Origin of the sequence: Ruminococcus sp. AF37-20 (assembly GCF_003460465.1) — a bacterium.
GTDB classification, from domain to species: domain Bacteria; phylum Bacillota; class Clostridia; order Oscillospirales; family Ruminococcaceae; genus Hominimerdicola; species Hominimerdicola aceti.
On the sequence record NZ_QTVE01000001.1, the window covers coordinates 176132 to 233802 of the forward strand.

The 57671-nt window shown below is 39.6% G+C and carries 43 protein-coding genes and 1 tRNA gene (2 of these 44 running past the window's edge); 14 read left to right on the top strand and 30 right to left on the bottom strand.

Annotated elements, in window-relative coordinates:
- From DW015_RS00845 to DW015_RS00910, 14 genes are all read right to left on the bottom strand, one after another.
- Positions 1–972, bottom strand: partial view of a phage/plasmid replication protein gene (locus DW015_RS00845; protein WP_117903498.1) — the 5' portion only. 171 nt of this gene lie to the left of the window's left edge; 972 of the gene's 1143 nt are visible here — the first part of the coding sequence; it begins with the start codon at positions 970–972; its stop codon lies off the left edge, out of view.
- 414 nt (positions 973–1386) lie between these two features.
- On the bottom strand, positions 1387–2049 hold the full coding sequence (locus DW015_RS00850; RefSeq protein WP_117903500.1) for a hypothetical protein: 663 nt from the start codon (positions 2047–2049) through the stop codon (positions 1387–1389).
- Positions 2049–5231, bottom strand: a complete 3183-nt coding sequence (locus tag DW015_RS00855) for a hypothetical protein (RefSeq protein WP_117903502.1) — start codon at positions 5229–5231, stop codon at positions 2049–2051. Before DW015_RS00855 ends, DW015_RS00850 begins: the two co-directional genes overlap by 1 nt.
- A complete protein-coding gene (locus DW015_RS00860) occupies positions 5231–6049 on the bottom strand; it encodes a hypothetical protein (protein ID WP_117903503.1) in 819 nt (272 codons plus the stop codon). The genes DW015_RS00855 and DW015_RS00860 overlap by 1 nt, the downstream gene beginning before the upstream one ends.
- The gene (locus DW015_RS00865) at positions 6049–8502 is read right to left on the bottom strand and encodes a DEAD/DEAH box helicase (protein ID WP_117903505.1); all 2454 of its coding nucleotides are present in this window, start codon (positions 8500–8502) and stop codon (positions 6049–6051) included. The genes DW015_RS00860 and DW015_RS00865 overlap by 1 nt, the downstream gene beginning before the upstream one ends.
- Positions 8499–11789 (bottom strand): SNF2-related protein, encoded by a 3291-nt coding sequence (locus tag DW015_RS00870; protein ID WP_117903507.1) that lies wholly within the window; start codon positions 11787–11789, stop codon positions 8499–8501. Before DW015_RS00870 ends, DW015_RS00865 begins: the two co-directional genes overlap by 4 nt.
- 18 nt (positions 11790–11807) lie before the next feature.
- Positions 11808–14297: a hypothetical protein gene (locus DW015_RS00875; protein ID WP_207659341.1), complete on the bottom strand. Its 2490-nt coding sequence runs from the start codon at positions 14295–14297 to the stop codon at positions 11808–11810.
- 106 nt (positions 14298–14403) lie between these two features.
- Positions 14404–17529, bottom strand: coding sequence for a UvrD-helicase domain-containing protein (locus tag DW015_RS00880; RefSeq protein WP_117903511.1), 3126 nt, complete (start codon positions 17527–17529; stop codon positions 14404–14406).
- A 40-nt stretch (positions 17530–17569) separates the two neighbouring features.
- On the bottom strand, positions 17570–18382 hold the full coding sequence (locus DW015_RS00885; protein ID WP_117903513.1) for a restriction endonuclease: 813 nt from the start codon (positions 18380–18382) through the stop codon (positions 17570–17572).
- A 12-nt stretch (positions 18383–18394) separates the two neighbouring features.
- A complete protein-coding gene (locus DW015_RS00890; RefSeq protein WP_117903515.1) occupies positions 18395–19588 on the bottom strand; it encodes a cysteine desulfurase family protein in 1194 nt (397 codons plus the stop codon).
- Positions 19585–19965 carry a DndE family protein gene (locus DW015_RS00895; protein WP_117903517.1) on the bottom strand — a complete coding sequence of 127 codons (381 nt, stop codon included), beginning with the start codon at positions 19963–19965 and terminating at the stop codon, positions 19585–19587. The genes DW015_RS00890 and DW015_RS00895 overlap by 4 nt, the downstream gene beginning before the upstream one ends.
- A gap of 13 nt (positions 19966–19978) precedes the next feature.
- Positions 19979–22114, bottom strand: coding sequence for a DNA sulfur modification protein DndD (dndD, locus tag DW015_RS00900; RefSeq protein WP_117903519.1), 2136 nt, complete (start codon positions 22112–22114; stop codon positions 19979–19981).
- The gene (dndC, locus tag DW015_RS00905) at positions 22086–23486 is read right to left on the bottom strand and encodes a DNA phosphorothioation system sulfurtransferase DndC (protein WP_117903521.1); all 1401 of its coding nucleotides are present in this window, start codon (positions 23484–23486) and stop codon (positions 22086–22088) included. Before dndC ends, dndD begins: the two co-directional genes overlap by 29 nt.
- Positions 23487–23834: 348 nt before the next feature.
- A complete protein-coding gene (locus DW015_RS00910; RefSeq protein ID WP_117903523.1) occupies positions 23835–25295 on the bottom strand; it encodes a hypothetical protein in 1461 nt (486 codons plus the stop codon).
- 210 nt (positions 25296–25505) lie between these two features.
- Here DW015_RS00910 and DW015_RS00915 point away from each other — a divergent pair, with 210 nt between their 5' ends.
- Positions 25506–27320, top strand: a complete 1815-nt coding sequence (locus DW015_RS00915) for a hypothetical protein (RefSeq protein ID WP_117903525.1) — start codon at positions 25506–25508, stop codon at positions 27318–27320.
- Positions 27321–27371: 51 nt separating this feature from the next.
- Positions 27372–27563, top strand: coding sequence for an excisionase (locus DW015_RS00920; RefSeq protein ID WP_117903614.1), 192 nt, complete (start codon positions 27372–27374; stop codon positions 27561–27563).
- Between the two features lie 78 nt (positions 27564–27641).
- Here DW015_RS00920 and DW015_RS00925 read toward each other — a convergent pair whose 3' ends face one another.
- The 3 genes from DW015_RS00925 to greA form a co-directional block, all read right to left on the bottom strand.
- Positions 27642–28604 carry an alpha/beta fold hydrolase gene (locus DW015_RS00925; protein WP_117903527.1) on the bottom strand — a complete coding sequence of 321 codons (963 nt, stop codon included), beginning with the start codon at positions 28602–28604 and terminating at the stop codon, positions 27642–27644.
- 101 nt (positions 28605–28705) lie between these two features.
- Positions 28706–30277 (bottom strand): lysine--tRNA ligase, encoded by a 1572-nt coding sequence (lysS, locus tag DW015_RS00930; RefSeq protein ID WP_117903529.1) that lies wholly within the window; start codon positions 30275–30277, stop codon positions 28706–28708.
- A 37-nt stretch (positions 30278–30314) separates the two neighbouring features.
- Entirely contained in the window at positions 30315–30791 is a 477-nt protein-coding gene (greA, locus tag DW015_RS00935) for a transcription elongation factor GreA (protein WP_022287906.1), read from the bottom strand.
- A 256-nt stretch (positions 30792–31047) separates the two neighbouring features.
- Here greA and DW015_RS00940 point away from each other — a divergent pair, with 256 nt between their 5' ends.
- A complete protein-coding gene (locus DW015_RS00940; RefSeq protein ID WP_117903531.1) occupies positions 31048–32388 on the top strand; it encodes a family 43 glycosylhydrolase in 1341 nt (446 codons plus the stop codon).
- An 11-nt stretch (positions 32389–32399) separates the two neighbouring features.
- Positions 32400–34184: a glycoside hydrolase family 5 protein gene (locus DW015_RS00945; protein WP_117903533.1), complete on the top strand. Its 1785-nt coding sequence runs from the start codon at positions 32400–32402 to the stop codon at positions 34182–34184.
- A 63-nt stretch (positions 34185–34247) separates the two neighbouring features.
- Here DW015_RS00945 and DW015_RS00950 read toward each other — a convergent pair whose 3' ends face one another.
- The 3 genes from DW015_RS00950 to DW015_RS00960 all read right to left on the bottom strand — a co-directional run bounded on the left by DW015_RS00950 (position 34248) and on the right by DW015_RS00960 (position 37840).
- Positions 34248–36221 carry a CotH kinase family protein gene (locus tag DW015_RS00950; RefSeq protein ID WP_181979809.1) on the bottom strand — a complete coding sequence of 658 codons (1974 nt, stop codon included), beginning with the start codon at positions 36219–36221 and terminating at the stop codon, positions 34248–34250.
- A gap of 203 nt (positions 36222–36424) precedes the next feature.
- Positions 36425–37192: a type III pantothenate kinase gene (locus DW015_RS00955; RefSeq protein WP_022287902.1), complete on the bottom strand. Its 768-nt coding sequence runs from the start codon at positions 37190–37192 to the stop codon at positions 36425–36427.
- 24 nt (positions 37193–37216) lie between these two features.
- Positions 37217–37840: an ECF transporter S component gene (locus tag DW015_RS00960; protein ID WP_117903536.1), complete on the bottom strand. Its 624-nt coding sequence runs from the start codon at positions 37838–37840 to the stop codon at positions 37217–37219.
- A 467-nt stretch (positions 37841–38307) separates the two neighbouring features.
- Between DW015_RS00960 and DW015_RS00965 the strand changes: the two genes are divergently transcribed.
- On the top strand, positions 38308–39522 hold the full coding sequence (locus DW015_RS00965) for an iron-containing alcohol dehydrogenase (protein ID WP_117903538.1): 1215 nt from the start codon (positions 38308–38310) through the stop codon (positions 39520–39522).
- Between the two features lie 161 nt (positions 39523–39683).
- Positions 39684–40259 (top strand): GNAT family protein, encoded by a 576-nt coding sequence (locus tag DW015_RS00970; protein ID WP_117903540.1) that lies wholly within the window; start codon positions 39684–39686, stop codon positions 40257–40259.
- A gap of 64 nt (positions 40260–40323) precedes the next feature.
- On the opposite strand, the gene radA is transcribed toward DW015_RS00970, so the two are convergent.
- From radA to DW015_RS01000, 6 genes are all read right to left on the bottom strand, one after another.
- Positions 40324–41697, bottom strand: a complete 1374-nt coding sequence (radA, locus tag DW015_RS00975) for a DNA repair protein RadA (RefSeq protein WP_046440208.1) — start codon at positions 41695–41697, stop codon at positions 40324–40326.
- A gap of 132 nt (positions 41698–41829) precedes the next feature.
- On the bottom strand, positions 41830–42693 hold the full coding sequence (locus DW015_RS00980; RefSeq protein WP_117903542.1) for a stage 0 sporulation family protein: 864 nt from the start codon (positions 42691–42693) through the stop codon (positions 41830–41832).
- Positions 42694–42734: 41 nt separating this feature from the next.
- On the bottom strand, positions 42735–43730 hold the full coding sequence (locus DW015_RS00985) for a hypothetical protein (protein WP_242993190.1): 996 nt from the start codon (positions 43728–43730) through the stop codon (positions 42735–42737).
- A 36-nt stretch (positions 43731–43766) separates the two neighbouring features.
- Positions 43767–44090: a cyclic-di-AMP receptor gene (locus tag DW015_RS00990; protein ID WP_022287895.1), complete on the bottom strand. Its 324-nt coding sequence runs from the start codon at positions 44088–44090 to the stop codon at positions 43767–43769.
- A gap of 56 nt (positions 44091–44146) precedes the next feature.
- A complete protein-coding gene (locus tag DW015_RS00995) occupies positions 44147–45478 on the bottom strand; it encodes a PLP-dependent transferase (protein WP_117903544.1) in 1332 nt (443 codons plus the stop codon).
- Positions 45479–45480: 2 nt separating this feature from the next.
- Complete coding sequence (locus DW015_RS01000; RefSeq protein WP_117903546.1) at positions 45481–45795, bottom strand: sigma factor-like helix-turn-helix DNA-binding protein; 315 nt, start codon at positions 45793–45795, stop codon at positions 45481–45483.
- A 365-nt stretch (positions 45796–46160) separates the two neighbouring features.
- On the opposite strand from DW015_RS01000, the gene DW015_RS01005 reads away from it, so the two are divergent.
- From DW015_RS01005 to DW015_RS13680, 7 genes are all read left to right on the top strand, one after another.
- Positions 46161–46388: a DUF896 domain-containing protein gene (locus tag DW015_RS01005; RefSeq protein ID WP_117903548.1), complete on the top strand. Its 228-nt coding sequence runs from the start codon at positions 46161–46163 to the stop codon at positions 46386–46388.
- Complete coding sequence (locus DW015_RS01010; protein ID WP_117876574.1) at positions 46385–47371, top strand: WYL domain-containing protein; 987 nt, start codon at positions 46385–46387, stop codon at positions 47369–47371. Before DW015_RS01005 ends, DW015_RS01010 begins: the two co-directional genes overlap by 4 nt.
- A gap of 281 nt (positions 47372–47652) precedes the next feature.
- Positions 47653–49239 carry a potassium/proton antiporter gene (locus DW015_RS01015; RefSeq protein WP_242993194.1) on the top strand — a complete coding sequence of 529 codons (1587 nt, stop codon included), beginning with the start codon at positions 47653–47655 and terminating at the stop codon, positions 49237–49239.
- Positions 49240–49800: 561 nt separating this feature from the next.
- Positions 49801–50082: a hypothetical protein gene (locus tag DW015_RS01020; RefSeq protein WP_117903550.1), complete on the top strand. Its 282-nt coding sequence runs from the start codon at positions 49801–49803 to the stop codon at positions 50080–50082.
- 86 nt (positions 50083–50168) lie between these two features.
- A complete protein-coding gene (locus tag DW015_RS01025) occupies positions 50169–51659 on the top strand; it encodes a diguanylate cyclase (RefSeq protein ID WP_117903552.1) in 1491 nt (496 codons plus the stop codon).
- Positions 51656–52924, top strand: a complete 1269-nt coding sequence (locus DW015_RS01030) for an ABC transporter substrate-binding protein (protein WP_117903554.1) — start codon at positions 51656–51658, stop codon at positions 52922–52924. The genes DW015_RS01025 and DW015_RS01030 overlap by 4 nt, the downstream gene beginning before the upstream one ends.
- A gap of 440 nt (positions 52925–53364) precedes the next feature.
- Positions 53365–53862 (top strand): prepilin-type N-terminal cleavage/methylation domain-containing protein, encoded by a 498-nt coding sequence (locus tag DW015_RS13680; protein WP_242988985.1) that lies wholly within the window; start codon positions 53365–53367, stop codon positions 53860–53862.
- Between the two features lie 186 nt (positions 53863–54048).
- Here the strand turns inward: DW015_RS13680 and DW015_RS01040 are convergent, their stop codons facing one another.
- A complete protein-coding gene (locus DW015_RS01040) occupies positions 54049–54453 on the bottom strand; it encodes an ImmA/IrrE family metallo-endopeptidase (protein ID WP_117858754.1) in 405 nt (134 codons plus the stop codon).
- Positions 54454–54456: 3 nt separating this feature from the next.
- A complete protein-coding gene (locus DW015_RS01045; protein WP_022287876.1) occupies positions 54457–54804 on the bottom strand; it encodes a helix-turn-helix transcriptional regulator in 348 nt (115 codons plus the stop codon).
- Between the two features lie 318 nt (positions 54805–55122).
- Between DW015_RS01045 and DW015_RS01050 the strand changes: the two genes are divergently transcribed.
- Complete coding sequence (locus DW015_RS01050) at positions 55123–55599, top strand: hypothetical protein (RefSeq protein WP_117903558.1); 477 nt, start codon at positions 55123–55125, stop codon at positions 55597–55599.
- 322 nt (positions 55600–55921) lie between these two features.
- Here the strand turns inward: DW015_RS01050 and DW015_RS01055 are convergent.
- Positions 55922–55998: transfer RNA gene (locus tag DW015_RS01055), tRNA-Arg, on the bottom strand.
- A gap of 44 nt (positions 55999–56042) precedes the next feature.
- A protein-coding gene (metG, locus tag DW015_RS01060) for a methionine--tRNA ligase (RefSeq protein WP_117903560.1) crosses the window boundary here: on the bottom strand, positions 56043–57671 show its 3' portion. 324 nt of this gene lie beyond the right edge of the window; the window shows 1629 of its 1953 coding nt (coding positions 325–1953); the start codon falls outside the window, past its right edge — the gene reads right to left on this strand; it ends in the stop codon at positions 56043–56045.

The window sequence follows — 57671 nt, forward strand, 5'->3', positions numbered from 1 at the left end:
CTCAAATTTGCTGAGCAGCTTTGAAACTGACCGCTGACATTTTTCGCTGTTCTCTATCACGCTCTCCATAGTAGGTCGTGAAGCGTGCGCAAGTTGCTTTGAAAAATCATTCATCTTTTCGCCAAGCTTTGTCTTGCCTGAAACGTACTTTTTGATCTGTTTTTTCTGCCAGTAGGGCGATATAAAACAACTGTCTTTGTTAAGCACAAAAACGTCATCGAAAACATCTCTTATGACCTCCATTCTCCTGCGGTAAATTTCCACCAGCTTTTGAGCCGTGTATGCTTTCTCTGAAAGCTTGTCCGCAAACTTTTTCCTGCACCTCACTTCAACACGCATCGTGTCTTTGTAATGTTCTTTCTGTTCATCACTGCTGTTCTTCTTACTGCGAACTTCGTGACCCTTATTATATACAACAAATTCTACCTTTTTAGAGTCATTGACAGCATTGAATGAACTGTCAGGATCAAAATCCTCAGTATTCTCCTCAAGCTTCTTGTTGTGATGAAAACCAAGCGTCAAATAAAGCTGACGCATAATGCGTATGTACTGAGTAATTTTGTCCTCAGGGATACCGTGAATATCCTCCGTTAGATCGACCCTCGTGATCTCAAAGTCATCTATTGTCAAGCCGCTAAAACAATACTGTATCTGCATATCCAACCGCTCGACCATATCGCAAAATTCTATAATATTGCTTATATGCTCAGTCTTCATATAAGGCTTATAAAATTTATTAGGATTTATCCTAAGTACTAATTTGTACTTATTGCTGTTTTTATACAATTCAGCCTTACTGCTTCTTCTTGTTTTTATTATAATGCCCATGCCACTTAATTCAGTGGAAATAAATTCTTTATTACCTGCCCCTTTTTTAGGGTCTACCATTTTAAAATTTTTAGTTAGTTTAATTATGTCATCGAAGTCGGAACTGTAAGTAAGTTCCAGCGTATCTATGAAATAAATATTCAAGATAATACCTCCTAACAATTAATTTTCAACAAATATTTGTCAAATTAATTTCATGTTATCTTGCTATTTGAATTTTATGTCACAGACAAATATATAAAAATATTAAACTTACAACTATTATTTAGTAAGCAGTATTTATATAATACCAGCTATCAAAACTCCCTAAAATTAGAAATAAGAATTATGGGGGTAAGGGGGAGAAGTATCCTAAAAATGACAAAAAAGGTGCAGCGGTTTCCCATTTATATATAGACAGAAAATCTGAAATACTTACGAAAAAAACCACAATGGTAACGGTTGAACCCTTATCATTGTGGTTTTTAAACTTATTTTTTCATGGTAAATTTACAGTATATTTTATAATTTACATATATAGGTACAAGGCGACTATGCATTTCGGACGTTTAGTGTCCTTTATGATAGAGTGTTTTTAATGCTCAAACTTACTTTATCTGCAATATTCTCAGCACGGATCCACTCCAAAATTGAAGGTGTAATGTCGGTAAGAGTAGCCCTCTTATCACGAACTTTAATGAGAAAATTCATTATTTCATTATCAAACTTCATCTCTTCCAGAAGCATATCCGCTTTTTGTCGTGCTACATCGTATGAATTAATACATTCCTGTGTCAATGGCCACTTTTCACATTTATTAATAGCAGCAATACAACTTCTTACGACATTAGGTTCTGGGTGAACAAGGACAATGATGTTAAGATTATTTATTAACTCACTGATATTTGCTTTATAGAAAGTTTCCCATTCCTTTGAAATTGAAGCTATAAATGTTTCTGATTTCTGTTTAAAATTTCCAGGACTTACAGCCTTTAAATTGTCAAATGTTTGTTTTGAATAATTCATGAGATACTGCAAATCAGTAGCAGTATTTGATTGCAAGGAGAAATTAAATTTTTTCCTAGCAAGAACATAGGATGTAAGAGACGGGGTGAGTTTTGTTAAGCTGTCGAAAAAAGTAGAATTTCTTTTGGCAGCATTGGCGTTATCATTCTCTTTCTGCCTATTATCAACAACATCTTCAATTAGAGCGATGGTTGACTGAATTTTTTCATGTAGCACTACTCCACCCCCTCTAATGCCTTTAATAAAATTTCAAAATCTTTTTGCTGTTGTTCAAAACGAGGATCAACATTATCGTTCCAGTTGCCTTTACGTGTCAAATTCTCCTTTTCACTATGCATCTGACCATAAGCGGTATCAATATCATTGTTTACTTTTTGCAGTATTTTAAGAAAAGGTAAAACAACGCCTATTGGGTTTGATGAGAAGGAATATAACACAGAAATATCTTCATCTTCAGAATAATCCTTTTGAAGTATTCTCATGGCCTGTACGATTTTTGGAGCCGATTTTTTTAGCTCTTCTAAATCGACATTATTACTGCTAATATTGACCCCCGCAATAAAACATTGTTGGTAAAAGCTTTGAATATCATTGATGAGATCACGAATATCACTTGCGTCCATCTCATCCTCCATGTCAATGTTTTCAAAAAAGCCAAGTATATTTGCTGCAGTTTCATGTGCAAGATTGGTTTCTTCTTCTACTACTTTTTTTACTTTAGTAATTACTTTTTGTGCCAGCTCAAAAATTTCTTTCTTATCCTTGATATTAACATCATTTTCATCTAGAATATATTTTGATTTGCGAATTTCTTTCAATGCAGCTTGATAAAGCGAATAATTTAGCACATAGCTATCTGTGTTGATCGACATACCCTGAATAAGGTTAAAGTATCTGACAGAAGCTGTATATGCGTCGGGCGTTTTAGGGTCATTATATATAAATTGATGCAAGTCGTACCACGCACGAGAGTGCCCTATTGAAAATTCAGCCGATTTATTTTTTAAACTATCCGCACGAAGAAATGTTTCATCTCCTAGATGATTAAGTTTTGCATCACTTATTTTTCCGTTGATTATTAACTTGTACACTTTTTCAATCATAGCTGCCTTGATATATGCAGGAATGGCAGAACCTTTATTTACATCCTTTATAACATTTACAAACTGATCTTTGTTTCGTTGCAACCATGAGGTAGCAAGGTAGATTGCTGAAGCTGAATCGGAAAAATTCCAAGATTTATTTCCTAGATAGAGCCACTTACCAAAGCAGAGAAGAAGTTGATACGTCTCGTCTGTATCACGAAGTATCACAATACATCTACTAATACCTTGATCTTGCCTTTCAAACCCAATTAGTCTGTTGCCTACAGAATCTTTAAATCTGTTTTTTGAATCAAGCGGAACTCCTTCTTGCTGCCAATTGATCGCATCATAAACAAAATTACTAATTTGCTCACGAACATTAACAAAGCCCATAAGGTTGGCACCATCATAATGCCAAGCAAACACAGATTCTTTGAATGAATTATAATTTTTCTGATTTTTCGGATCAATTTTAAGGATCTCTTTCAATGTGGGATTTGAAGATTGAGCCTGATCTTCCGATTCAACGGCAGCTTCATCATTTATACCATCCGTGTCATTTGTTTTAGTTAGAGAGTCGTTAGCATTAACTGAAGTATCTACGTGGTCTGGTATATTCTTGATATTTGTCGTGCTTGTGAGCTTGCCAACAAAATCACTAAAATCAAGTTCGAAAAATATCTTTGTATTTATTCCAGCAATGCGACCATTACTCGTAACATCAAGTGTTTTATCTGTCCAAAAACTCATAAAAGTAACCAAGCGTTTTCTGTAATCAGATTTCTGTTCCTGAGGTATTTTTATAGATTGAACTATATTTCCTATTCTGTTTTCAATCGATTCAGGAAGTGAAGAACGCCAACCTAAGCAAAATTTAGGAAATGTCGATATACTATATAATACCTCGTTTACAGCAGGCTCTATAATATCTCTCAGAATATATCTCGGCGTTTTATGATTTGACATAGCATCGTATAGATTTATAATCGCATTTTTAGTGAAAGGGAAAAGAGATATTTGCCTTCCCGATGCCAGTTTAAATTTATCCCAATGGTCAAGATCATCGTCTTCATAAACCGGCATTTCTTCTGAATAAGCACCATTTTTCACCCATTCATCAAGAACTTCGCTATCGAGAGATATAGCATTAAGATACTTGGCGACAAATTGAACAAGGTCGTTTTTGTTTTCACCGATAACGCCGTCATGTATTGTTATTTGCTTTGTGATACGGTCACGGTAGTTATCTCTGAATTGATTATAGTACTGGGTTGTGGTACCTACAACAGAAATCAGTCTACATAAGTTGTCTACTTCATTTGAACCTGTATGACCAGTTACAAGAGCGTTAAGTAGAGCCTGATTAACACCTGTAAATGAAGTAATATCTTCTATTAGCAGTATTAAATTTTTTCCCTTTCTCTTTAATTCCTGTCTAATTTCTTTGAATATCTGCTGAAAATCGCCTGGTTCAATGCCGGCACTTGTCTGAATTACAGTTTCAACGAAAGAATTCATATATGCTGTTATTTTCACTATAAAATCATCATCGCCGCCTTCTAAAAGGTTGTCGGCAAAGTCCCGCGCTTTTTTGTCAGCATCATCTAATTGGTTGGTAAAATCAATATCAAGTGTTAAGTCCTCTTTGGTAAACTGAGCGATCAAATCAAGATCAATACTAGATGATGAACTTGTTATCTTGTTGTAGATCCTGTCTATTGGACCTCCTGCAGCCATTAGCCTTTCTTGAAATAAAGAGTTATTAAGTAAAGCAACAAGTTTTTTTCTTTTCATGCTGCTCAACATCTCGCTGGTATCATTCTCAATTTCTACTATGAACTGATGATAGATGGTTGACTTAAACTTATTTTCAGTAATAGCTTTATTTGCTTTTACAAGACGTTCGTAGGCTTCTTTGTTTGATATTTCTTTAACTTCCTTAATATCAAGAAGCTGTCTGATAGTTCCTTTAAGTGTGTTATCACTTCTTCGTATCAAAAGAACTGCATCATCTTTTTCTTCTTTGGCAGAAAGCATAGCATATAACCAACGTATAAAATGTGATTTACCAGCACCACTTGAGCCTTCAACTATAACAAATTGATGTTCATTTTTCGTTAGTTCATTATTAAAGATGTCCCTATATATATATTCTTCAGATCTATAAGTTTCCTCAAACTGATTTCCCGATTTTGTACCAACTACTATTTTGCGAAAAGGCACATGGGTTGCAAGAAAATCACTGTCTGTACTATCAATAGAATCTATTCTTAACACCTGATTGATTCTCTTTTTGGCAATAGCCGTATTCATTACTTCACCACCTTCTTAATAATGATATGTGTAACTTCAGAAGTGAACTCATGTTCGTCATTTGGAAACAGATGCCATGTTTTTTCACTATCAAGATGTCTTTCAAGTTCAATTTCTTTATTATCATGCATTAGTCTAAGAGCATTTGACATGGCAAGATTCAACGTTTGTTTTATTCTGGCACCTTTTAATGCAACAGACGAACTGTGGTGAAGATTGTTGAGGAAATCCTCAACAGAATATTCCTTGTCTTTTTCGATATTACCGAGGAGCATAAAATCTTTCAATGCTGTGTACATATTTGGAAGAAAGATTTTAGCTTGTTCCTGAAAAAATCCAAAGCCAAGAAAGTTGATCCAAAATCTCACACCAAGGATTACATCTTTCTCAAGTTTAAGAGAAGGTATTCCTGTTTCAGCATTTATAAGTCTTATAACTTCAGTAGAAGTAGTAACTGAACCATAACTTAACCATTTGTCATCTGCCTCCAAAAAGCAAGAGATTACTTTATAAAAATCAGAAGAGCTATCGTTAAAAACCATTGAATTACAGAATAGACGAAATGAAGTTAATGATTTTATATTATCTTTATTGCCAGTGAAAATGATTTTATTTTCGCCATTATAATCTATAAGTTTCAGCTCCTTGGCTGTGTCTAACACAGATCCGAAATAGCTGTTTTTAGCAATGTTCAATTCTGGTGGTATAAGAATATTATTGAGATCTTTTTCATCTATTGGTCCTTTATCAGCAACAATTTGACTTATCGAAAGAACACGTTCTGGAATAGTTTCTTTCTTTATAGGACTAAAAAACATTATATCAGCTCCTTCTTAATAATATAATCATACTTACAAGCTCCGTTTACCAGTTCGGATATGTTCTTGTTCCGTTTAGCAATATAAAAATCGGAGTTTACTACGTATACACGGTTGTATTCCTTGTCATGAGATATATTCAGTACTCTCTCAGCAAGTTCTTGATCATCGCCTATATAAAAAACGATGTTTCCTGAAAGATAGTAGTAACTGTTCATTCGACTAAGGTCAAAGAATTCACTGTACCCCATGCAGTATTGTGTGGGTTTTATAATTTTACTGTTTAATAACCTAAATGCTAATTCAGACTCATCAGGTATGATTATGATATCAGCACCGATCAGTAAATTTTGTATTATTTCATAAGAATCTTCTTCACAAATTATAAGCATTTCTTTAGTGCCAGTCATAACATCACATAGTTTTCCTTCTGGAATTGATACAGGATAGAAAATGGGCTTTTTTAATGGAAAATGATTTCCTCGTTCTGATCTTATATCGTTATGATTATTGCATCCAGCACAGTATTCCTCGGTAAGAAGATAGATGTCATTGAACATTGATGACCAGCAGCTTTTTCCTACTCTTCGTAATTTAGATGTCAATTCTTTTATTTCCATATAGATACTTTTACTTTCATCATCACGTATACTATTAAAGATCTCAATGGTTTGCTCACAATCAAACCTAATTCGTTTGTCAATTAGCCTTATATTAAAAATATACCTGTCGTCGCTATATTTCACGTCTGTTATTTCGATCATTCTAGCTCTTCTAAGCAATAGAATAACATAAACATTCCATGTGATATCGGCATTATTTACGTCAACATAGAAAGAATCTGTATCACTGTAATTAGGTTTAACAGATGTATCTATCACAATAGAATCCAATCGAATATTAGTTTTGCGGTTGTTAAGCATACTAAACCAACGTCCACATAATTTCTCAACGGTAAGAACTTTTTGTGTCATTGACATAGTTGCTTTTATATCATCATCGGTATAGAGCATAACGCTTAGACATGGCAGGCCATCACGTCCACCACGTCCGCATTCCTGATAATACTGGTCTGCGCTTGAGGGAATATAAGAATGAATAACTGTTCTTACATCTTTTTTGTCCACACCTACACCAAATGCGCAGGTGGCTATCATCAGGTCAAATTTATCACTTATCCATTCGTTTATAATACGTTCTCGATCAATTGATTTTGTTTTTCCAGTAAAAATCCTCGTATTGTCAAATCCAACTTTGGCTAATTCATGTTGTACTTTTTCAGCATCATCAGGAGAATTAACATATATTATCATAGGACGTGGAAGCTTACAAACAAGCTCTTTGATCCTATCGTGCTTTTCAGTATATGAGTTGCACTTTATAATGTCAAAACGCGGTTCTTTTCTCAGTGCATCAAGTCGTATCTCTATCCAGCGGTCATCATCTCCATAGAACATTTTTAGATTGTCAACAACTTTTTTACTGAAAGTAGCTGAAAGCAGGTAAGTTCTAAGAGAAGGGTTATCTTTTACCAGGAGTCTTTTGAAAGAATCAAGACACTGAAAATCTACGCGGAATGAAGCTCCCCATTCAATGATTATATGCGCTTCGTCTATAACAAGGTTTTTTAAATAGCCTTTTGAATTTGCTTTGAGAATGCTGTCCTGTATCCTAATGTTCTTAATCAAAGCTTCTGGTGAAATAAAGAGCATTCTGACAAGATTTTTATCAAGTGCGGAGATCAATTCATCGACATTACATCCACTGTGATAGTACATTATCTCTTTTTTATTATCAGGTTTAATTATACTTGAAGCGTTTCTTTGCTGGTCAAGCATAAGTGAAATCGTAGGGACAATGATAATTGTCAGACCGTTGTCATACTGATAGGAAACAGTCTGCGTAATAAGGCTTTTTCCTCCGCCAGTGGACATGGCGACCATAGCAGTATAGCCAGCAGGAACACGAAGTGCTCCTATAACAGCAAGTTGTTGTTCTATTGATTTGAAAGTCATAAATTTTTGTTTAGTAAGTTTGTAGATATATGGATTAACCACCTTGATTGCTGTGTCATCCGCAACTTTTTGTACTTGCTGATTGTCAAAAATAGTTCTTACAAAGGTTTCATTAACATAGTTAGGAAGCTCAAAATTAGCATAGATGCTATCGTTTGAGTAATTTACCTTCAAACCAAAACAATTTGGTGTCAACAAATTATAGTCTTTTATTGTTACGCTTGTTTTGAGAAAAAGCAGAAAATTTCTTAAAGAACATTCAAACTCTATCTGTTTTTCAAAAGTTTGGTTAGACATAAAGCGCTGATAAGCGTTTATCATACGCTCAGCCACAGCAGTATTGACATTGTCGCCATTTAGCAGGTCTGTGCTATTAACTCTCATATTCGGATTATCAAAAAAATCCTGAACCTTATGAATTATATCATGATCTGTCATCGATTAATCATCCTTATGTAACATGTTGAATCGAGCACGATTCTCGGTTTAGTAAATGATTTAAGTATTAGCTCATTTACTCTCATTTTCTCCGTAAGGTCAATATCTCTATGGAAATATTCTGCTGAGGCACATATTGAGCTGTATTCTCTATTAAGCGTATCACTTAGAAGATCTATTCGTCTGAGTTTATGAAACTCTTGAATAGCCTGTTTTTTTGCAACATCATGACAAGCTGTTACTTTGCTTACCCATTCTCCGACAGAATGAGTTCTTTTAAACCACAGTAGATTTGAACTTGCAAATTTTCTACTTATATCAAGGAAATCATTTGAAGGCGTGCGTTTGCCAAAGTTTGCAACATAATTTTTCAGTTGTGATGCCGGTATGCTGAAATATTTTTGAAATTCTCTTATAACACTTTGGTCTGTTTCTACACACATTCCATCCATAGATATATATGTGCTGATTATTTTCGAAGAAAGAAAACCACGGTACTGATTGATCTGTTTCAATGAAATACTATTCTGTAGTAAAAGCAGTTCATCAGGAGTAATATACCAATTAAAAGCAAAACCTTCCCAGTTTATTTCGCTGCGAATAGCAACAGCAGCACACCTTCCTTTATATGCAGATACGGCATTGTTCACTATACTGTCAAAAATCCCATCACCAGGTGCAAAGAAATGAAGGTAATCATTCTCTAAAGCCAAATTACGTTCAAACGTTCCCTGAATAGAGTAATTATCATTCTGTATAGCTTTATCACCATTAAGCACTCTTATGTGGTTTTGCATCTGATTTAGTTTATCATTTATAATTGCATCCATGTCAGGAGGAACAAATAGTGTGTTGTATGCTGATTTAGGTGAGAAAGATGATGCATTAAATCTCACTACATCCTCCACAACTTTATTTCCGTGAAATCCAGCAAGATGTGACCATGACATCATAGAATTGCGGAACAGCTCTCTCTCATTTTCATTATAGCGCTTTACAGTTTTCTCAATTTCGCTATTTATGTGTTGATATGCGTATGCTGCTATGTCAAAATGCCGTTCTTCTTTTACACGCTTTTCTATCTTTTTGATTTCATCGATCATGTTATCAACAATAGAAGCTAAACCATATTTGAAATCACTCATAACTGCGTTTCTTATCTGTTCATCAATATCATTCATTATGATTTCAAGACCACTTTGTGATTTATTGAAAATATTAAGACCCTTGTTCCATATATCAGCAAGATCCTTTTCTACAGAGTCATTCGCATAAACTATTACAGAAACTACATCCTTAGTTTTGTCTCTCCCTATTCTGTCAAGACGTCCTATACGTTGTTCAAGTGTATTAGCGCTCCATGGAAGGTCTATACAAATAAGCTCATCTGCTTTTTGGAAGTTTCTGCCTTCGCCACCGCTTTCATCAGAAAGCATTATACGGTAACCAGGTTCATTTTGAAAACGGTAAGTATTAAGTTCCAGTTCATCAGGTGACATCCCTTCACAGAAAAAAGCACAATGTTCTTCACCGAATATTTTGGTAAACAATCTACGAAACAGCTTATGCGTTCCGGTAAAATGTGTGAATACAAGTACCTTTTTATCGTAAGCTTCCTGTTCTAGATAATCACAGACGGTAACCATTCTTGACATAAAATCCATAGGGTCATCCAGAATACTTCTTATTTTTTCAATTGTTTTTATGTCTTCTGATATCCATTTATCAGTCAATCTTCTGATTTCAACAGGAACAGAAGGGATCCTTTTCAGCTCATCAGAAAATGCCTCTGATGAACTGAAAAATGCACTGATAAGAGGCAGTATCATGGTATCAAACTCTTTTTTGTTGAAGTTATTACTAGATATCCATTCAGAAAGTAATGAATAAACTCTAAATTCTGTATTATTGAAGTCAGAATCCATTTCATAGGATATCTCTTTAAGAACTCTGTTGTTTGTGTCTTCTGGTTTCTTTCTGTTGCGTATTACACATTTTTCAATTTGGTATGCCTCACAGATATACGCAACCATCCTTTCGAGATTTATCAAAGAAAAATTATCTGCTTCATAATTGAGTTTTTCAATATCTTCTTCGATCATTTTATCTTTTGTTTTGTCAGCTATATCCTCAAGGGTATCAACAAGTTCGTCAAATGCTTCGAGAGTATCTTCATTATGTTCATTATCAGAATCCCTTATAACTTCCTTATAATCTTCAAGATACTCTATCGCAGAATGTACTTTGCGGACTATTTTATTTTGTAATTCAAGTAAGCCAGTAAATTCTTCTTCTCCCATATCATAATATCTTTCAGGCTGGATCAGCGAAAGAAGTTTGTGATATTCTTCGCTACGACTTTGAACAGGTGTAGCACTGAGCATTATTACATTATTAGCAGTGCGACTAAGTTTTAGTATCGTTTCATAGCGGCAATCATTGTCCAGAACAGAGTGTACTTCATCAATAATAATAAAATCATATTTGTCATTTGTCATCGTTATCTGACTCATCGGAGTTATTTTTATATTGTTTCCGCTTAGATTGTCACCATTGAACAGACTAAACTTAAAAGCAAGCTCTGTCTTCCACTGTTCAACCAATGCGTCAGGGACACACACAAGTACTTTTTTATTTTTCTTATCTGATAAATACACCTTTAAAACAGAAGCGGCCTCTATCGTCTTCCCAAGACCCACCTCATCAGCTATCATATATCTGCAACTGGGTTCGGAAAGGCAACGCATAACTGTTTTAAGCTGGTATGGCTTTAAAAATATCTTACAACCAGCAAGTTCCTTAAATCCGTAGAAAGCGTTATCGATAGTATGAATAGCGTTATTGACTGCACTTCTGCCAAAATACCACATAGGATTTTGAAACTCAAAGCGCTTTAACTGTGACAGTGGTGACACATCACTTGAATTAAATGTGGTTTTAATATCTTTTTCACAAATCTTCAATACTGTGCTAGTGTCAGAAGTCAGATAATAGTAGATAAAGTTATTACTTTTATCAATATTGTGCTGGATAATATGATACATATTTCCGTTGTATTCAGCAAGAGAACCATTTCTAAGTATGCAATGATTAAGCTTTGATAAAGGAAATTCCAGCGTTTGGGGAACATTATAATATTTTCTAAGATTTAAAAGATCAAAAAATTCCACTTTGGCTACCTCGGAAAAATCGTTGATCTCAACTATTCTACCTGAAATGAAATCTCTTGGTTCATTGGGATGTTCAACATCAATCGAACATCTGACATACATTCCTATTTTCAGCATATCATCACCACCTAAAGCTTAATTTTGTGCTATTCGCAAACAAATGTCCTTACTCGCACAATATTTGCAATGTACACCTCGATTATCTTTGTATCTTTCTTCGTCGTTATTTATAATATCCTCAAGATCAATACCCATTGCATTCCTTATAAAATCGTCTAATTTTACTACCAAAAAGTCATCCCTGAATCTATGGATGTCAGATGGTTTGTTAAAACTGTTATGCTTTCTGAGATATCCTACAAGATACTTATACAATTCTGAGATTATTTGGGATTTCTCATATTCATTTGAAATCTTAAACTTATCATCAAGAATTTGGTATTCTTCAATAATAATGTTTTTAAGTTCATTTTCGTTTAATCTCTTTCCAACGTAGTTAGTGAGAATAGCATTTTGCAATAAGACTCTCATATAGAATACTACAAGAAATCTTTCTCTGAAAATAGTTTTACCTTGCACAACACTTTCAAGAGCAAATCTATATGGACACATACTATATTTGATTTTATCAACGCCTTCATTATCCTTTGGATAATGCTCTCCTGTCGGATTACTATACTTCAAATGCGGAATATAGCTATCAACAGTATCACTATGATATTTTCTCACTTTAATTCCTAGCATCTTTATTAGGTGATATAATTCGTTATTTTTATGATCAACAGTCTTGACATAACTAAGTTTACAACCGATGCGGTTAAATTCTAATCCGTAAAGTAAAGTATAACGTTTGAAATTCTTAAATTCCATTTTAGACTTAAGGAATATTTGATAGTTTTTTTCTAATGGCTCATAAGAATATTCAAAAAAGTTAATATCGAGAGGCCAAGGAAGCCGTTCGTCATTAGCTGCACATATATCGCTGTCACTAAGACAACAAAAATGATAACAAGTTTTCTCTGCTTTTTGTTTGCTACTTCTAAGAATATCACCATCTATCTGCTCAAAATCTCTTACAATCCAGTTTGCCCCATGCATTAGATTATCATCTTGACTAAGATAAAACGACATTGTTTGTTTCAGACATGTAAATGTGCCTGTATCAGGTAGATCTATTTTATTCATACGATCAAGAAGTTTGCAAATAACCTCTTTCATCTCCTTATCAAGAGACTCCAGATCTTGCGTTCGTTTAACAATAAAATCATGAATACGCCTGTAGAAACGGTTGAAGTTATCACCACCACTACTAAAATCAGAGAAGAAACTGATAACTATTTCATTTAGTTCTTGAAGTGCTGTCCTAAGTATGTCAAGCTTCTCTTTGCTGGTATTAAGATATCCTATACGCTGGAGTTTCTTATCAGACGGATTTACATACTTTCGAAGCCTTTTAAGAGAACTTATAATGCCAACAAGTGTTGTTTCTTTTTCAATATACGGTTCTATAGTATTGAATGTATTGAGAAGTTCCCCAGGAACATTTTCTTTGATGATTCCCGATTCAAAACAATCCTTGATAAGAGACATATCCTCAACTTTGACACAATCATTTTCATTGTCCCACATTTCTACAACTGCAACGAAAAAGTGACCAATAGGATAATCAAGGAAATGGCGTTCGCCAAATTGTTCAGGGAAATATGCTCTAAGTATGTCATTTACCTTGCCAGACGCTGAATACAATTGTTCTGACATATCATATAGAACTGGATTATGAGAGCCATTATGTTTATTTACTTTACGTGCGTTTTCAAAAAGTTTAGCACAGTAACCAGCAAACTCCGTAGTATTCTCAAATTCGATAACCTCAATATTATTAAGGATTTCTGGCCTAACTTCAAGCTTACCATTTGAAAGTGTTCCAATATTGTCAGCAAGTGTGTTACAAGGATAGCTATCAATCAGTAGAGAAACTGGTTTAAACTCAGGTTCATCACTGTATTTTATTCCTTCTTCAAATAGAGAATAGATGTTAGTCCATGTCTGATAGATTGATTCATACTGTTTCTGATAATTAAAAAGCAATACTACATTTTTGAAGTGTGAAATATCCTCAATGGCACACAGCATTGCAGGTGTAAACTGATGTATGCCGTGGATAACAACAGTATGTCTATCAAGTTTATCATACGGAAAATTCTTATGTTTGGTTTTGAGTGCTTCCAGTATCTTTTCATCTATGATTTCTGATAAGAAAGGTCTTTTAAATTCAAAGGAAGTTTTTTCTCTGCTAGAAATATACTTATATATTTCTATAAGATATTTTTGATCTGTGTTCAGACGTGATGTATCAAAGCTATTTGCATCAAGTCCCAGTTCTTTGAAAAGACGTATGCATTTAACCAGCGATTTGGTATTGTATTCAAGGGATCGCCTGGAATTACCGTTCACATCTTCGTCAAGAGGGAGAGCATTAATGGCATTATCAACTTCCATTATCTGTTTCACTCGTATGTTTTCATCTTCCCAGTCGGAGTAAAGCGTGTTGATCAATATACGGATAGTTGTTAGATAACCGCCTTCCTTAAGTGACGGATAAATATCTTCAAAACCATTTACCATAGTCTGTGAAACACAAAAATGAGCGCAATCCTTTATCTCATTCCAGTATGATTCACGTCTGATCTCATAAGGATTAGAGTATGTATATATTTTCAAGCCCATATTCTTACACCTCTCCGCTCATTTCCTCAAGTATTTTGCCCCAATTGTTTCCCTTGGCATCGATATTATTGAACCAAATGAAATTGTCAATAGCTCTTGTCATTGCGACATAGAGTATTCTTGATTCTTCCATCATCATTTCTCTTATTTCCGTTTTTGATTCATAAAAACTATTAGAGTATTGCTTACCATTAGCAAAAATGCTGTATCCTATTTCACCATTAATGTATGATACCTCAAGTCCATTTTTATGAGGTTTGTCGATTTCAGCATCTGTAGCAGGCATAATAACTGTGCCATATTCAAGACCTTTTGATTTATGGACAGTAAGACAGGTAACTCTTATATCATCAGTAGTAATGTCGATCTCTCTCGATTTTGCTTCTGTTCCTGTCATTATGTTGATGTGAAGAGATTCATTAATTGAATCAAGGGTAAGATAACTCTTCTTATTCATCTTGGACAATTCCTCAAAGATAAGTTCATAGTTTGTACGATAGTATTCCTGCATATACTCATCTGATGGAGCATAAGCTCTCCAAGGTTTCGTAGCTTCATATATCAGCCTGAGTGTTTTCAGTACCGGCTCTTTTTGGATATCACGAACAAGATCTTTCCATGTCTTACCCATAGCAGAATAATAAAATTTATCAAGGCAATCTATAAAGATATCTGTTTTCTCATCAGCAGTTTTACCGATTATAGAACGAATATCAAAAATAATATTCACATTCCTTGAGTGAATAAGATCAAAAAGATACGTAGGGTTATATGGATTGCAGAGTGCCGATGTCAGTCGACACAAATCCGTACTCGGTGCAAGTCTATAAAGATCACTGTTGTTGTCACTCTCTATAACAACTTCTCTTCTTTTAGCCTCTTTCAAAATTTCATTGATCTGATAGTTGCTTCTTGTTAGAATAGCTATGGTTCGTTTATTTTTCGAAAGTTCTTTTGTTCCCATTTCTATTTCAATTCGCTGCCGTTGTTGTTCAATAATGTTGAACAGCATATCATAGTATTTTGTTGAATTATTTTTGTCAGAATTGTTATATGAAATCGGAACAACAAGTAGATCTTCGCTAATGTTATTAGATTTGATACCTCTTAGAACATCAGTAGCTAGATCATATTTAAGCAGATCCATCCTGCTCATGTAGGAAAAAGTTTTAGCGAAACTGTCTAAGAGTCTTTTGTCACTTCTGTAATTAAGATTTAAAGTGAACGAAAGCCACCTCTCTTTATTGCATCCCATTTTTTCAAAAGCAGTCATAGTCGCACCACGAAAACGGTAAATGCTCTGTTTAAGATCACCTACAATGAAAAAATTGAATCCAAGTTTTTTTTGCATAGCAACAAATGATGCTATCTGTGCATCATCCGTATCTTGAAATTCATCTATAAACACATATTTGAATTCATAAAGATTGGTGTTAAATGCTTTATTATCTATGCACTTGTTGAGATGGATCATATATTCAGACAATGCCACTGCATTGTTGTCTATAAGAAACTTTGAGTACTCTTTTTCAGTCTCTACAACTACTTTTTCAATTATTCTATTTAGGTACGGCATATTATCTGGGGCATCTCCCCATGAAGTCATATCGAGAGTCTTTATGTCACAACCTTTTTCATAAAGCTTATTAGAAATATCAAGCATCAGCTTACGAAAATCCTCTATATTAACCGGAAGAACATTAAAGAATATAGGATTGTGTTTGTTTTCTCCTTCCAAATAAGCCGTAAAAAGACGATCGAATATTTTTTGTTTGTCATACTTTCCGATAACAGTAGTGAACTCTGTGCCAATGCCCAGTGTTATAGCAGTATTCGAAATAATTTCCTTAGCAAAGCTATGAATAGTAGAAATACGCATTTTCTCAATACTTGTCACCATTTCAAGGTACTGCGTATTATTGGTAAGTATAAAATAATTTACAAAAAGTTGTTTAAGCCTTGATTTCATATTGATGGCTGCATCATCAGTAAAAGTAAGCATTGCTATTTCAGCTGCAGGGTCAAATACACCGGAATTAGAAGCATGACTACAAAGAAAAGCTACTCTTGAAACCATAGAATAAGTTTTTCCTGTTCCGGCACCAGCTTTGACCTGAATATCTCGCCCAATTTCTGCATGTTCAATATGAAATTGATCAATGTTAAAGTTTGTAACAGCCACAATAGTCAAAAGAATATTTTCTTGCTCTTCCGAAAGTTTGCCATTATATGCTTGGAAAGAACTTGCAGCTATATCCTGGCTTATAAAGAAAGCTTCAAAATTAAATAAAGAAAGTCTATTGTTTTCAATCGTGAGAATGGTTTCTGTGTTGCCAGATGTGCTTATAGCAAGATTGCATTCTTTTAATATTATATGATTTTTGGTCAGAGCTTCTGATAATTGTTTTGCAATAACTTCAAGATCAGAAACACCTTGTGTGAATATTATCTGCTTGGTTCCTTTAAAATATGAAGTTATAATGTCATTTATATTGGTAAGAGTTAGCCCTTTAGAGAATACCGACAGACAAGAGTAAGGAATAATATTTTGAGAAGAAGGAGTCACAACATATGTAGGTTCAAAATGATGCCTTGCAGTATCATAGTTGTCACCAATCATTTTGTCAAAATTCAGCTGTTGCGAATCCTGATAAACACCAAGTATTTTACGCGAAAAGTTGTAGCTGTTTTCAATGTCTTCTTTGAAAAGAGTGTATTCCGGTTCTGAAACGACACTTAACCCAATTTTATTATAGTCGATTTCAGAGAGGAAAGGGTAACAGATCATATTCATGACCAGTGGATTTATACCATACTTTTCATTCATTATGTTTTTGAGTTTAAAAGCATACGATCTTGCCTGTTTCTTTGGAGAATCTTCTATGCTTCCATTAGACATAATTATTTCGTCAGGAGAAACGACTTCACTGATATGGCTTTTGTCCCACCCTTTAACTTCTATTATCATGAATCCAACATCTTTTATAAGTAGGCAGAAATCGAATTCTCTGCCTTTTACTTCTCTGTTATAGTAGCAGAGAATATCTTCTGGTAGATTATCCTTTATGCACTGCCAGACTTTCTTTTCTCCCTCATAGTTATCCGGCTGCTTGTCTTTCATTAAAGCCATAATAAAACCCCATTACATATAATTCTAATAATGTATAAACTTATTCAAAGTAATCTTCATTAAGCTTGTATACCGTATACGTTTTAATTTTTTCAAGACCTATACCATACGTGATCATAAGATCGGCTAACAGATCACCATTGATAAGTTTTAGACTTTTTTGTTGTTGATTTTCTGCATAAGTTATCGCTTCTTTTGTAAATGTTGATGTAGTGATGAATACTCCTTTCTGAACATCCTGCATAGCACCAACAAAAGATTGTAGTATCTGCCTGCCAATCGTATTCTTTGGATCATATCTCTTAGCTTGAATATATATTTTACTCAAGCCTAATCTATCTTCAAATATTACGCCGTCGATACCACCATCGTGTGATTTTCCAATTACTTTTCCCGCTTGATCATTTACGCCATATCCCATTTCAAGCAATAGATGTACAACAAGGCTTTCAAAAAAACTTGGGTGGCATGCAAGAATGCGGTCTTTTATCTGGGTTTTCAAGCCATTCTTATAAAAAAGATATGTTTGATCAATCTTTTCCTCTGGTAAAAGATTTTCTTCGGAATATATAATTTTCTTTGGATTGTTTTCGCTATTCGGTTCGTTAGGATCAATTGCCGCATATAGGTCGTGCTTTCCTTTTTTACCTGTAATCTTGAAATACTTAACAGGAGAGGCGCTTGGAAAATTCAAGCCTTCACAATGACAACGTATTTCCGAATTTACAACATTTACAGGATTTTTAGCTCCAAAATTGTATAATCCTTTTTCAATTATTTTTTCATAGGCTTCTTTGGATGTAAGACTTCCGTTTTCTTTTAGAACAATAACAACTGCATCAATAATCCTCAATCCGATCACATCCTATATATTCTTTATTAAAACTGAAATAAACTGGTCAATATCTTTTTTCATTGTGAACTTATTTAGAGATATTCTAAGTATCTTACCAGTCTGATCTTTAAGTCCTAAAGCGTTTATAACATGAGATGGCTCTCCAAGACTGCAGGCAGACCCTGTTGATATTGCGACTTCGTTACTAATACGCTTAATGAATCTTTCGTTATTAAAGTCTTTTTTCATAATTAAAATGCTGATGATTCCTTTTGCTCTGAACTCATCAGGAATAAAAATTTTGATATTATCACAACTCTTAAGTTTAGCGATAAGGTAATTATCCAGCTCACATGTATGATTGTAGTTTTTCTCCATATCACGCATAGCTATTTCAGCCGCTTTACCAAATCCTACAATATTGTGCACTGCAAGTGTGCCAGCACGTATTCCGCTCTCTTGCTCACCACCATGAAGAAGTGCTGTTATTGGAGGAAGTCCGTATTTATCAGATTTGATATATGCACAACCTATTCCTTTGGGGCCGTAGAATTTATGTGCAGACACGGACATGAAATCAACATCAAGATCTTTTACATTGACAGGAAATTTCCCCGCTGCCTGTGTAACATCAGCATGAAACAATACATTGTGACTATGCGCTACTTTGGCTAAATCAGCTATATTATTAATAGTACCGGTTTCGTTATTTACATAAATGAATGAAGCAATGGCTGTTCTGTCAGTAATAGCATCTTCAAACTTTTCTGTTGATATAATCCCATATTTATCGACTTCAACAAATGTAGCATTATAGCCCCTGTCAACTTTGTTGTTAGCAGCAAACAATGACATAGTAGCATCGTTGTTGGAATAAATTTCACCATTTAGATATTTACATACGTTTAAGGTAGCTTTATGTTCGGCGTTTGATGTTATAACATGATTTTTGCCTCCGCAATAATATTTGCTGTAGTCAAGAACTCCCTTAATAATCATATTCGTGCTTTCAGTGGATCCAGCAGTAAAGATTATCTCTTCGCTTTTTGCGCCTAATAAAGTTGCAACCTTAGAACGTGCTTCCTCAACTGCCTGCTTAGCGTTATTTGCCTTGCAGTAATACTTACTAGATGGATTTCCATATTCTTCTTTAAGATACGGAAGCATAGCATCCAGCACTTCTTCATCAATTGGAGATGTGGCTGCGCTATCCAGATATATCATACAGTATCACCAACCCCCAGAACATGAAGAATATACTTATCAACACTACCTGCATGATTGTACATATCAAGAAGCAACTTACTTCCGCGATCAATATGAGCTTTCACATATTTAGGAAAGAATTCATCTTCACCAAGAAATCTTCCCTCAATAAGCTCAAACATGGCTTTAAAGTACTCTTCATTATCACCTGTAATGGTCTGTCTGTTTAAATCCAATCCGTTTGAATCGGATTTAAAATCTTTTACGGATGTCTTTTCTGCGACAGACCATGCAATAGCATGTTTTACCAATGTATATGGCTTAAAATTGGTACGTCTTTCAAGTTCCTCAAATATTTCCTGAGTCTGCTTTGACGTTTTCAATCTAAATATCATTTTATACTCACCTTTAAAAGAAATAACCCTCAGTTACCGTTGTTTTGTTTTCGCTCTGATCGTTTTTAAGCAAATATTCTTTAGATATGTAAGGTTTTATTATAGTATAGTAATCCTTAGTAATCTCTTCATCAGTAGAAAGTATAACAACCTGACTACTGATGTTTGGGAAGAACTTTGATGAAATCTCCTCACGGTGATTAGCATCGATACGAGCATAAGGTGTATCGATGATGAACGGAATATGCTTTCCCGAAATCTGAATAATTGCCCAATAAAGAGCAAGAATGAAAATTTGTCTTTCTCCTTTTGAAAGTGTATTTAAGTCGACCCTTCTATAGAGCTCTATCTCTTCATTATTATTATCACAGGAGAGAATAGCATCTTTAAGACCCTCTGCTTCATTAACAGAGAAGTGTCTGCAAAGCTTTCTTACGCTTTCACTACCAATAATAGCCAAGAAGTCCTTAACACCAACATTGACTATAAGTGATCTTAGCTCATCCATAGTAAATTGCTGCGTTTGAAACAAATCAAACTTGAAATTTTCTGAGATCTCAATTATAGAAATAAGATTATCTTTACGATAGATTTGCTGAAGATTCTCTATTATCTTTTTAGACAGTTGTTTACGTATACTGATCATACTGTCGCTAATCAAGCGCTCCATCATCTGTGAAATACTTGTACTAAGATCCAACACATGTCTTTTCTGGGCGTTGTCGCGTATCTTTTCGCGCAACGAGTTAAGTTCAGAATTAAGCACCTGTAACTTTGATTCAAGTTCTATCTTTTCGTTTTTCTTTTGTAAAGATTCAAGCTCCAAACGTTCTATGTCCTGTTTAGAACGTTCTATCTCATCTGTATATTTTTTGGCATCTTCCTCAGACAAGGCATTTTTTAATCTTTTCCTGATAGACCTAACTCTCTTGTCCATTTTATCTTTATCATTTATCTTTTTTGTAAACTCTTTTGAATCAAATGACGTAACTGCATCAGCAAGATTTAATACCTGTCCCATTTCAGCCTTTGAAAAATCAAATATCATCTCATCAAAGGCTCCATTAGCCACTTCGAATTTTTTCACTATAGCTTCATAAAGAGCTTCAGAAATACCGTTGTCTTTTTTTGTTTTATCAGCAACGATATTGCTGATGAACTCTTTGGAAAGCATATTGATGATATACTCGTGAATTGAAGCCTTCTCCTCATACTTGATCTGTTGTTTTAACTGAGAAATCATGTCTTTCATAATGAAAAACGGCATCAAATCTTCAAAAAACGACTTTATTTCCTGCGCAATGACCTCTCGTTCTTTATCATATTTAAGTACATTTTTTTCAAGTATTTTAACTTCTTCCGGCGGTAGTCCTCCAGAACGAACAAACTCCGTTTCACGCTGCTCAATAATGGTCCGAAGAGTACTCATCTTCTGCATATTATCGTTAAGTATGGATTCGCACGCAGTTATTGCTTTTTCAGTTTCAGCAATCTTATCAACTAAGTTTTGATACTGATCATTAAGATCAATTTCTTCTTTGCTTTCTATTCTACCATTATAATTTCTGCAGAAATGCTGCAATATTTCAAAATCATCAATGCCGCACATTGTTAGCAAAGCATTTTTTACATACTTGTTATATCCATCAGAAGCAAATATAGTACCGACTTCTTCACCATCAAAAAGGAAAAACTCAAACAAATCAATTGGAATGATATTTAAAATATAGCTTTCGAATAGTATTCTATCAGTATATTCAAGAGGTTTGTTTCCTTCATAAACACTATAAGATTCTTCTATTTTAGAGTCAATAATATGCCAATTGCGATTAATTGTATAATATTTTATTTCTCTCTCTTTTTTTACCTTTACTTCTATAGAAATTCCTGATGTAAATGGTTGCGTTTGAAATGCTTTATCGTTTATAAATCCCCTGATTTTCTTGCTATAAAAAGTATTATTACCAGTATAACCAAAAGCTAAAGGACCATAAAGCGCAATTTTAATAGCTGTGAAGATAGATGTTTTTCCTGCACCGTTAAGACCACCTATCAGTATTATAGGCTGTTCTTTTTTTACGGTGAAGTCAAATACAGTTTTGCCCTCATAGGAGCTAAAATTAACAAGCACCAGTTTCGTTATCTGCATTTTCTATCTCCTTCAGTATATCAAAATGAAGCCACTGCTGATTCAAAAGTTTTTCAAGATCCTTACGCATTATTTTCGGATTTGAATAGTTTTTGTTTTGGTGGACTGATAATAAAAGATTCTTTACAAGTTCACTCGGGACATTATATTCTTCGCACATATTTTCAATACTGTCAACAATATCTGCCTTTATAAGTGCTTCTTTATAACTATCCCAAGGGAGTTTTTCACCTGTAAGATCATAGTATAGATCAACTAATACTCTGCGTGAAAGATCCAGCTCACGATCCCATATTTCATCTATTGCTCTAAGTTCATCGAGAGTAATTAGCTCATAATTGATAGCTTTCTGTGTTTCAATAAGTTTCGTAAGGATAAGTTTTCTTGCTTCCCAGGTAAATGGGCCATACCCTTTATTTCCATGCTTATCCGCATAAACAGTGCCATCCCTATGCTTTTTTTCTCGATATTTATCAACGTCTCTTATACTCATGAGCCATGTTCTAAACTCTGCTAACGGAATCAACTCGCGGTGTCCTGCTTTAATAAACCCATTGAGTGATTTGTCCTCTTTAACAACAGTGCAACACCAACAGCCAAATCTTGACTGACCACAACTCTGTGTTTGTCCTGAATTCGACATTCCTGCAAACGGACATTCGCCGCTATCAGCATCAGAATATAAGGCAACAAGTTCACTATTATCTGATCCCCACGGGGTTTTGCCACTATTGTGTTCAAGAAGAACTGTCCATACATCTTCAGTAGTCAGTTCAACTATCGGATTATAGACATATGCATTTGGGATAGTTTCATGTCTGTTAAGCATACGTGTTGTAAGTTCACGACCCTCAATACGCCGTTTTCTAGCAATACTTTCAGCTTTACGTACACCTAGAAGAACTATGACTTCCTTGTCTTCCTCAGCCATGATTGCTTTTATCTTATCAGCACTTGGTTTAATCTTAAGTCTGTCAGTACACCATCTGAATGTACCATTCATTCTTGGTGTAGGAAAGCCTTTACCAATAATATTCGTCCAGAATGTATTGTTGAATTTTGGAGTTACCATGCACGACTTAATAGGGAGCCTGTCTTTTGCAGCAGCTTCTCCGAGAAGGTTATTCATTTTGTTAAGATATATCTTAATCAAAGGATTTTCAATAAGTGTATCAGAGGATATTATGTAAACATTCTTGTGCCTATGCTGTGGAGCAAGTGACTTAAGCATTTCATAGACCAGTTCTACCACAGTAGTGGAATCTTTTCCTCCACTATATCCAATAATCCACGGTCGGTCATCTGACCGATAAACATATTTAATCTCATTTAATAGTTCCTCATAGGAAACTATATCAAAATAGCTACTCATTATATCTAATCAACCATTTCTACAAAATTGGGTACAAATATACTATTTTATTATACACTATTTCCCGCTTTTTGTCAATGAGCGTTAAAACAATTAAATATTTTACCAAATTTAACGCTGATTATGCTAAACAAGTATTCTTCAGGCTGTCTTCACTAAGCAAAAACCAATTTTCGGTGGAAATACTTACGAAAAAAACCACAATGGTAATGGTTGAACCCTTATCATTGTGGTTTTTAAACTTATTTTTTCATAGTAAATTTACAGTATATTTTATAATTTACATATATAGTATGTTAACTGCTTGCAATAAGATGTCCTTTGCTTATGGTAAAATCAAGAAAAACTCTATTTATTAGAGTCGAGCGATTTAGATTTCTTATTATGATCCCGTTTGTTACCGCAATTTGTTCTCTTAGAATCTCCCAACGATATAAGAAAAAATGTATCACATTTTTCGCATCGTTTATAAGTTTTATCTGCTTTGTAACAAAACGCCAGCGAGTAATATAAAGCTTCAAGAAGAGTGTTGAATTTGATTTTCAAACAATGAGTGTTAAGCGGGTCAAATTGTACAGTCACATTTTGGATATTGTAATTTATCTCTGTCTTGACAACATCTGTCGCTATCTTTATCAAAGCATCTCTCATATCTTCATTAATATTATCATAATTCGTTTTTTCTTCATCTTGGTGCTTTATTCCTTTCACGGAACAGCCTTCTATCAGTCCGACGCCTAGTGAATACGCCTGTATAAAAGAAGCTATTCTGAGATCTTTACGAGTTCTTATGAGATGTTTATTTTTATTTCTGTCATTATTAAAAATCAATGTGTTCTGGCAGAATAGCCAATTTTGGTTTGTCGGATCTTCGATCACGGTCTTTCCTGTAGAATTTCTGAGCATTTCATTAAATTCGTTTACAACTTTATTGCCATCAATTTTTTTATTCTTGAAGCCTGAATCTGTATCATCTTTAGTATCCTCAGAGTTTGAATTATCGTTAACTTTTTTTCCGAATGCCATATTCATATTATCCATCCATTGCTTAAAATCGGCATTTTCAGTATTTAGATCAAAAAACATATCATCGTCGCTATACACTTCTTTTAAACTCCAACTTCCATATTCTTCGGATGGAATATAAGCATTGATCAATAGGCGATAATAGTTATCTTCATAAGATCTATATGTAAAGTTTTTCATTTGTATCTCTATTGTGGGACACGTTAACAGCATTAACGTAAGGCCAAGAACTTTTTCAAATGTACTGCCCTTTGAACCTATGTGTTTTTCCTTTTGACCATCTGTTAACGCTGATTTTTTCAGTATGGATAATTCTGTGATCAGTTCGGCGACAGTCTTAAGTCGTTTTATGATCGAAACAACATCCTCATATTTTACATCTTCGCTGTCATATACAGGAAAAAGAAATCCATATCTGTTTATCAATCCGAATAAACTGTTTTTGTCTTCTTCTTTATATTCTAATTCTGCATTCAGAAATTTTTCAAGAATACTTTTGCTAGCAGCATGCTCTTTGGCACATACCAGACCATAGTCAGAAATTGTTCCTTTCTTATTAGGATACACAAATTGAAAATGTTTCTCTTCAGGTATCATATTCGATGATCCATCGTTGCCGGATTTCGGATCTAAAAGCATCATTTGTGTTCTGTTATTTGTTAGCAGACTTGAAAGCTCAATATAGTCGTTTTTAGACGCTTTGCATTGCGGATAATCAAACGATGCCTCTTCCAAAACCTTCAAATCAAAATTAAGTATTTTTTCACATTCTTTTTTTGTCATAGCATTTCCCTTCATAATATTGATTTTTATTTTCAGATTATATATATTTCTGATTTTTTACTGTCTTTAAATTTAATATTAGCACGATTTTCTTACGGAATATTATATAAAAAATACGGATAGTGTAAATATTGAAAAAAAGGCAATGGTTGCGTGATCCTTTCTGCTGTGATATAATACAGTAAACTAAAATTCGAAAGGATCTTACTTATGATAATAAGAAATTACCCCAAAGGCTACTCAGCAGGTCCGGACGGTATCTACTATCACGGCGAGCATTTTTCAAACGCTCTTATAGAAATAACCGATTACTACGAAGTAAAGTCATTGACGGCAGATGTCCCAGGTGACTGCTATGTAGAGGTCGCATTTAAGGTCGGCGAAAAAATCTACACGGCGGTAATTCCGTGCAGCGGTCTTGAAAAAGCTATGCGATTTATCCCTCGTAATGAGGTCAAATTTAATAAAAGAGAAAGCACCTGCAACGATTTTTTGTCGGGAACTATTAAAGGAGCTATTTTTGATGTGGAACACCGAATCAGATATTCTCTCGACCAGGGCTATAATTGCTTTCCCGCAGAGAAAGATTCCGATGCGCATTACGTTTTTCTGCTTGGCAACTGCATTATTGGCGATACGGAACGTATAGGCGTTGATATAGCCCCGCAGAACGAAGCCCTCGCAAAATTTAAACGCCCGCTGTCAACGCAAAATGCTGAATTTATGCCGTGGGTATCGGATTTTCTTGATTCAGATAATATACCCGGCGTATTGCTTATGGCGGCACTTACGCCATTCATAATGCCACTTATAGATGAATCGCAAAGAAGCAGATTTGAGTTCAACACTTACGTTTACGGCGATTCGGGTTCGGGAAAATCTGCGATAACCAAACTGCTTGTAGATTATTTTGAGGGCAGTCCCAACATTATAAATCTGCACAGCAATAAAAGCGAGATCGACAAGATATTCGAGTACAAGCATTGTTGCGTGGCAATTGACGACCTCTGCGGCACTGATTCCAACAGAGAAAGAGAGAATAACGAACAGAAACTTTCGGAAAATCTCAAACGTGTTCAAACTCCGGGGCAGATAGTCCGTGACGGCAAGAGGATCAAAAATGAAAGTATGCTTTTTGTGACGGGTGAATATCTGCTTAAAAGTTCAAGTACGCTGAATCGCTGTCTTGTAGTGAATCTTAAAGATCCGATACCACCGAAGGAGATCAACAAGCTTTGCCAAAATAAAGATCAGTATCTTGAAATGGTGCGGTGCTTTATCGAGTGGGTCTGCAAAAACTATGACAGACTCAGCAAAAATCTAAACAGCAGGCTTAGCGATGTAAAAAATCACAAAAGCAAGGCTGCGAGATATTCGGGCTTTAACCGAAACTATGCTATAAAGTCCTTACTGTTTTGCACCTGCGATATATTTTGTGAGTTTATCAGAAGCGTTTCGAACGATGATATGACAATGATCACAAGGCGCCGTTCTATCGAAAACTCTATCGAAGCACAGATAGATGACACATTGCGTCACCTTGAAAACCGCAGCAGCGAATATGCATCCTCTCGAAACATAGTCGAGAAAGCCGCCGCCGCTATTTTAAATTCGAAAAACGTCTATGACGATATTAAAGTTTTTCGTAACGCAATATGTTTTGACGAAGGTCCTCGTTATTACGATGATCAGCTTGAGGGAAGCTTTATCATTAGCGGAGAGGAACTGAAAAAAATTTTTTCGTCAAGGCTTTCTGCAAAGTCCATAGGTGAAGCCCTTGCAGACGAGAACATGCTTATTCTGTCAAAAGACGGAAGCAGAACATACCCTATCAGAAAGCAGGGCAAGTCGAAAGACAAATGGACGAAAAAGTTTTATCATATAAACGCCGATGCGCTAAAAGAGTATGCCCCTTGTTCCGATGAAACGGAAGATAAAAAGCCTAAAAAGCCTAAAAAGCGTGAACCGGGCATGTTCCCGCTACCAAAACAGTATGGAGTCTGGAACAAACGGAAAAAGCAATGATTTAACTTATACATTATTTTCAAGATACCAAGGAGGTAAACAATTATGGATATGGTCAGAGAAAGGGAACTGAACGTTCCTATATTTCAAAAGCAAAACCTCACTATCGAGGAAGCCGCCGTTTATTCAAACATCGGTCAGCACAAGCTGAGAGAACTCACGGCGGACGAACGCTGTCCGTTCGTTTTGTGGGTGGGCAACAAAAGGCTTATAAAGCGCAGGCAGTTTGACGAAAGCACATAAAACCGCCCTTTGAGAAAGGGATTTCTCCTCTCTCAAAGGGCAGGTTGGCAAACTGGAAGTTTACTTTCCATATTTTTATTATTTAGTAAGATTCAATAATTCTTGAACCTTTTCTCGATATTCTTGGTTGTAATCTAACCATATTTCTGTATGTTCACTATCAGTTACCGTCCAAATCATTTTAATTTCTTCATTTTGTATTGAATCATATATTTCTTGTCCCATAAACTGTGGGGTTAATGTATCTGCTTCACTGTTTATTACCAAAACCGGAATTTCAATATCTGCAATTTTGTCACATACATTTGCATCATCATAACTAAATCCCAATTTCATTTTGTTGATAATGTTGCCACAGAATGTCATGTAAGATATAGGCAATCCAATATCCATCTTTCTCATTTCTTCTTCTACCATCCATTTCATATCACTAACCGGGCAGTCTAGAATCAGAAAATCCACTTTGTTTTCAACATCCTTATCTCCCATTGCTAATCCTGCAGTTGCTCCACCAAACGATGTACCCCATATTCCTATCACTTGCTCCGGTGCATAGCTATAGACATAATCAATGTAATCAATCAAATCATATTTTTCCCAGTATCCAAATGTAGTATATTGAGCTGTATTTTCGTTGCTACTTCTCTGGTCATAAGTCAATACATTATATCCTTTCTGCAAAAACATTTCTGCTAAAGGATAATTGGTATAACGATTTCCACCAAGACCATGCACTAAAATAACTGTTGGATTATTCTTATCTCCTTCTTCACCAAGAGCATATATGTAATCTGCCGGTATCATATGTTCATCAAAAGTTGAAGTGATTTCAACTTTTTCTATAGTATATGTACTGCAGAAAACATCATAATCCATATTATATCTTTCCCAAAAACTATCTTTCACTTTTGAAGTATCTTCACAAGTAACCAATTGAGTAGACCCCATGAAAACTTGCGTCCCTATAAAATAGGACATTCCCACAAACAAAAGTAAAATAATTATAACTATTATCAACAATATTTTTGTCCATTTCTTCATCGTTTTCTCCTAAAAATTCCGATTTGTATTTCCATTCATTTTAGAAAATGGGCAATCCCGATCAGAATTGCCCATTACTTCAATAAATTATACTATTAGCTTTATTCCAACGTCTTCATTGTAGGGAACAACAGCACATCTCTAATAGCCGGTGAGTTAGTCAGCAGCATAACAAGTCTGTCTATGCCGTAACCAATACCGCCTGTAGGTGGCATGCCTATCTCCAAAGCCCTCAGGAAGTCCTCGTCTGTGTGGTTTGCTTCCTCGTCACCCTGCTTCAATGCCTCTTCCTGTGCCGCAAATCTCTCACGCTGATCTATCGGATCGTTCAGCTCTGAGTATGCGTTGCACATCTCTCTGCCTGTGATGAAAAGCTCAAATCTTTCTACATAATCAGGATTCTCAGGCTTCTTCTTTGTAAGTGGAGAAATCTCGATAGGGTGATCCATTATGAATGTAGGCTGAATAAGATGCTCCTCAACATATTCCTCAAAGAACAGGTTGAGTATGTCGCCCCTCTTGTGCCTTGCCTCATATTCAATGTGATGCTCGTCTGCAAGTGCCTTTGCCTCTTCTGTTGTGGCTACCTGTGAGAAATCAACTCCCGAATACTTCTTAACAGCGTCGATCATTGTCATTCTCTCAAACGGCTTGCCAAGGTCTATCATTACGTCACCGTATGGTACGCAAGTTGTGCCGCATACCTCCTGAGCAACGTGCCTGAACATATTCTCCGTCAGATCCATCATGCCATAGTAATCTGTGTATGCCTGATAAAGCTCCATAAGAGTGAACTCAGGATTGTGTCTTGCGTCAACACCCTCGTTTCTGAATACTCTGCCGATCTCGTATACTCTCTCAAGTCCGCCGACAATAAGTCTTTTCAGATAAAGCTCAAGAGAAATTCTAAGCTTAACGTCCTCGTCAAGTGCGTTGTAGTGTGTTTCAAATGGTCTTGCGGCAGCTCCGCCTGCGTTAGATACCAGCATTGGAGTTTCAACTTCCATGAAGCCCTGTCCGTCAAGATATCTTCTGATAGATGAAATTATCTGTGACCTCTTTATAAATGTGTCCTTTACCTCAGGATTGCATATAAGGTCTGTGTATCTCTGTCTGTATCTAGTGTCCTGATCCTTCAGACCATGCCACTTCTCAGGCAAAGGCAGAAGCGACTTTGAAAGCAGTACGAACTTCTGAGCGTGAATTGATATCTCGCCCATTTTTGTTCTGAATACAAAGCCCTCAATACCAACGATATCACCGATATCGCCCTTCTTGTAATCGTCAAATTCTTCCTTGCCGATCTCGTTCATTCTCAGATAGACCTGAACCTTGTCGCTCTTATCTCTCAGGTCGAAAAAGCTTGCCTTGCCCATAAGACGTCTTGACATTACTCTGCCTGCAACGCTTACTGTTATGCGGTTTGCCTCGAGAAGCTCCTTGAGCTTTTCTTCGTCTTCGCCTGCCTGCTCCTTAAGCTCAGCCTCAAGCTTTTCATACTGTGCTTTAGCCTCGGCACAGCTTGCCGTAACGTCATACTTTGTTATCTCAAATGGATTCTTGCCCTTGGATTTCAGTTCCTCCAGCTTGTCCATTCTTATCTTCTTTAAGCTGTTTATGTCCTCCTGAGTAAGCTCTTCCTCAGGAGCGTTTGTGCGGTTTTCCTCGCTCATTTATATTTTCCTTTCCGTGTGTTTTGTAAGTGGTCTGTTACTTTGAAATGTCGATGACCTCGAATTTCAGCAGACCGGCAGGTGTCTCAGCCTCGAAAATGTCGCCTACCTTGTGCTTGAGTGCAGCCTTGCCTATAGGTGACTCGTCAGAGATCTTGCCGTTGTCAGGGTCAGACTCAGTTGAACCTACTATCTGAAGATCCTCGATCTCGTCAAGCTCGATATCCTTTATCTTGATGATAGAGCCTACACCTATCTCGTTTACAGAAATATCATCGTCCTCAACGACAGTTGCGTTTGAAATGAGAAGCTCTAACTCATTGATCTTTGATTCAAGGATAGCCTGCTCGTTCTTAGCCTCGTCGTACTCAGCATTCTCGGAAAGGTCTCCGAAAGAACGTGCTTCTTTAAGCTTCTGAGCAACTTCACGTCTTTTTACTGTAATAAGGTATTCAAGTTCCTCCTGCAATTTAGCATAACCTGCTTTTGAAACAGTCTTAGAAATAGCTGCCATAATTAAACACTCCTATATCAATATAATTTTATACGGGTACTATCAACTTAATATTATACACGATTTGCCCTCTTTTGTCAAGGTCGGAAGCCGTCGCAAACGGGCTTTTTTGCACCTTTGGACAGCCTGCACGATTTTACATTTTGCACAAATTTTCACCTCTGACAGCGTGTTAGGATATTGAAAATAATAATAGTATGATCTATAATTATCTTATGATAAAACAAGTTATGAAAAAACATAGGAGGAAATTTTCATGCCAAACCCTATTTTGCCTGCGTGGGAGTATATCCCTGACGGCGAGCCGAGAGTTTTCGGCGACAGAGTTTATCTTTACGGCTCACATGACAGAGCTGCTCAAAGCGATTTTTGCGACTATAAACTGAAAGTCTGGTCTGCGCCCCTTGACGACCTTAACAATTGGGTCTGCCACGGACACAGCTTCCATACCCGTGATGACCGTGACCATAAGTCCGATACCGAGGGAATGGCCGACCGCAAGCTGTTCGCTCCGGACGTTATAGAAAAGGACGGCAGGTATTATCTCTATGCCTATATAGTCGGCTCAAAGGGCGTTGTTGGCGTGTCCGATAAGCCCGAAGGCCCTTTCAAGCTCCTTTCTCAGTATAAATATGACCCTGAGGACGCAGGCGATGACGGCATTTATAATGATGCAGGCGTGCTTGTTGATGACGACGGAAGCGTGTATATTTATTACGGCTTCACAGAATCCAACTTCAACGAGATAGACCCTGCTGATATGTATACTATTAAAAAGGGAAGCTACAAAAGAGCGGTCATTGACGACAGCGACAATGCACCGCAGGAACAGCGCTTCTTCGAGGCAAGCTCCCCGAGGAAAATCGGAGATACATACTATCTTATATATTCCCCGTGCGTTGGAAGCAGGCTTGCCTATGCCACATCAGACAAGCCGCAAGGTCCGTTCAAATATCGTGGATATATAATAGACAACGGCGTTGATTTCCCAGGTGGAAATGACCACGGCTCAGTGTGCGATATAAACGGTCAGTGGTATATTTTCTATCACAGAATGACAAACAACACCATAATGTCAAGACGTGCCTGCGTCGAGAAAATAGAGATCCTCCCTGACGGAACGATACCGACAGTGGAAATGACCTCGCTTGGCTTTGAAGACAGCCTTGACCCTTTCAAACCTTATCCTGCGGATATAGCCTGCGTGCTGAAAGGCGGTTGTTTTATCACCGAAAAGGACATCTTCACAAGAAGTATCGTGAACATCACCCATGGCAACGTTATGGGCTATAAGTATTTTGATTTTGGCGAGGACTTTTCCTCAAAGACCATGAAGATAGCCCTGAAAGTCAGGGGAATGGGAACTGTTGCAAAGGTGGCGGTCTATGCTGATGACTATGAGAACAGCGAGCCTGTAGGCTATGTTGATATTGGCACAGGCGACGGAGTTTATACAGGAGTAATCAAGTCCCTTACTGGCAGACATTCTATCTATTTTGTGCCTACAGCTTTTTCAGATGAGCTTGCCGATTGGATAGCAGGTTATTTCAAAAACAAGCCGCTTTTTGAACTTGAAGAATTTGTATTTATGAAATAGGAGGGAATAATATGAGAACTATCAAAGCTATCTCGCTTCTTATCGCGGCGGTCATGGGCTGTACTGCACTGCTTGCAGGCTGTGGAAAGGGAAGCGACAGCTCATCAAAGGCAGAGAAGGGTGCAAAGACCTCTGATGACGGAAGCATAAACAAAGACCTTACTGCAACCGAGCTTGCAAGACTTCTGGGCAACGGCACAAACCTCGGCAACACAATGGAGGCATACGGTCATAAAAGCTATTCTGCCGACACCGACCCTGAAAGCTTTGAAACTCTCTGGGGTCAGCCTGTCACAACGGAAGAAATGATAAAGGGCATGAAAGCAAGCGGTTTTGACTCTCTCCGTGTGCCTGTGGCATGGACAAACGCAATGGAGTATGAAAAAGGCGATTACACCATAAATGAAGCCTATCTCGACAGAGTGGAGAAGATAATAAACTACGCTTTGGATAATGATATGTATGTTATCATAAACGACCACTGGGACGGAAGCTGGTGGGGAATGTTCGGTTCTTCCGAGCAGAGCGACGTTAACAAGGCGTTTGAAATGTATAAGTCCATGTGGACGCAGATAGCGAACAGATATAAAAAATACTCCGACAGACTTATATTTGAGGGTGCAAACGAAGAGCTTGGTGACAGACTCAATGACACAGACGTGTGCAAAAACTCAGGCTCGCTTTCAAAAGCCGAGTGCTATGAAATGGCCAACAAGATAAATCAGACCTTTGTTGACACTGTTCGTGCAACAGGCGGAAACAACGAACAGCGTTTTCTTCTTATCGCAGGCTACAATACCGATATAACAATGACCTGCTCAGACAAGTTCCAGATGCCAACAGACACCGCAAAGGATAAGCTTCTGCTTTCTGTTCATTACTATACTCCATGGGATTATTGCGGAACAAAGGGTCGCTCAGACTGGGGAACAAAGTCAGACTATGAGGAGCAGAACAGACTTTTCAAGAACATGACAAAGTATTCCGAGCAGGGCTACGGCATAATAATAGGCGAATATGCAGTGCTTACAAACGGCGGTGACGTAAAGAAAGGCACTGACAAGTTTATTAACAACCTTCTCGATAACTGCGACGCCTACGGCTTTGCACCATTCCTTTGGGATTGCAGTGATTTCTTCTCCCGTTCAGAGCTTAAAATGCGTGATGAAACTGTGGCAAAGATATTTGATGAAAGACGCCGTGATAACCAGTCTTCGATGACAGTGGAGGAGGAAAGAGCCGCTGCTGTAAAGAAGCTTGATGAAACTCTTGCAGCCGCACCTGAAAAGCTAACAGATGATACCGCACCGCAGGCTGACGAGAACACAGCGGTGGCATGGATAATGTATCAGAGTGCAGATTTTTCCGTATGCTACAGCGTTGGTGACGAGTATGACCCGGCTTCAAAGAGCGACGGAGTTATCGCAGAAAACGCAGTTATAGACGGTGAGGGAACTTACACAGTAAGCCTTGATATGACATCAAACAACGCCAACGGCATTGCATTCTCGGCTCTGGGTATCGCAAACGGTGAAAAGCTTTATCCGGGCTATATCGCAACTATTGACGAGATAAAGATAAACGGTGAAGCTGTTGAAACCACAGCGGAGGGCTACACCACATCTGACGACCAGCTTTGCACAAGAGTGAACCTTGTAAATCAGTGGGTATCCACACCGCCTGAGGACGCAAGGATAGCAGGCGGTGACCTTTCAAAAGCTTCTCCAACAATACTTGACTATGCAGGAAAGATAAACACCCTCGAAATAACATTCACATACGCTCCTGCGGCATAAACTAAGCAATATAAAAACGGCAGTTCAGCATCAAGCTGTTCTGCCGTTTTGGTTTGTGAAATATCAGAACTGCGAATTAGTCCAGTCCACAATACTTTGGATAGACTTATCACGCTTGTTAATGAACGCTCTTATGCAGTCTGAAGAAGCATATCCTCCATGAAGCGCTTCTTCAGCCGAGCCTGTTTCCGGGTATCTTGCAAAGAACTGCTCATAAAGAGGGGAATATATGCTCTCAAATTCTGCGAGCCTTTCAAGCGCCTTTTCTTTTTCAAACGTACCCTCAGACATCTTTAAAAGCCTGTCATTGAAATCGTTCCTGAAATCTTCGTTTGACATAAGATAAGCAAAACTCAGAACCGCAGGATTTTTCGTGTCCGTGTCAAGCAGTCCCTTTGGCTTGTAGTTATCCTCTTTCATGGTGTTCGTCCATGCGTCGCCCTCGCCGCTCACTCCACCAAACTCAACGTCATAGAACATGAAACGCCATTTGCCGTCTGCATATTCGTTGGAACTGTCTGTGTTCTGTACCTTCCACATTGACCAGTTTTTGCCCGGCCAATCCCACTTGTTGTTTATCCAGACCTCTGCAAGGAAATAATCTCTCACGCTGTCCGTGTCAACAAGCTTTGAGAACTCCTCATAATCTGCCTGTGCGGATAAGTCTTTGTGAGAAGCGAAGAAATCTGTAAGCTCCTTGAAGAAATATCCCTCGTCTTTTTCTCCCTCCGGAAGCTTGCCCTCGTCAAGCTTGTAGCCGCTCTGATAGGTTTCTGCGTCGCCTTTGTAGACCACCACATCGTCTTTGTTCACACTGTAGTGGCTTTCAAAATAATTGTCGGAATAGTCTTCCTCCAGCACATAAAGTCCCCAGTATTCGCCATTCAGATAAACAACGCATGGACGTGAAGCCTTTGTTGAGCCGTCAAGCTCTGTCATAAGACTCTGCCAATAGGTGTCATTGAATTTTGCTGTAAAAGCGCAATTTCCACCTGCACGGAGAGTTAGCGTCTTAAAGCTGTCGATAGTTTCATCAGATGCGTTTTTCAGCCCCTCAAAGACCTCATAGTTAAACTTCTTTTCACCATATTTCTTTCTGGCGTAAAGCCTGAATCCCTTTTGCAAGTCGGAGCGTGAATAGTTTCCCTGTATCCTTATGCCGCAATCCTGTGACAAAGCGTTCGTCACATTTCCCTCGGCTGAAATCTCGTTAAGCTCGATGTGACAGTCACGTTCCCATTCCTTGCCACGCTGTTTGTAGTTTGCGTCAAGCTGTCTTGCAGTTTCGTTTTCTATGCTTTCTCCGCTGGCTTTATAGTCCTCCAGTGCTTTGTTGAAAATATCTCCCTTGACGTAAATGCCGATCTTGCTGTCGAAAAGGTCAGCGTAGTCCATTGTGATGTTCATTACCGCAAGGTCATGCCCAGCCGCTTCACAGCTTTCTTTAAGTCCTTTTATATGCTCCTCTGCACTTCCTATGTAAAAGCTGCCTGAGAAGCTTTTTGAAACGCTTCCGTCGCTTTTTTCGCTTGACGCTCTTATGACAGTGCATTTGTCCACCGCATTGTCAGAAGGTGCTTTTTTGTTGCACCAGAAATCCCCCTCGCCAAAGCTGAACTCATTGAAATTTCCTGATATCATTTCTGTCGGCACGGCTGAAACCACATTAGGGTCATTGCTCCTGTCTTTTATCTCTATAGGGGCAGTGTATTCTTCTCTCGTGGCAGAGGTCCTAGGGTCTGTGCCGTCAGTAGTGTAGTATATCTTCTCACCCTCGTTTGCGGTAAGCTCAAGGCTGAAACCGCTGTCATAAAAGCCGCTTTCCTGCGAAAAGCCTATCACGCTGTCATTGAGGTCAAACTCAGGCTTGTCTGTTTCAGGCTCGGTGGTGGTATTATCATAGTCTGAAATACTGCTGTCCGCTTTGTCGGAGCTTTCAGCCGCTTTTGATGAAGCCTGTGAACCGTCCACACCCTTTGAACAGCCTGACAGCATAAGCACTGCGGCCATAAGGCATAATATTTTTCTTGCGTTCATATATTTCCTGCTTTCTGTTTTATGTAAACGTTTTACTTTGCACATATGATTGTACCATAACAAAGCTGTGAAAGCAATAGAAACGCATGATTTTTGGCATTTGCAACTGTTTAAAGCCTGTTTGTTTGTCTATTATGGATATAAAAAGCGACATGAAAAAGCGTCGGATAAACTACCCGACGCTTTGTGTATTGTATTTTAAATTATTGTTTGTTTTTATTGTAGATTATCATAAGCCCTTTGAGCAGAAGCTCATCGTCAATGACGATGTCACGCTTGCAGTAAGGAACTATTATCTTTGCCACACCGCCTGTGGAAACCACAGTGCATTTCTCACCAAGCTCGTTTTCTATCCTCTCGATAACGCCGTCAATGCTTGCGGCGTTGCTGTGGATTATACCGCTCTTCATACAGTCGATAGTATTAGTGCCTATGACCTTTTTAGGCGGTACAAGGCTGATGAAAGGAAGCTGTGAAGCTTTGCCCGAAAGCGAGTCGAGGGAAGTTCTGAGTCCCGGTATTATCATTCCGCCTATGAAATTCTTTTCCTTGTCTATTACTGATATGGTAGTAGCAGTGCCCATATCTATCATTATGATAGGCACAGGGTAGAGGTTTATCGCCGCAACTGCGTCTGCAACTCTGTCGCTTCCAAGCTGTGCAGGATTGTCGAGATTTATCTTAAGTCCCGTCTTTATTCCGGGCCCTACCACCATGATGCGCTTTTTGATAAGCCTCTCCATTGCCTCTTTCATCGTGAGGGTAACAGACGGCACGACCGATGAGATTATGCCGCCCCTGAAATCTGACATATCTATAGAATGTATCTCAAGAATGTTCTTGAGCATTATGGCATATTCAAGTGCCGTGGACTGCTGATTTGTAGAAAGTCTTTCAACAAAAAGTATCCTGTCGCTTTCAAAACAGCCCATTACTATGTTAGTGTTTCCTATATCGACCGCTAAAACCATTTGTATGTTATCCTTTCGGTGAATTTATGCCTGCGCTTTGTTTTTGCTGGGTATGAACCTTGCCTTATAAAGTGCAGCACCCACTGTACCTGTAACAAATGTACATACAGCCATTTCGACCAGAGCGTTTATGCCTACAAAGGTGCAGATGAATACTATGATATTCTTTCCGCCCATAAGCTCTTTTACATAATCGGTGTTGCCGAAAAGCAAAACAAGCGCACTCATAAAGAACGCAGTGTTCAGAAATGCAGTGCAAAAGCCCGTAACAGCATATGAAACATAATTGCTTGTTACCTTGCTCATGCCTTTGGCAATAAATCCTACGATAATGCCGTCAAGAAGTCTTGGTACAAATCGCTGAACGAAAGCCAGGACCGGATCGATCGCTACAAGTGCTGCACCCATTCCGCTTGGCACGCCAATTCCGAAACACTGCAAAAAGCTGAGCAGTCCGAAAACTCCTCCAATGACTGCACTTCCCACAGGGCCTACCGTTACAGCCGCTATGGCAATAGGAATTACGTTGAGAGTAATTACCAGCGGTCCGATAGGTATAGAACCGATAGGAGTGAACGAGAAGATCATTGTGAGAGCTGTCATCAATCCCAGTATCACCAATGATTTTGTGTTGACCTTTGTTTTCATATTAAATTTCCTCCTTGTTATTATTCCTCCATCTTGGGAGGATACAATACAATACCAGTATATTATATCACATTTTTTCGCATATTTCCATAGCTTAAGCAAATTTTTTATGAATTTTTTTATCTTCATAAACAGGAATATCTTCGCACTCACAAATGTATAATTTATTAACAAAAGAAAACAAAATAAGCACTGCGAAATTCCATATAGTGCAAACAAAATCGTGATTTTTCATGTAATTGTGATATTTTTTTCACCTGTTTTACACATTCATATGTACATTTAGCTATATGCACATACTTATATATGCTATGTAAAAGTTAATAATTAATAGAATATTCATAGATTATGTTAGAATAGTTCATTGACATTTTGTATAATTAAAACCAAGCAAAGAGAAAATTTGTGTGAGATTTACACAAACCTCTTTGAACACATTATTACATTACATATAGGAGGAATTAGAAATGAGATTTACATTACCAAGAGACCTTTATCACGGCAAGGGAGCATTGGAGAACCTGAAAACACTGAAAGGTAAGAAAGCTATCATCGTAGTCGGCGGCGGCTCAATGAAGAGAAACGGTTTTCTCCAGAAGGCAGAAGCTTATCTGAAAGAGGCTGGAATGGAAGTTAAGCTTCTTGAGGGCGTAGAGCCAGACCCTTCTGTAACAACAGTTATGAACGGTGCAAAGGTCATGCTCGAATTTGAGCCTGATTGGATCGTAGCAATGGGCGGCGGCTCACCTATCGACGCTGCAAAGGCTATGTGGATCAAGTATGAGTATCCTGACTGCACATTTGAAGATATGTGTAAGGTATTCGGTATCCCTGAGCTGAGAAAGAAAGCACACTTCTGCGCAATTTCTTCAACATCAGGTACAGCTACTGAGGTAACAGCATTCTCTATCATCACAGACTATGACAAGGGTATCAAGTATCCTATCGCTGACTTTGAGATCACACCGGATGTAGCTATCGTTGATCCTGACCTTGCTGAAACAATGCCACAGAAGCTGACAGCTCATACAGGTATGGACGCTCTGACACACGCTATCGAAGCTTATGTTTCAACAGCAAACTGTGCATATACAGATCCACTTGCTATCCACGCTATCGAAATGATCCAGAAGGATCTCGTTGATTCTTACAACGGCGATATGGGCGCAAGAGATAGAATGCACGACGCTCAGTGTCTTGCAGGTATGGCATTCTCAAACGCTCTGCTTGGTATCGTTCACTCAATGGCTCATAAGACAGGCGCAGCTTTCGCTGACTATGGCGCACACATTATCCATGGTGCAGCTAATGCAATGTATCTGCCAAAGGTAATCGCATTCAATGCTAAGGACGAAACAGCTAAGAAGAGATATGGCGTTATCGCTGATTATATGCACCTTGGCGGTTCAAACGATGACGAGAAGGTAAAGCTCCTCATCGAGTATGTAAGAGGCATGAATGACAAGCTCAACATTCCTCACTGCATCAAGAACTATGGTACAGACAGCTATCCATGTGAGGAGGGCTTCGTTCCTGAGAACGTATTCCTTGAAAGACTCCCTGAGATCGCTAAGAACGCTATCGCAGACGCTTGCACAGGTTCTAACCCACGTCAGCCTTCACAGGAAGAAATGGAAAAGCTCCTCAAGTGCTGCTACTACGATACAGAAGTTGATTTCTAATTCTCCAGATTATAGAACAGAGGGCGTCCCGAATTTGATTCGGGGCGTTTTCTGCTTTTTTGTGTATTTCGCTTAAAAACGCTTGATTTTTGCTAGATTTTATGTTATAATTTTAGTAGACTTGGGAATTTTTATTATATAAGCAGGGGAGAGTGTTTATTTTGCAGGATATTGACTATTATTTTTCTCATTTTCCTGTGCTGGAAACAGAAAGGCTCATACTCAGGGCGAAGACCGCTACTGACGCAGAGGATATGAAAACCTATATGGCTGACGAGAATCTTTACAAATATTGGGGCAGAAATATGACAAGGCAGGAAAGAGAGCCGTCGCTTTTTTTCGGACGCACTCTTAACAACGGCAAAAAGGATCATATAAGCTGGGGGATAGAGCTAAAGAAAAATCATAGGTTGGCAGGGGAGGTAAATCTCTTCAATATCGAGAATGACAGACAGGCAATGATAGGTTATCGTATCTCGGCGGCGTATCAGAACATGGGCTTTGTCACCGAGGCTCTCAGGCGTGTGATCAGATTTTGCTTTGAGGAAACAGGCGTGCAAAGGCTTGAAGCCGAGGTCATGACGGTGAACGTTGCTTCAAACAGAGTAATGGAAAAATGCGGCTTTACCTGTGAGGGAACAAAGCGTCAGGAAAAGTTTGTGAACATCTACACAGACTTCAATATCTATGGGCTTCTCAGAAGCGATATTATGGGAGAGCGTGCGGCTTCTACATAAGACAGAAAAATAACGGGCGGAAGATTTGGTCTTCCGTCCGTTTTGTGTTGTTCGTATTAGCTTATCAGCCTATAGCTTTGAACGCCTCTCTTATTGAGCGCACACCGATTATTTTCATTGAAAACTTGCTTGTGTCAACGCTTTTCAGCGAATGTGCAGGAACGATACAAGTTTCAAAGCCCATTCGTTCGCACTCCGCAAGGCGCTGTTCACAGTGGGAAATGCTCCTAAGCTCTCCGCCTAAGCCTATCTCACCAAGGGCGATAAGCTTATCGCTTATAACCTTGTCCGTCAGCCCTGAATAAAGCGCCAACGCCACCGATAGGTCAGCCGCAGTGTCATCAAGCTTTAATCCGCCTACAATGTTGATATAAACGTCCAGCCCACCGAAAAAATAGCCAAGCCGCTTTTCAAGCACAGCTATTATTATCGCCATTCTGTAGTAGTCAAAGCCCGTGGCAGTACGTCTTGGGGAGGCAAGCACGCTCTTGCATACCAGTGCCTGAACTTCCGCCATAACAGGCCTTGTACCTTCCATTATGCAGGCAACGCAAGTTCCCGAAGCGTCTGTCGGTCTGCCCTCCAAAAACATCATAGAGGGATTTTCAACTTCCAGCAGACCGCTGTCAGCCATTTCAAACATACCTATCTCATTCGTTGAGCCAAAACGGTTTTTTATGGCTCGCAGTATCCTGTAGGTGAGATTTCGTTGACCCTCAAAATACAGCACGCAGTCAACGATGTGTTCCATGACCTTTGGCCCTGCGATAGCACCGTCCTTGTTGACGTGACCTACTATGAACATTGGTATCTCTTCCGACTTTGCCGTCCGCATGAACATATTTGTGCATTCTCTTACCTGCGTCACAGAACCCTGTGCAGAGGATATTCCGCTTATGTTCATGGTCTGGATAGAGTCGATTATGACTATCTCAGGCTTTTCTTTTACTATCACGGAGCATATCTGCTCGCAGTCATTGTCTGCAAGAAGATACAGATTTTCAGAATCAACATGAAGCCTGTTTGCACGAAGCTTTATCTGCCGTACAGACTCCTCTCCCGATACATAAAGTATGGTGTGGTCTTGTCCTAAATACTGACATATCTGCAAAAGCATTGTGGATTTTCCTATGCCCGGTTCACCGCCCAGAAGCACCAGAGAGCCTTTTACAAGCCCTCCTCCAAGCACTCTGTCAAGCTCTTTCAGCCCCGTTGCATAACGTATCTCGTTGTAGCTTGCGTCAACACCGCCTATGCCAACTATCTTGTCTGAAATGTCCCTGACAGTCGTGGGCTTAGACTTTGCACCGCCCGCCCTGACCGCAAGCTCGACCTCCTCAAAGGTGTTCCATTCGCCGCAGTTAGGGCATTTGCCGTTCCATTTTGAAGTTTCATATCCGCACTGACTGCACACATACGAAGTTTTCACCTTTGCCATATGGACGTTCCTTTCTGCATATTTATCTGACGATTTGCTGATATATATAAATGCTGTGCCGATTTTGTGTAAGGGCTGGCGCCCCCGACAACCCGTTTATGTTTCGGTGATCGCTCGTGCAAAGCGCTGAAATTACTTGCCCTCAAGCCCCTTGAGAGCCTTTATCTCGTCACGGTCGAGCCTTATAACAGAATCCTTTATTACCTCAATATCGTCTTTCTTCACAACAACAACATTGTCGTTCTTATCCATTTTAACTCTCAGCTTGCCTGTGAGCAGATTTACTTCCTCAACAACGCCCTTTCCGTCACCCGTTCTTACGATAGCGCCCACCTTTGGCGTGTGCTTGAGAAGATCCTCATAGCTGTCCTGCTCGTATTTCAGACAGCACATAAGTCTTCCGCAAGTGCCTGAGATCTTCGTAGGGTTAAGTGACAAGCCCTGCTCCTTAGCCATTTTAATAGAAACAGGCTGGAACTCTCCCAAAAATCTTGAACAGCAGAAAGGCTGTCCGCAGATGCCAAGACCACCAAGCATTTTTGCCTCGTCACGAACGCCTATCTGACGAAGCTCTATCCTCGTCCTGAATACCGCAGCAAGGTCTTTTACAAGCTCACGGAAGTCAACTCTGCTCTCGGCGGTGAAATAGAAAAGAAGCTTGTTGTTGTCAAAAGTACATTCAACGTCGATAAGATTCATTTTCAGCTTGTGAGCGGCTATCTTCTGCTCGCATATCTTGAAAGCGTCCTTTTCTTTTTGTCTGTTTTTTTCGATAGTTTTCATATCGTTAGGGGTGGCAAGCCTTATAATGCCTTTTACGGGGTTTGTGAATCTTGTTTCGTCTATTTCCCTGTCCACAAGCGCAACTTCACCACATTCAACGCCCCTTGCGGTCTCAACGATAACTTTGTCGCCCATTTTCACGTCATAGTCTTTTGGGTCGAAGTAGTATATCTTGCCAACGCTTTTAAAGCGTACTCCGATTATTTTTAACATCTCTTTTTCCTTTCAAATATATATCACGGCTTTGCCGTCAGCTACTTTCCTGTGACAGAATATATCTGTCCTGCCAGACTGTTTATAGTCAGGCTTATGTTGCAGTTTGCGTCTATCCTGCCTATGTAGTCAGAAACTATATCGTAAAGCCTGACCGCCTGATCTGAGGAAAGGCTTCTGCTGAGCGTCTTTGCACCCTCTTTCGCACAGCTCACAGACTTTTCGCTTTCTCCCCCGAGCCGGAATGCCGCACTGTCACGGAGTATCTCCTGAAAAAGGCTCAGCCCCTCTCTCAGCAACGTTTTTTTGCCGTCTGCCACAAATAGCGTTTTCAAAACGTCATATTCGTTTCCGCCGCACATTGCGTCGCACAGACCTCTTGCAAGCTTCACGCTGTCAAAAAACTGGGAGTGTTCAAGATACTCGACACATCTGCCGATATTTCCACGCCCTGCTGAAACAGCTTCGCTTATGAGCGCAGGGACAACGGCAGGATATTTCTCCTGCAAACACTCCATGCTCTCCGCCTCCGTGACAGAGGTCATGCCAAGGGAAAGCACTCGTGAGATTATGGTAGGTAGAAAAATTTCCTTGCTCCTCGCCGTAAGTATTATAGCAGTATGCTCAGGCGGTTCTTCAATGACTTTAAGCAGAATGTTCTGCACCTGAATAACAGTGTTCACCGACAAGTCAAGGTCAGGGATTATGTATACTTTCATTCTTGCCTCGTTCGGTGCAACGGGAGCTTCCGCAACTATAGGTCTGATAGAATCGTCAACGATATAGTTGCCGTTGCTGTTTGCCTTTGCCACCATAACGTCAGGGTGAACCCCGTCGGCTATCATTCTGCAGGTCCTGCAAATGCCGCAAGGCTTGCCTGTCTGACGTTCGCACAAGAGTGCCGCCGCTATCCACCGTGCAAGGGTCTTTTTCCCAAGCCCCTTTTCTCCGTGTATCATTATGGAGTGCGGCTCTCGTTTCTTTTTTATCATCTCAGATACGAGCCTGCGAGGCTCGCTGTTTCCGTATATTATCAAGCTCTCAGACCCTTTCTGAAAAATCTATCCCGTCATTCAGACTTTTTCGAAACGCTCAATATCAGTAACGAAAATAGTTGCGCCGCCGATAGCCACCTCAACAGGATATGAAGCCGCACCGTCAGGCTCCATGATAGTTGATGACGGAACGAACTGCTTTCTTTTCTTTGAATACTTTTTGCAGACCTCTATAACAAGATCTACCTGCTCATCAGGGCAGCAGATAAGAAAAGTGGTGTTTCCTGACATAAGAAAACCGCCTGTTGAAGAAAGCTTTGTGGCTCTTATGCCGGCTTTCAGAAGTCCTTTATTTACAGCGTAGGTATCATCGCTGTTTACGATAGCATAGACAAGTTTCATGATTTTGCCTCCTGTTATTTTTAATGTAAAAATAGCTTTTTTAGCTACACCTTATATTATAGCACATTTATGCGTTCAATTCCATAGTTTTTCAAAATTTTTATTACCTGCGGTGTTATCTCCTCACCGCTCACTGCCACAGGCACAGATGGCTGACAGCTTGTGACGGTCATTCCGCATATAAGACCGCAGGCGTCCTCCACGTTTACGGTGTGCTGAGCCGAAAAAGCCGCCTGCCTTATACCCATGCGTTTTATCCCTTTTGGTATAGCGGGTAAGTCACCGAAAAGCCTTATCCTAGGCTGTTTTATCTCTGAAAACGCCTTTTCCAGCTTCAAAAAGTCCTCTTCGCTGTTGAAAGGCGACGGCATAAGCACAACATATTGTGTGTCGCTGTATTCAGGCTCGATGCCATATTCCCTCAGCCTGTCTGCAAGGTCGTCACCTGTGATACCGCTTTTGTATGCGGCAAGGGTTATCTTCATAGGCTCTTCGCCTATGGTATGCCAGCCGAAAGCTGTTATCCTATCTTTGCAGACTTTTACCCTTTCCACAGTGCGTTCAAGGTCACGAGGAAAATCACCATTCACATAGTCAGCGCAAAGGTCAAGGCTCTCCATTATAAGATAGGAGGGGCTTGTTGAGCCGAACATTGACATTACCTCTTTGGCGCAATCATCATAATTCGCAGGGGCGTGATTTGAAATATGAAGCATTGCTCCCCCTGTGTAGCATGGAAGCGTTTTGTGAGCAGAGTCACAGCACATATCAGCCCCCAAGTCCATGGGGTGAAGGCTCTCGGGGAGAAACTTCAGATAAGCTCCGTGAGCGTTGTCGCAAAGAAGAGGCACTCCGTATTTTCTGCAAACCTCGCTCATGCCCTTTATGTCGCTGAGATCGCCAAGATAGTCAGGTGAGGTCACATAAACGCAATCTGCCTTTGTCCTTGACAGCACCTCCTCAACGTCCTCGGGAGTAACGCTTCCTGCACAGATCGAGGTAAACTCGCCCTTTGGATATATCCACTCCACGTCAATGTCAAGGAGTATGCAGGCGTTTATAAACGCCTTGTGGACGTTTCTTGGTGCGGCAACAGCTATCTTTTTTCCTTGCCCACTGCGACATACTATGCCAAGCATTGCCTTTATGCAAAGGCTCGACCCCTCGGCAGAGTAAAAAGTCCGCCTGCTGCCATAGGCTTCCGCCATTTTGGCTTCGCTCTGTGCGATGATCCCCTCGGCTTCAAAAAGATAGTCCGCACCCTTTATTTCAGTGATATCCCACGGCTCAAGACCATGAAATTTCTGCCCTTTGTGACCGGGCATATGAAACCTCGCTATGCCTGACGCTGCATATTCTCTAACGAATTTATTCACAGGTGCGTTCAATGCTATCTTCCTTTCAGTGCGCTTTTGAGCATGGCAGGCTTCATGCCGCAGGATATCCGCTTTCTTGCAAGCCCGATAGTTCTGGATACTGTGGATTTTGAAACACCCTCTGCGTCGGCTATCTCCTGCATTGTCATGCCCTTTGTATAATACATTATTATATAACATTTCTGCCGTTTCGTCAAATTTTCCCGTACTATCTCATGCATGAGCCTGTTTTCTATGGCAGAGGCAGGGTCGGGACTATCTTTCTCGGTGTCATGAGGACTTGAGATATAGTTTTGTATAAGCTCGTATGATACCTTTGTGTGCTGCATAAAAATCCTTTCTTTATCTTTTTCAGTGTTTTCTGACCATTTTTTTACCCACTATATATTGTGGACGATTTTTTTGATAAACACAATTTTCAAAATTCTTGTTTAATTTGTGGGAAATTAAACGGACTGTTTGTGCATTTTACCGTTGCAATTTAAAGGAATATGTGTTATAATGTATCTGCAAATTTGTTTGAGGGTGTTTTGTTGGACTTATAAATATAAATAAAGAAAAAAGCCGATATGAACATCTTTTGAATGAAAAGGGCGGTATTGTGTAAGCTGCCCGTTCTATTTTGAGCCGAATACTGCGGATAAAAATAAAAACACAGGGCAGTGTGAAGCTTTAAGGAGAAGTGTAAAAATTTATGGAGAAAGTAAAGCTTAACAGATTGTCTGAGCTTACTGCTATTGCGAGAAAAAGAGAACTTACCTCAGAGGAGAAGTCTGAGCGTGAGGCTTTGAGAAATGAGTATCGCAGAAGCGTTATAGCTAACCTGACAGGTCAGCTTGAAGCCACGACGATCATTGAGCCGGACGGCTCAAGAATTAAGGTTTCGGATATGAAACGCAGCGGGGAGGATAAAATAAAGTGACAGGAGTTTCCAGACAGAAACAGAAGCTTTTGACCATGAAAAAGCTTTTTGAGACCAAGACAGACGAAAAGCACACCATTACAGGAAACAGGCTTATCGAGATTTTGGGCGATTATGGCATAAAGGCTGAGCGTAAGACTATCTATGACGATATCAAGACCCTCTGCGACAGCGGAATGGATATTGAGATAACTAAGGACGGTCACTCCAACGCTTATTATCTTGCTCAAAGGCTGTTTCAGGACGAGGAGCTGTATGTTCTTGCAGACGCAGTTGCTTCAAGCAGGTTTCTTACACAGAAGAAATCGAAGGAGCTGTTAAAGAAGATACAATCACTTACATCTGAACACAAGGCAAAGGATCTGCGCCGAATGGTCTATGTGTCAAACAGGACAAAGACCTTCAACGAGCAGATATACTATGCTATAAACAGCATACAAGAGGGCATTTTCAGCGGTTTGGAGATACGCTTCAAGTATTACGAATACACCGTTGAAAAACGCAAACAGCTTCGCCACGGCGGCGAGGTGTATACGGTTTCACCGTATTCTCTGGTTTGGGAAAATGACAACTATTACCTTGTGTGCTATTGCGAAAAGCATGAAAAGATATGCCGATACAGAGTTGACAGAATGACTCAGGTCACTGTTACAGATATCCCTAGGAGGGAGCTTTCCGAGGAGGAGAAGACGGAGGTCACAAATCGTCAGACTATCTACGGAATGTACGGCGGCGAGCTTATGACGCTGCAATTGCAGTTTGACAATAAGCTCATAGATGTTGTAATGGATCGTTTTGGTGAGAAAACCATATGTCACAAAAATTCCGACAATACCTTCTATATAAATGAGGAGGTGCAGGTCGCACCAACATTCTGGGGCTGGCTTTTCCAGTTCGGCTCACAGGCAAAGGTGCTTGGACCTGAAAGGGCAGTGGAAATGGCAAAGGACGCTATTTCAGATATTGCCGATTGCTACAAATAAAAATTTGGACAAGGATAAAAGAGCCGAGATATAAATAGGCGAACGTCTGCTGTAAAAGGCAGGCGTTTTTTATTTGGATATACTGCTTCACTATCGATTATAGCACATATGTTCGATATTGTCAAGGGGTAATGTAAAATTTCCGTAAGATGTGGGCAAAAAGTTGACAGCACAGGGGCGAATATGTTATAATATTTACACAAGCAAAGGCGCTTTGAGTAGAAGATACCCAAAGCGCTATTTTTATAATAAGGTAAAAAGGGGTGATAAGCTTGACCACAATGCTCATTTTATCTTCTGTGATAGTGCTGTGCTGTGTGTTTTTCAATAAAATATCGGACAAGTTTGGGCTTCCTGCATTGCTGGCGTTCATTCTTCTTGGAATGTTGTTCGGCTCTGACGGGCTTTTTAAAATAGAGTTCGATAACTATAAATTTGCCGAGGAGATATGCTCGGTGGGACTTGTTTTTATAATCTTCTACGGAGGATTCGGCACGAAATGGAGCGAAGCTAAAAAGGTGGCAGGCAAGTCGCTCATACTCGCTTCCGCAGGGGTTTTGCTTACAGCCTTTGCAACGGGAGCATTCTGCAAGCTTGTGCTGGGATTTGAGTGGCTGGAAAGTCTGCTTATAGGCGCTGTTATAAGCTCCACAGACGCCGCTTCGGTGTTCTCTGTACTTAGAAGCAAAAAGCTGAACCTGCGATACGGCACAGCCTCCATACTTGAGCTTGAAAGCGGAAGCAACGACCCTTGGGCTTATATGCTCACGGTTATAATACTTTCAGTAATGAAGGGCGGTGCGACGGCAGGAGGCTTTGTTGTGAGCTTGCTTGCACAGGTATTTTTCGGTGTGGGCTTCGGTGCGCTTATATCTTTGGGTGCAGTGTATCTCATAAAACGTGTGCGATTTGACGCCGCAGGCTTTGACGCTATCTTTGTCACTGCCATAGCTATTCTTTCCTACGCTCTGCCCTCGGCAGTGGGCGGAAACGGCTATCTTAGCTGTTACATTGTGGGAATAGTCCTGGGCAACACAAAAATATCAGGCAAGACAGCCCTTGTGCATTTCTTTGACGGAATAACGGGCTTCACACAGATATTGCTGTTTTTCCTACTTGGACTTTTGGCATTCCCGTCACAAATGCCGTCAATAATACTTCCTGCGGCGGCGATAGCATTGTTCCTTACATTCGTTGCAAGACCTGCGGCTGTTACTGTTATCATGAAGCCTTTCGGTGCAAAGTGGAAGCAGATAGCCCTTATCTCATGGGCAGGACTAAGAGGAGCGACCTCCATTGTTTTCGCTATCATGGCGACAGTTGATGACGCATATATGAAAAATGATGTTTTCCATATCGTTTTCTGTATCGTGCTTATGTCTATCGGTATTCAGGGTACGCTTCTGCCGCTGTTTGCTAAAAAGCTCGATATGATAGACGATGAGGAGAACGTAATGAAAACGTTCAATGACTACAGCGATGAAACGGAAGTGCAATTTATAAAGCTTTCTGTTCAGCCGGACAGCAATTGGGCAGGGCGGAAGATAAAGGATATACCTTTTCCGAGAGGTCTGCTTGTGGTTATGATACTCCGTGACAAAGAGAAGATAATACCAACAGGAAAAACCCAGATACTTGCAGGGGACGTTGTGGTGCTCAGTGCGGCAGGCTTTTATGACGACAGTCATTTTGTCCTAAGCGAAATGAACCTTGATAAGCACCACGAGTGGTGCGGTCTGAAAGTGTCAGAGATAACAATGTCAGAGGACAGCCTAATAGTAATGATAAAACGTCAGGGGCGTATACTTATCCCAAACGGCAGGTTGCGGCTCAAAGAGGGAGATGTGCTTGTTGTCACATCAGGATAAAGAATATGCAGGCGGCGGATTGACTTGCGTTTTGTGTGAGCCGTTTATATGAAAACCACTTTGCTTTTCTTATCAGCTTATTTTCAGTGTCTTTTCATAAAACTATCATATTGAACAGGTATTATATATACAAGGTCAGAGGAACACCGAGAAAGACCTCAGGCAAAAGCTTTGAGCGCTTACTGAAAGTTCCGTCAACCAATTACTCTTCGGAGTTTTTCATATATAATTTTCCTTTATTCTTCTTTTCATTTCATAAAGCTGTGCTCTGAGTTTTCAGAGTGCGGCAAAAGTGAAATGGCATGGAAAAATACATAACTTTAGCATTCCCCATTCATAATTTTTTCTTCATATTATACTTCTTACTTCTCTGAAAGACCCTGTGGCTTTTGCCGCGGGGTCTTTTGGATTTGTAGAATTTATATCAAAACAAACGTTCTTATCTGTGCATATCGACAAAAAACTTGCTGTCCAAAAAATTACCCCTCAAATTCATCAAGTTGTGTTATCATACATACAGCCCCGAAATAGAAAAAGAAAAATATGAGGATGTGTGTAAAAATGATATGGATAATCATGATGAATGTTTTTATCGTTGCGGCAGGTGCAGGCGGCGACAGGTGGCTTATGAAAACCATAATGAGAATGGTGCTGTTTTTCCTGCTTGCTGCGGCGGCAGAGAGAAACATGGGAGCAGTGTTTGCCGCAGGCATTGTGTTCACAGCGGCATGGGCGGCACTGTCGCTTTTTGAAGCGGAAACCAAAAAGAAACGCCATGCAAATAAGGTCAGACAGTGCCGTGTCAGAAAAGATATAAACCGTACAATACAAATTGAGCAATAATTAACAAAAAAATCACTTATTTTATGGGCTTATGTGTTATAATTAATGATGATTGTAATAATTTAGCCTGAGAGGTGATATAGCTTTTGAAAAATTCTGCTGATTTTGAACTGTATGATAAAATAAAAAAATATAGAAGATCTATTTTGAAAACAAGCGTGTCAGTGCTGTTCATTGCTTGTCTGCTTGTGTATGCGTGTGCCTGCTATTACAGTGGTGTGAACGCATTTCAGAAAGAGGCTCAGCTTTGCTCTGCCATAAATGCGGAAGCAGACCAGAATGTGGCTGCCTTTATGAAGAAAATGGAGGACACTGCCAAGCTTGTAATGGGCAATGAGGACTATGCGAAATATGATCCTACTGATACATCAAAGAGTGAATTTGCTGTGCTTAATGAGGAGAATGTTCTCACTGAGAGGCTTATAGAGCTTAGTACATTGGGCAATTATACTGATTTTGGCATTGTAAGCAGTAATGAACATAATGTAGGAAAGATAACCGACGGTACAAAGGATATCTTTGACGATGAGATATACAAGAGAATTTCCGCTCTTATGGGGGACAGCAAGATAAAATGGTTCACGGGACAGGACAATAATTACAGGCGTGTGTATTTTGCAGGCAGGATAAATGACGATCTTATTTTTATCTCCTCCGTGTTTTCAACGGAGTTTGATCTTGTTTTTCTGCCCTCTGACAATTACAGCGAGATAAATACCATGCTGTGTGATGATGATGGCAGGATAATCTATGCTAACGACGGAAAAAGTGTTGTCGGCGAAAAGCTCGATGATAAGCTCTCTAAATTCCTTGAGGGAGGCACCGGAGTCACCGTTTCGGATATGACTACTATCTGTGCTATTGATGATTGCAGTGACGATTGGGTGGTCATTACTACCGTGGATATGTCAGACACTTTGCGTCACTATGTGAGAACAGGGCTTAAATGCTTCGGTATCTTTATTTGCTGTGCAGTCATATTTATTATGATATCTGCGGCAGCGGCGGCGGATAACGACCCGCAGAACGGACCGAAGTTTGGAAAATATCCAAAGGTGGACGAAAATACAGGGCTTTTCACTGCGGAATATACCGAAAACAGCATTATGGATAAAATGGAAACTTGTATCTCAGGCTCGACTATCGCATTTATTATCGTGAAAATAACAAATCTGGAGCTTATAAGGCTCAACTATGGCGAGGAGATAGTGGCGGAAGCTGAGCAAAAGGTCGCTGAAATACTGGTGGAGAACCGCAAGGAGGGCGATATCTGCGGAATTTTCAGGGAGGGCGAGTTTGCTCTGTTTGCAGACCACACGGACTTTGACCTTGTTAAAGCTTATGGTAATGTGAGGGCTTATGTTAAAGAGCTTAACGATAAGCTGAAGAAATGTTGCCTTGACGATGACAGGGGCTACATAAAATGTGCAGTGGGTGCGTCGGTCTACCCTGAAACAAGCGACGATTATGATGAGCTTTATGAAATGGCAGAAAAAGCCTGCGAGAAAGCAGAACACAGTGAGGATGCAAGAGCGGTGATATATGATAAAAAAGAGGAAGAGGTGAGCCGCAGTTGAAAACACGCATTGTAAGGTGTGCGGCTTTGACCGCTTCGGCGATCTGCACAGTGACTGTCATGACGGGCTGTGCATTGTTTGAGGGAAGAATGGAGCATAATGTAAAGACCGAGGTGTCCTTCTCGTGGTGGGGCAAGGACGTGCGCAACGAGTATACTCTCGACGGGCTTAAAGCCTATCAGAACAGCAATAAGGACGTTGTGGTAAGAACTGAGTATGCAGACTTTGACGGCTTCAAAACACGAATGGACGTGGAATTTTTCTCTGACACCACCGCAGATATCATGCAGTTAAACTACAGTTGGCTCTATGAATATTCTCCCGACGGCGAGGACTTTTATGACCTTAATGAGCTGTCGGAATACATAAATCTTTCAGCATTTGATGATGACAGCCTTTCATATGGCACTATAAACGGCAAACTCAATGCCTTGCCTACCGGTACGAACTGTATAACCTTCTATTACAATAAGACGATGTATGACAGCTACGGTCTGAGCCTGCCTGAAAATTGGTCTGACCTTATAAATGCGGCAGAGGTCATGAAGTCAGATGAGGTGTATCCTGTTGAAATGACGACAAAGGCGGCTTATCTCAGCTCTGTGGCGTATGTGGAGCAGGTAACGGGAAGAAAAATGTTATCTGACAGCGGCGAGTTTCAGTATACCTTGGAGGACGTAAGGCTCATGCTCGCCTTTTATCAGGAAATGCTGAATAAAAAGGTCACAAAGCCTGCGTGGGATTTCGATAGGAACGATCTTGAAAAGTGCCTGACGGCAGGCGTGGCTTCCTGGATATCAGACGCAGAGTATTACTGCGATCCTGCTCAGAAGTTTGGCTTTGACATCGTTATAGGCGACTATCCAAAGCATAAGCAGGCAGTGAGCAGCGGTTGGTATAAAAAGCCCACTAGCGTTTATGCCATAAAGAAAAATACCAAGTGCCCTGAGGAAGCCGCAAAGCTTCTTGACTATCTTGTGAACGGTGAGGAAATGGCCCTCCTGCAGGGCATGGGAAAGGGCGTGCCTGCATCAAAGGCGGCATTGGAAGCCCTTGAAGCGAGGGATATGCTTGACGGGATAGAGTATAAAGCCAACGAGAAAATGGCAAACTCAGAGGAGCTTGAAATAATGTCCCCGAAGCTTGAAGATCAGGGGGTACTTGACATTTTTATAAGCATCTCCGAGTCGCTTTATTATGGCAGGGCGGAGATAGAAAACGCTTCTGAAAATCTGTATAATAAGATGAAGGAATTATACAAATAGTTAAATACGCGAAACAAATAGTGCAAATTGTATTCAAAAAATGAATGAGAAGTGTACAGAGTACACAAAAATAACGAAACTGTTAAATAAGTCTTGACAATTTATTTGTTTTAAGATATAATTAAGAACGATGTAAGGTGATACATCATAAAAAGGTGTGTGACAAAGTGTGTGACAGACTTTTATGAAAATGTCAACACAGTGTTATCAATCGTCAATTTGTCTGAATGAAAACGTGATTTTCGTCAAGTTGAACAAAGTTGAGAAAAAATCTAAAAAACTATTGACATTTTGGACAAGATGATGTATACTTTAATCATGGTGATAAGGAGAACGCAAAGAACTCCGAAAGCCGCTTAATTATTGGAAAGTAGCTGCTTAAATCGGCTTGCGGCACTTTTATAAACAAATTTATTTAATTTATTATGGAGGGATTTTCTATGAAGAAATCTAACAGAAAAGGTTTCACCCTTGTAGAGCTCGTAGTTGTTATCGCTATCATCGGTATTCTTGCAGCTATCCTCGTTCCTACAATGATGAACTATGTAAAGAAGTCAAAGCTCAAGACAGCTAACTCAAACGCTAAGCTCGTTTTCACAACTGTAAACAACGAGGCTGCTGATTTGCTCGTAAACGGTGAAACAGTTGGTTCTGGCGACGGTCAGACAGCTGCTGTAAATATCAAGACAACTCTTGGTGCTCTTACTGGTACAACCACAGCGGATAAGCTTGGTAAGGCTGTATACGAGGCTCTTAAGGACAATGGCGACGGTGCTGGTTGGTGCGTATATTCTATCGGTACTTCAGGTAACGTTGAGTATGCTCAGTGGTCTGACGTTCAGACACCAACTAGTGGTGTTCTTGGTCAGTATCCTGATCCTTGCAAGGATCCAGATAAGGCTAATCATGATTTTGGTTCAAAGGTTACAAGCTGGTAATCGTGATTTGAATTTTCAGAACCGCTCATTTGAGCGGTTCTTTTTTTGTCTGAAAATATATAAAATAGCCAATCAGAATAGCCTGCCTTTGTGCAAATGGTAAAAATCTATGGAATAGCTTGTCTTTTATTAAGATAACAAAAAAGGCATACCGCCGAGAGCGTTAACTCCCTCGGCGGTATTTTTCTACCCAAAATAAACCCCATAATACCTGCAAGCCTTTATCATAAAATCCTCGCTCACATCAAAATGCTGCGCAAGCAGATAAATACTGTCCAGATTTTTCTTTATGGCTTTGATAAGCTCGCTTTTCGGTATAAGATTTTCTATCGCCCATTTGTCTGCTCGGTATTCATGCTGTGAGATGTTGTCTGCCGTGGCGTATCTGTTGTAAAACGCACCCTTTACGCAGTGACCTATCTCGTGAGCAGTGCGCTCCTTCAAAAGCCTTGCAGGCGTCTGGTTGTCTATGCCGATCGCACAGCCACCTGCGCCAAAAAGCGATATCGCCCCGCACTTTGGACAATCAATAAAATCTATAGTTATGTTCTCTCTACTGCAAATATCATACAATTCCTGTATGTTCGTCATCTCTCACTTTTCACCAGCCTTTCTGCGCTTTGCTTCCTCTCTGAGCATGACCATTTCTGCATACTGCTTGACCTCGTCAAACATTTCGTCCGTCACTCCAAGCGTGCCGTTGAATAATGCATATTTCAGCTTCGTGTCAAAATCTTCCTCTCTGCCCGATATAAGATATTGTACGCTCACTCCAAATCTGTTCGCTATCTTTGTAGAATTCTCTGCGGAAAGTCGTTCCGTCCTGCCTTTGCTCAGCTCAGATAAACAGCTCCTCGTTATAGACAGCTCCTTGCACATCTGCGATACCGTCATATTGTTCTCCTCGCATAGTTCTTTTATCCTTTTGTACATTTCAGTCATATTTTCTTCCTCCAATTGTGACCATTTCACAAAAATACAGAAAACTGTATCAAATTTGCTGATAGCTATTGACTTTTGCAGAAACCTGTAGTATACTATATGTATCGTTAGTACAGATATCTGCATAAAAAGCTGGCTTTGATATAATTATAATACATTTTCCTGTAAAAGTCAAGAGGATAAACCGCCCCCCTTTTTGACATCTCCGCCCCGAGAGATATACAGAAAACGGTTATCTGAAATGTCATTGCTTTATTTTATTTACAGTATATCATACTAACTGTCCAAATGTCTGTACAAAAAGGCGAAAGGAGAAAAATGTACGATAATATAGATTATTCCGTAGAGGTAAATTCCATAAAAAGGCTTGCACCCTCGGCGAGCCGATATAATTTCAGAAGCGGTGGAAGCAGAGTTAATACAGCCGCACTGCGAAAGCTTTCACAGTATCGCAAACTAAGGTGGCAGGAGTGGAAGCTTAAAGAAGATATCTGCGAAATGTCCTCACAGCTTGCCGCAGTGGGGGAGCATTGCGGCAGGGTAGCCCACAGAGGGAAAAAACTTACTGACTTGTGGCTTGACCTTGCAAAGGTGCAGCTTCGCTTGAGAGAATGTGAGGAGCTTGCGGCAAAAATGCCAAAACGTTATCGTGGCGTGGTGAAAAGCCGCTATTTTGACGGCTCAAAGAAGCACCCACCTGAGTGGGGAAGCTCCGCCGCAGAGTTCGGCTTTCCATTTGGAGGAGAAGAACTGCGCAGGCAAGTGACAAAGTGCCTGAATGAAATATGCAATTAATAAAACACCTTACACAAGGTAAGGTTTAAATGCCCGCCACGGCGAACATATAGCTTTCCCAGCATATCACGCCAATGGGCGGAAATGAAAAAATCCGCTACCATAAATGATAGCGGATTTGGTGCAGGTGCAAGCACTTACAAAGTAAAAATAACAATTAACTACACCTAGCGGCGTAATAGTAAGATTTAAAAGGAAGTTGGGCGTAAATCGCCCACCACGGCGAACATATAACTCTCACAGCATATCACGCCTATGGGCGGAAATAAAAAAATCCGCTACCATAAATGATAGCGGATATGGTACAGGGGCTCGCCCCTGCTGGTGCGCCTGACAGGAATCGAACCTGCGACCTCAAGAGTCGGAGTCTTGCGCTCTATCCAACTGAGCTACAGACGCATATAAGGAGCGGAAATCCGCTCCTTATTTTTTTATAAATTTTTTTATCTAAGCTTAGCTCCGCATGGCAAGTCCTGATCCGGGAAAATAACGCTTGCCGCACCGTCAGGTGTGTCAGCCGCACATATCATGCCGTTTGACTCAACTCCGCAAAGCTTCACAGGCTTCAGATTGGCTACAATAACTACCTTCTTGCCAATAAGATCTTCAGGCTTGTACCATGCCGCAATGCCTGATACTACCTGCCTGCCGCCAAAACCATCGTCAAGCTGTAAGCAAAGAAGCTTCTTGGACTTCTTTACCTTCTCGCAGTCCTTAACAAGAGCAACTCTCAGATCTACCTTTGCAAAATCATCTATGGTTATCTCGTCAGCTATAGGCGCAGGATCAAATCCATCGTCAGCCTTTTCCTCAGGCTTTGCATTGCTGCCTATTATCTTGTTAAGCTCCTCTATCTCCTTGTCAACGTCAATTCTTGGGAAGATGATCTCACCCCTGTGAACTGTAACGTCAGCAGGAAGTACACCGAATTTGCCGGCGTTCTCGTATGTGATGTCGCTCTCAGCCGCACCTATCTGCTCCCATACCTTTGGCATTGTTGTAGGCATAAAGTTGCTGAGAAGCGTTGATACTATCCTGATAGTTTCAAGCAGATTGTAAAGAACTGTCGCCAGTCTTGCCTTCTTGCTCTCGTCCTTGCCAAGTACCCATGGAGCTGTCTCGTCAATGTATTTGTTAGCTCTGGATACTACCTTGAATATCTCAGCCAAAGCATTGTTTATCTGAGTCTTGTCCATGAACTCATCGACCTTTGCTCTAAGCTCTTCAGCCTCAGCAATAAGCTCAGCGTCAAAATCGCCAGCCTCTCTGTCAGCAGGAAGCGTGCCGCCAAAATATTTGTCAGCCATAGCTACAGTTCTTGAAACAAGATTTCCAAGACCATTTGCAAGGTCAGAGTTTATCCTGTTTATCATTATCTCGTTTGAGAATGAGCTGTCTGCACCCAAAGCCATTTCACGAAGAATGTGGTATCTGATAGCGTCAGCACCATATCTCTCACCAAGAATGAACGGGTCAACAACGTTGCCCAAAGACTTGGACATCTTCTGTCCGTTGAATGTTATCCAGCCGTGTACAGCAAGATGCTTTGGCAGTGGAAGATCAAGTGCCATAAGCATTGCAGGCCAAATGATAGCATGGAATCTCATGATATCCTTTGCTACCATGTGAACGTCAGCAGGCCAGAACTTGTCAAAATCATTGTACTGCTCGTTCCAGAAACCAAGTGCAGAAATATAGTTGGAAAGTGCGTCTATCCAAACGTAAACAACGTGCTTGTCATCAAATGTAACAGGAATACCCCACTTGAAAGAGGTTCTTGATACACAAAGATCCTCAAGACCGGGCTTGATAAAGTTGTTTACAAGCTCAGTGGCTCTAGTCTTAGGCTGGAGATAATCAGTCTCAGTGAGAAGCTTCTCTATCCTCTCAGCAAATGGCGACATCTTGAAGAAGTAAGCCTCCTCCTTAGCCTCTGTTACCTCTCTGTGACACTCAGGACAACAGCCGTTCTCATCAAGCTGTGACTCAGTCCAAAAGCTCTCACAAGGTGTGCAGTATTTGCCCTTGTATTCGCCCTTGTAAATGTAGCCCTTGTCATAAAGAGCCTTGAA

Bases quoted from the DNA above. Each gene is read 5' to 3' on its own strand.
- DW015_RS00990 (WP_022287895.1), bottom strand. From the start codon at position 44,090: ATGAAACTTGTCTATGCTATCGTAAACAGCGATGATACCTACGCTGTA.
- DW015_RS00865 (WP_117903505.1), bottom strand. From the start codon at position 8,502: ATGACAGATCATGATATAATTCATAAGGTTCAGGATTTTTTTGATAAT.
- DW015_RS00855 (WP_117903502.1), bottom strand. From the start codon at position 5,231: ATGAATACGGCTATTGCCAAAAAGAGAATCAATCAGGTGTTAAGAATA.
- DW015_RS00860 (WP_117903503.1), bottom strand. From the start codon at position 6,049: ATGTTTTTTAGTCCTATAAAGAAAGAAACTATTCCAGAACGTGTTCTT.
- DW015_RS00880 (WP_117903511.1), bottom strand. From the start codon at position 17,529: ATGGCTTTAATGAAAGACAAGCAGCCGGATAACTATGAGGGAGAAAAG.
- DW015_RS00910 (WP_117903523.1), bottom strand. From the start codon at position 25,295: ATGACAAAAAAAGAATGTGAAAAAATACTTAATTTTGATTTGAAGGTT.
- radA (WP_046440208.1), bottom strand. From the start codon at position 41,697: ATGGCAAAGGTGAAAACTTCGTATGTGTGCAGTCAGTGCGGATATGAA.
- DW015_RS00875 (WP_207659341.1), bottom strand. From the start codon at position 14,297: ATGGTAAATGGTTTTGAAGATATTTATCCGTCACTTAAGGAAGGCGGT.
- DW015_RS01020 (WP_117903550.1), top strand. From the start codon at position 49,801: ATGATATGGATAATCATGATGAATGTTTTTATCGTTGCGGCAGGTGCA.
- DW015_RS01015 (WP_242993194.1), top strand. From the start codon at position 47,653: ATGCTCATTTTATCTTCTGTGATAGTGCTGTGCTGTGTGTTTTTCAAT.
- DW015_RS00965 (WP_117903538.1), top strand. From the start codon at position 38,308: ATGAGATTTACATTACCAAGAGACCTTTATCACGGCAAGGGAGCATTG.
- DW015_RS01040 (WP_117858754.1), bottom strand. From the start codon at position 54,453: ATGACGAACATACAGGAATTGTATGATATTTGCAGTAGAGAGAACATA.
- DW015_RS00980 (WP_117903542.1), bottom strand. From the start codon at position 42,693: ATGTTAAAAATAATCGGAGTACGCTTTAAAAGCGTTGGCAAGATATAC.
- dndD (WP_117903519.1), bottom strand. From the start codon at position 22,114: ATGCAGATAACGAAACTGGTGCTTGTTAATTTTAGCTCCTATGAGGGC.
- DW015_RS01005 (WP_117903548.1), top strand. From the start codon at position 46,161: ATGGAGAAAGTAAAGCTTAACAGATTGTCTGAGCTTACTGCTATTGCG.
- DW015_RS00960 (WP_117903536.1), bottom strand. From the start codon at position 37,840: ATGAAAACAAAGGTCAACACAAAATCATTGGTGATACTGGGATTGATG.
- DW015_RS01050 (WP_117903558.1), top strand. From the start codon at position 55,123: ATGTACGATAATATAGATTATTCCGTAGAGGTAAATTCCATAAAAAGG.
- DW015_RS13680 (WP_242988985.1), top strand. From the start codon at position 53,365: ATGAAGAAATCTAACAGAAAAGGTTTCACCCTTGTAGAGCTCGTAGTT.
- DW015_RS00940 (WP_117903531.1), top strand. From the start codon at position 31,048: ATGCCAAACCCTATTTTGCCTGCGTGGGAGTATATCCCTGACGGCGAG.
- DW015_RS00955 (WP_022287902.1), bottom strand. From the start codon at position 37,192: ATGGTTTTAGCGGTCGATATAGGAAACACTAACATAGTAATGGGCTGT.
- DW015_RS00895 (WP_117903517.1), bottom strand. From the start codon at position 19,965: ATGATATTTAGATTGAAAACGTCAAAGCAGACTCAGGAAATATTTGAG.
- lysS (WP_117903529.1), bottom strand. From the start codon at position 30,277: ATGAGCGAGGAAAACCGCACAAACGCTCCTGAGGAAGAGCTTACTCAG.
- DW015_RS00915 (WP_117903525.1), top strand. From the start codon at position 25,506: ATGATAATAAGAAATTACCCCAAAGGCTACTCAGCAGGTCCGGACGGT.
- dndC (WP_117903521.1), bottom strand. From the start codon at position 23,486: ATGAGTAGCTATTTTGATATAGTTTCCTATGAGGAACTATTAAATGAG.
- greA (WP_022287906.1), bottom strand. From the start codon at position 30,791: ATGGCAGCTATTTCTAAGACTGTTTCAAAAGCAGGTTATGCTAAATTG.
- DW015_RS00950 (WP_181979809.1), bottom strand. From the start codon at position 36,221: ATGAACGCAAGAAAAATATTATGCCTTATGGCCGCAGTGCTTATGCTG.
- DW015_RS01000 (WP_117903546.1), bottom strand. From the start codon at position 45,795: ATGCAGCACACAAAGGTATCATACGAGCTTATACAAAACTATATCTCA.
- DW015_RS00870 (WP_117903507.1), bottom strand. From the start codon at position 11,789: ATGCTGAAAATAGGAATGTATGTCAGATGTTCGATTGATGTTGAACAT.
- DW015_RS00890 (WP_117903515.1), bottom strand. From the start codon at position 19,588: ATGATATATCTGGATAGCGCAGCCACATCTCCAATTGATGAAGAAGTG.
- DW015_RS00945 (WP_117903533.1), top strand. From the start codon at position 32,400: ATGAGAACTATCAAAGCTATCTCGCTTCTTATCGCGGCGGTCATGGGC.
- DW015_RS00925 (WP_117903527.1), bottom strand. From the start codon at position 28,604: ATGAAGAAATGGACAAAAATATTGTTGATAATAGTTATAATTATTTTA.
- DW015_RS01045 (WP_022287876.1), bottom strand. From the start codon at position 54,804: ATGACTGAAATGTACAAAAGGATAAAAGAACTATGCGAGGAGAACAAT.
- DW015_RS00920 (WP_117903614.1), top strand. From the start codon at position 27,372: ATGGTCAGAGAAAGGGAACTGAACGTTCCTATATTTCAAAAGCAAAAC.